The organism is Duganella lactea, from assembly GCF_009857505.1.
GTDB lineage: Bacteria > Pseudomonadota > Gammaproteobacteria > Burkholderiales > Burkholderiaceae_D > Rugamonas > Rugamonas lactea.
The window spans coordinates 1-57,671 of record NZ_WWCP01000019.1 but is presented as its reverse complement, the minus strand read 5'-3'; the positions used below and the strand labels follow the sequence as shown (position 1 = coordinate 57,671).

Annotated in this window: 46 protein-coding genes (1 of these 46 running past the window's edge); 26 read left to right on the top strand and 20 right to left on the bottom strand. The window is 65.2% G+C overall.

Translation table 11 applies throughout. From position 1 onward, the window contains the following. The 6 genes from GTP44_RS16025 to GTP44_RS16000 all read left to right on the top strand — a co-directional run. Positions 1-418, top strand: partial view of a beta-glucosidase gene (locus GTP44_RS16025; protein WP_161020225.1) — the 3' end only. 1,814 nt of this gene lie to the left of the window's left edge; only the last 418 of its 2,232 coding nucleotides appear in the window; its start codon lies beyond the left edge, outside the window; the stop codon is at positions 416-418. A 72-nt stretch (positions 419-490) separates the two neighbouring features. Then, positions 491-2,050, top strand: coding sequence for a carboxylesterase/lipase family protein (locus GTP44_RS16020; RefSeq protein WP_161020224.1), 1,560 nt, complete (start codon positions 491-493; stop codon positions 2,048-2,050). Between the two features lie 9 nt (positions 2,051-2,059). Continuing rightward, positions 2,060-3,544: a glycoside hydrolase family 30 protein gene (locus tag GTP44_RS16015; protein ID WP_161020223.1), complete on the top strand. Its 1,485-nt coding sequence runs from the start codon at positions 2,060-2,062 to the stop codon at positions 3,542-3,544. After that, a complete protein-coding gene (locus tag GTP44_RS16010; RefSeq protein ID WP_161020222.1) occupies positions 3,545-5,374 on the top strand; it encodes a glucokinase in 1,830 nt (609 codons plus the stop codon). A 25-nt stretch (positions 5,375-5,399) separates the two neighbouring features. Beyond that, positions 5,400-6,890: a nucleoside hydrolase-like domain-containing protein gene (locus GTP44_RS16005; RefSeq protein ID WP_202424108.1), complete on the top strand. Its 1,491-nt coding sequence runs from the start codon at positions 5,400-5,402 to the stop codon at positions 6,888-6,890. A gap of 87 nt (positions 6,891-6,977) precedes the next feature. Beyond that, positions 6,978-7,832, top strand: a complete 855-nt coding sequence (locus GTP44_RS16000) for an alpha/beta hydrolase family protein (RefSeq protein WP_202424107.1) — start codon at positions 6,978-6,980, stop codon at positions 7,830-7,832. 38 nt (positions 7,833-7,870) lie between these two features. On the opposite strand, the gene GTP44_RS15995 is transcribed toward GTP44_RS16000, so the two are convergent. From GTP44_RS15995 to GTP44_RS15980, 4 genes are all read right to left on the bottom strand, one after another. Beyond that, entirely contained in the window at positions 7,871-8,239 is a 369-nt protein-coding gene (locus GTP44_RS15995; protein ID WP_160990604.1) for a hypothetical protein, read from the bottom strand. A gap of 98 nt (positions 8,240-8,337) precedes the next feature. Beyond that, positions 8,338-10,026 (bottom strand): glycoside hydrolase family 3 protein, encoded by a 1,689-nt coding sequence (locus GTP44_RS15990; protein ID WP_161020220.1) that lies wholly within the window; start codon positions 10,024-10,026, stop codon positions 8,338-8,340. Between the two features lie 30 nt (positions 10,027-10,056). Further along, positions 10,057-11,397 carry an MFS transporter gene (locus GTP44_RS15985; protein ID WP_161020219.1) on the bottom strand — a complete coding sequence of 447 codons (1,341 nt, stop codon included), beginning with the start codon at positions 11,395-11,397 and terminating at the stop codon, positions 10,057-10,059. Positions 11,398-11,632: 235 nt separating this feature from the next. After that, positions 11,633-12,709: a LacI family DNA-binding transcriptional regulator gene (locus GTP44_RS15980; protein WP_161020218.1), complete on the bottom strand. Its 1,077-nt coding sequence runs from the start codon at positions 12,707-12,709 to the stop codon at positions 11,633-11,635. Positions 12,710-12,901: 192 nt separating this feature from the next. Here GTP44_RS15980 and GTP44_RS15975 point away from each other — a divergent pair, with 192 nt between their 5' ends. The 4 genes from GTP44_RS15975 (at position 12,902) to GTP44_RS15960 (ending at position 19,078) form a co-directional block, all read left to right on the top strand. Continuing rightward, positions 12,902-14,404, top strand: coding sequence for an MBOAT family O-acyltransferase (locus GTP44_RS15975; RefSeq protein ID WP_161020217.1), 1,503 nt, complete (start codon positions 12,902-12,904; stop codon positions 14,402-14,404). Positions 14,405-14,413: 9 nt separating this feature from the next. Next, positions 14,414-15,625, top strand: coding sequence for a hypothetical protein (locus tag GTP44_RS15970; protein WP_161020216.1), 1,212 nt, complete (start codon positions 14,414-14,416; stop codon positions 15,623-15,625). 153 nt (positions 15,626-15,778) lie between these two features. Continuing rightward, a complete protein-coding gene (locus tag GTP44_RS15965) occupies positions 15,779-18,472 on the top strand; it encodes a hypothetical protein (RefSeq protein WP_161020215.1) in 2,694 nt (897 codons plus the stop codon). A gap of 12 nt (positions 18,473-18,484) precedes the next feature. After that, the gene (locus tag GTP44_RS15960; RefSeq protein WP_160990597.1) at positions 18,485-19,078 is read left to right on the top strand and encodes a hypothetical protein; all 594 of its coding nucleotides are present in this window, start codon (positions 18,485-18,487) and stop codon (positions 19,076-19,078) included. Here GTP44_RS15960 and GTP44_RS15955 read toward each other — a convergent pair. After that, positions 19,016-19,579, bottom strand: a complete 564-nt coding sequence (locus GTP44_RS15955) for a hypothetical protein (protein WP_229256939.1) — start codon at positions 19,577-19,579, stop codon at positions 19,016-19,018. The genes GTP44_RS15960 and GTP44_RS15955 overlap by 63 nt on opposite strands. 131 nt (positions 19,580-19,710) lie before the next feature. Between GTP44_RS15955 and GTP44_RS27220 the strand changes: the two genes are divergently transcribed. Next, the gene (locus GTP44_RS27220; RefSeq protein WP_202424106.1) at positions 19,711-19,977 is read left to right on the top strand and encodes a DUF6447 family protein; all 267 of its coding nucleotides are present in this window, start codon (positions 19,711-19,713) and stop codon (positions 19,975-19,977) included. Positions 19,978-19,982: 5 nt separating this feature from the next. On the opposite strand, the gene GTP44_RS15950 is transcribed toward GTP44_RS27220, so the two are convergent. The 4 genes from GTP44_RS15950 to GTP44_RS15935 all read right to left on the bottom strand — a co-directional run bounded on the left by GTP44_RS15950 (position 19,983) and on the right by GTP44_RS15935 (position 22,356). Then, positions 19,983-20,648, bottom strand: a complete 666-nt coding sequence (locus tag GTP44_RS15950) for a DUF2459 domain-containing protein (protein ID WP_161020214.1) — start codon at positions 20,646-20,648, stop codon at positions 19,983-19,985. A gap of 65 nt (positions 20,649-20,713) precedes the next feature. Then, positions 20,714-20,989, bottom strand: a complete 276-nt coding sequence (locus GTP44_RS15945; RefSeq protein ID WP_161020213.1) for a TFIIB-type zinc ribbon-containing protein — start codon at positions 20,987-20,989, stop codon at positions 20,714-20,716. A gap of 12 nt (positions 20,990-21,001) precedes the next feature. Then, the gene (locus GTP44_RS15940) at positions 21,002-21,394 is read right to left on the bottom strand and encodes a tellurite resistance TerB family protein (RefSeq protein WP_160990594.1); all 393 of its coding nucleotides are present in this window, start codon (positions 21,392-21,394) and stop codon (positions 21,002-21,004) included. Continuing rightward, positions 21,394-22,356 carry a TerC family protein gene (locus GTP44_RS15935; protein ID WP_161020258.1) on the bottom strand — a complete coding sequence of 321 codons (963 nt, stop codon included), beginning with the start codon at positions 22,354-22,356 and terminating at the stop codon, positions 21,394-21,396. Before GTP44_RS15935 ends, GTP44_RS15940 begins: the two co-directional genes overlap by 1 nt. Before the next feature lie 112 nt (positions 22,357-22,468). On the opposite strand from GTP44_RS15935, the gene nhaR reads away from it, so the two are divergent. Together nhaR and GTP44_RS15925 are read left to right on the top strand one after the other, a co-directional pair. Continuing rightward, a complete protein-coding gene (gene nhaR / locus GTP44_RS15930) occupies positions 22,469-23,389 on the top strand; it encodes a transcriptional activator NhaR (RefSeq protein ID WP_161020212.1) in 921 nt (306 codons plus the stop codon). A 56-nt stretch (positions 23,390-23,445) separates the two neighbouring features. Next, positions 23,446-24,543: a calcium:cation antiporter gene (locus GTP44_RS15925; protein ID WP_202424105.1), complete on the top strand. Its 1,098-nt coding sequence runs from the start codon at positions 23,446-23,448 to the stop codon at positions 24,541-24,543. Positions 24,544-24,567: 24 nt separating this feature from the next. Here GTP44_RS15925 and GTP44_RS15920 read toward each other — a convergent pair whose 3' ends face one another. Next, on the bottom strand, positions 24,568-26,583 hold the full coding sequence (locus GTP44_RS15920; protein ID WP_202424104.1) for a glycoside hydrolase family 43 protein: 2,016 nt from the start codon (positions 26,581-26,583) through the stop codon (positions 24,568-24,570). A gap of 117 nt (positions 26,584-26,700) precedes the next feature. Between GTP44_RS15920 and GTP44_RS15915 the strand changes: the two genes are divergently transcribed. Beyond that, complete coding sequence (locus GTP44_RS15915) at positions 26,701-27,705, top strand: LacI family DNA-binding transcriptional regulator (protein ID WP_160990590.1); 1,005 nt, start codon at positions 26,701-26,703, stop codon at positions 27,703-27,705. Here GTP44_RS15915 and GTP44_RS15910 read toward each other — a convergent pair. The 4 genes from GTP44_RS15910 to GTP44_RS15895 are packed head-to-tail and all read right to left on the bottom strand — an operon-like array spanning position 27,702 to position 33,878. Then, on the bottom strand, positions 27,702-29,228 hold the full coding sequence (locus tag GTP44_RS15910; protein ID WP_161020210.1) for a cryptochrome/photolyase family protein: 1,527 nt from the start codon (positions 29,226-29,228) through the stop codon (positions 27,702-27,704). The two genes, GTP44_RS15915 and GTP44_RS15910, sit on opposite strands and share 4 nt — an antisense overlap. A 19-nt stretch (positions 29,229-29,247) precedes the next feature. Further along, positions 29,248-30,525, bottom strand: a complete 1,278-nt coding sequence (locus GTP44_RS15905) for a M20/M25/M40 family metallo-hydrolase (protein WP_161020209.1) — start codon at positions 30,523-30,525, stop codon at positions 29,248-29,250. Positions 30,526-30,532: 7 nt separating this feature from the next. Continuing rightward, positions 30,533-32,734, bottom strand: a complete 2,202-nt coding sequence (locus GTP44_RS15900) for a hybrid sensor histidine kinase/response regulator (RefSeq protein ID WP_161020208.1) — start codon at positions 32,732-32,734, stop codon at positions 30,533-30,535. A gap of 4 nt (positions 32,735-32,738) precedes the next feature. Continuing rightward, positions 32,739-33,878: a pyridoxal phosphate-dependent aminotransferase gene (locus tag GTP44_RS15895; RefSeq protein ID WP_161020207.1), complete on the bottom strand. Its 1,140-nt coding sequence runs from the start codon at positions 33,876-33,878 to the stop codon at positions 32,739-32,741. 127 nt (positions 33,879-34,005) lie between these two features. Between GTP44_RS15895 and GTP44_RS15890 the strand changes: the two genes are divergently transcribed. From GTP44_RS15890 to GTP44_RS15870, 5 genes are all read left to right on the top strand, one after another. Continuing rightward, positions 34,006-35,163 (top strand): branched-chain amino acid ABC transporter substrate-binding protein, encoded by a 1,158-nt coding sequence (locus GTP44_RS15890; RefSeq protein ID WP_161020206.1) that lies wholly within the window; start codon positions 34,006-34,008, stop codon positions 35,161-35,163. A 199-nt stretch (positions 35,164-35,362) separates the two neighbouring features. Then, entirely contained in the window at positions 35,363-36,982 is a 1,620-nt protein-coding gene (locus GTP44_RS15885; protein WP_161020205.1) for a glycosyltransferase family 39 protein, read from the top strand. A gap of 63 nt (positions 36,983-37,045) precedes the next feature. Beyond that, entirely contained in the window at positions 37,046-38,086 is a 1,041-nt protein-coding gene (locus GTP44_RS15880) for a bifunctional UDP-4-keto-pentose/UDP-xylose synthase (RefSeq protein ID WP_161020204.1), read from the top strand. 46 nt (positions 38,087-38,132) lie between these two features. Next, entirely contained in the window at positions 38,133-38,795 is a 663-nt protein-coding gene (locus tag GTP44_RS15875) for a response regulator (RefSeq protein ID WP_160990582.1), read from the top strand. Beyond that, positions 38,792-40,093: an ATP-binding protein gene (locus tag GTP44_RS15870; protein ID WP_161020203.1), complete on the top strand. Its 1,302-nt coding sequence runs from the start codon at positions 38,792-38,794 to the stop codon at positions 40,091-40,093. The genes GTP44_RS15875 and GTP44_RS15870 overlap by 4 nt, the downstream gene beginning before the upstream one ends. 13 nt (positions 40,094-40,106) lie before the next feature. Here the strand turns inward: GTP44_RS15870 and GTP44_RS15865 are convergent, their stop codons facing one another. Beyond that, on the bottom strand, positions 40,107-42,368 hold the full coding sequence (locus GTP44_RS15865) for an outer membrane beta-barrel family protein (protein WP_161020202.1): 2,262 nt from the start codon (positions 42,366-42,368) through the stop codon (positions 40,107-40,109). Positions 42,369-42,676: 308 nt separating this feature from the next. Between GTP44_RS15865 and GTP44_RS15860 the strand changes: the two genes are divergently transcribed. From GTP44_RS15860 to GTP44_RS15850, 3 genes are all read left to right on the top strand, one after another. Then, positions 42,677-43,702 carry a choice-of-anchor J family PEP-CTERM protein gene (locus GTP44_RS15860; RefSeq protein WP_161020201.1) on the top strand — a complete coding sequence of 342 codons (1,026 nt, stop codon included), beginning with the start codon at positions 42,677-42,679 and terminating at the stop codon, positions 43,700-43,702. Beyond that, entirely contained in the window at positions 43,699-45,102 is a 1,404-nt protein-coding gene (locus GTP44_RS15855) for a PA domain-containing protein (RefSeq protein WP_161020200.1), read from the top strand. Before GTP44_RS15860 ends, GTP44_RS15855 begins: the two co-directional genes overlap by 4 nt. Positions 45,103-45,187: 85 nt before the next feature. Next, positions 45,188-46,516, top strand: a complete 1,329-nt coding sequence (locus GTP44_RS15850; RefSeq protein ID WP_161020199.1) for a RecQ family ATP-dependent DNA helicase — start codon at positions 45,188-45,190, stop codon at positions 46,514-46,516. Here GTP44_RS15850 and GTP44_RS15845 read toward each other — a convergent pair. The 3 genes from GTP44_RS15845 to GTP44_RS15835 form a co-directional block, all read right to left on the bottom strand. After that, positions 46,421-47,569: an esterase-like activity of phytase family protein gene (locus GTP44_RS15845; RefSeq protein WP_161020198.1), complete on the bottom strand. Its 1,149-nt coding sequence runs from the start codon at positions 47,567-47,569 to the stop codon at positions 46,421-46,423. The genes GTP44_RS15850 and GTP44_RS15845 overlap by 96 nt on opposite strands. A 14-nt stretch (positions 47,570-47,583) precedes the next feature. After that, the gene (locus tag GTP44_RS15840; RefSeq protein ID WP_161020197.1) at positions 47,584-48,735 is read right to left on the bottom strand and encodes a GTP-binding protein; all 1,152 of its coding nucleotides are present in this window, start codon (positions 48,733-48,735) and stop codon (positions 47,584-47,586) included. A 70-nt stretch (positions 48,736-48,805) separates the two neighbouring features. Continuing rightward, a complete protein-coding gene (locus GTP44_RS15835; RefSeq protein WP_161020196.1) occupies positions 48,806-49,237 on the bottom strand; it encodes a Fur family transcriptional regulator in 432 nt (143 codons plus the stop codon). A 106-nt stretch (positions 49,238-49,343) separates the two neighbouring features. Between GTP44_RS15835 and GTP44_RS15830 the strand changes: the two genes are divergently transcribed. Further along, on the top strand, positions 49,344-49,634 hold the full coding sequence (locus GTP44_RS15830; protein WP_161020195.1) for a hypothetical protein: 291 nt from the start codon (positions 49,344-49,346) through the stop codon (positions 49,632-49,634). A 100-nt stretch (positions 49,635-49,734) separates the two neighbouring features. Further along, positions 49,735-51,723, top strand: coding sequence for a TonB-dependent receptor (locus tag GTP44_RS15825; protein WP_161020194.1), 1,989 nt, complete (start codon positions 49,735-49,737; stop codon positions 51,721-51,723). A 12-nt stretch (positions 51,724-51,735) separates the two neighbouring features. On the opposite strand, the gene GTP44_RS27845 is transcribed toward GTP44_RS15825, so the two are convergent. Next, positions 51,736-52,308, bottom strand: coding sequence for a TetR/AcrR family transcriptional regulator (locus GTP44_RS27845; protein WP_161020193.1), 573 nt, complete (start codon positions 52,306-52,308; stop codon positions 51,736-51,738). Between the two features lie 156 nt (positions 52,309-52,464). Here GTP44_RS27845 and GTP44_RS15815 point away from each other — a divergent pair, with 156 nt between their 5' ends. After that, positions 52,465-54,072: a methyl-accepting chemotaxis protein gene (locus tag GTP44_RS15815; RefSeq protein WP_267875236.1), complete on the top strand. Its 1,608-nt coding sequence runs from the start codon at positions 52,465-52,467 to the stop codon at positions 54,070-54,072. Between the two features lie 16 nt (positions 54,073-54,088). On the opposite strand, the gene hmpA is transcribed toward GTP44_RS15815, so the two are convergent. Beyond that, positions 54,089-55,270: an NO-inducible flavohemoprotein gene (hmpA, locus tag GTP44_RS15810; protein ID WP_161020191.1), complete on the bottom strand. Its 1,182-nt coding sequence runs from the start codon at positions 55,268-55,270 to the stop codon at positions 54,089-54,091. Between the two features lie 151 nt (positions 55,271-55,421). Between hmpA and GTP44_RS15805 the strand changes: the two genes are divergently transcribed. Then, positions 55,422-57,476: a TonB-dependent receptor family protein gene (locus GTP44_RS15805; protein ID WP_161020190.1), complete on the top strand. Its 2,055-nt coding sequence runs from the start codon at positions 55,422-55,424 to the stop codon at positions 57,474-57,476. Positions 57,477-57,671: the final 195 nt, after the last annotated feature.

The following is a 57,671-nucleotide window of genomic DNA, read 5'->3' as shown; positions in this document are numbered from 1 at the left end:
TTATCGCTGGTTCCACAAGAGCGGCGCGGCGCCGCTGTTCGCTTTCGGTCATGGCCTGAGCTACACCAGCTTCGCCGTGTCGGACCTGAAGGTCGAGGGCGGCAAGACGCTCAAGGTCAGCTTCGCGGTGCGTAACACCGGCACCCGCGCCGGCGCCGACGTGCCGCAGGTGTACCTGAGTTCGGCCGCCGGCCAGCCGCTGCGCCGCCTGATCGGCTGGGACAAGGTGCAACTGGCGCCGGGCGAGAGCAAACGCGTGACGGTGGAAGCCGATCCGCGCCTGCTGGGCCGCTTCGACGCCAAGAGCCACAGCTGGAAGGTCGCCGCCGGCGATTACCGCGTCGTGGTCGGCGCCTCGGCGATCGACAACGGTGTGCAGGGCGGCGCGCAACTGTCGGCGCAAACCCTCAAGCCGTAAGGCGCTTTGCACGGCGGCTGGCCGCGCGCCTGCGGCCAGCCGCTGTCTTTCCATGTTAAAAGGACTATCGAGATGAAATTATCTTCGTTGCTGTTGTTATCGCTGGCCGGCGCCACCGCCTGGGCCGGCGCCACCGCCTGGGCCGGCGCCGCGCCGGTCACCGTCGATGGCGGCCAGCTGGAGGGGGTGACGCATGGCGGTGTGGTGGCCTATCGCGGCATTCCCTACGCCGCCGCGCCGGTGGGGCCGCTGCGTTGGCGCGCGCCGCAGCCGGTGGTGCCATGGCAGGGCGTGCGCGTGGCCGATAGCTACGGCAACGACTGCGCGCAACTGCCGTTCCCGCAAGATTCGGCGCCGCTGCGCACCACGCCGAGCGAGGATTGTCTGTACCTCAATGTCTGGCGTCCGGCCGCCAGCGCGGCGCCGCGACCGGTGATGGTGTGGATCCACGGCGGCGGCTTCGTCACCGGCGGCAGTTCGCCGGCCGTGTATGACGGCGCGGCGCTGGCCAGCGAGGGCGTGGTGCTGGTCAGCCTGAATTACCGGCTGGGCCGGCTCGGCTTCTTTGCCCATCCGGCGCTGACGGCGGAAAATCCGGATCAGCCGCAAGGCAATTACGCGGTCATGGATCAACTGGCGGCGCTGCAATGGGTGCAGCGCAATATTGCCCGCTTCGGCGGCGATCCCGGCAATGTCACCATCTTCGGCGAATCGGCCGGTGGCAGCGCGGTCGGTTTCCTGCTGGCGACGCCGATGGCGCGTGGACTGTTTCACAAGGCTATCATCGAATCGGGCGCCTTGCGCTATTCGCTGACGCCATTCGGCAGCGCCACCGAGGGTGCGCAGAAGCAGGGCGTGGACTTTGCGGCCGCCGCCGGCGTGGCCGGTGCCGACACTGATGTCGCGGCGCTGCGCGCGCTGCCGACCGAAGCGCTGACGCGCAACGTGTCCTTCATGAGCCGCGACAGCACCTTCAGCGGCCCGATACGCGATGGTCGGCTGATCCCGGAAACGCCGCTGGCCGCCTTCGCCGCTGGCCGCCAGGCCAAGGTGCCGCTGATTATCGGCAGCAACAGCTTCGAGTGGGGCTTCATGACCATGCCGGGCTTCCCTGCCACCGCCAAACCGGTGGAGCAGGTACTGGCGGAATTCGGCCCGCTGGCCGGACAGGCGCGCAAGGCTTACGCCAGCGCCATCGAGCGCAAGGGGCTGGAGCTGGATGCGCGCCTGTTCAGCGACCGCACGTTCGTGGAGCCGTCGCGTGCCGGTGCGCGTGACCAGGCGGCGGCGGGTGTGCCGGCCTACCTGTATCGCTTCTCGTATATCGCCGAATCCGAGCGCGCCGGCGCGCCGGGGGCCTTGCACGCCACCGAATTGCCGTTCGTGTTTGGCACGGTGCGCGCGCGCTATGGCGACCGCGCCACGCTCACGGACGAGCGCATCAGCGCCGAGTTGCGCGCGCGCTGGATCGCCTTCGCCCGCAACGGCGCGCCCCAGGCGTCGGGCTTGCCGGCGTGGCCGCGCTACAGCGGCCAGCGCGACCAGCTGCTCGATATCGATACCAAGACCCAGGTGCTGAGCGGTGTCGACCGCGCCCGCCTGGATGTCGTGGAAGCACAGGCCACACGCTAAGGAGGCGACATGGCGAAGACGGACACGCAGACAATTTCGCGCCGCACGCTGCTCAAAGCGGTGGCGGCCGGCGGTGTGATGAGTACGCTCGGCGCGGGGACTGCCGCCGTGGCAGCCACGGCCACGGGCGCGGTGGAGTGGGTCAGCAGCACGCGCGGCGCGCCGTGGCGCCGTCCCGCGCGGGCGGCGACGGTGGGGACGTTTGAAAACTTCCTCAAGATGGATGTGATGCTGCTGGAAGATACGCGCTTCCAGACGATCGAAGGCTTCGGCGCCTGCTTCAACGAAGTCGGCTGGTACGCCTTGCAGCGCCTGCCGTCCGCCGCGCGCGACGCGGTGATGCGCGAACTGTTCGCCCCCGGCGCGGGTCTCAACCTGAACCTGTGCCGCCTGCCGATCGGCGCCAATGACTTCGCCCGCAGCTGGTATTCGTACAACGAGACCGCCGGCGATTTCGCGATGGACCATTTCGACCTTTCGCGCGATGACCAGATGCAGGTGCCATTCATCCGTGCGGCGCAGCGGCAGCGGCCCGACCTCAAGCTCTGGGCCTCGCCGTGGAGCCCGCCGACGTGGATGAAACAGAACGGCCACTACGCGATGGTGCCATCGTTCCCATGGGCGCCGCCGAACGGCCTCAAGCCGGAGCAGGTGGGCGCCTCCGGCAAGGACATGTTCATCCAGGAGGCGCGCTATTTTGAGGCTTACGCGCTGTACTTCCGCAAGTTCGTCGAGGGCTACGCGCAGCGCGGCATCAAGATTTCGGCGGTGATGCCGCAGAACGAATTCAACTCGGCCCAGCCTTTTCCGAGTTGCTGCTGGACGCCGGAAGGACTGGCGCGCTTCATTCCCTACCTGGGGCGGCAGATGGACGATGTCGGCGTCGAGCTGTTCTTCGGCACGCTGGAACGCGGCGATCCGGCCATGTTCGAGGCGGTGCTGGCGCAACCGGAGGCGGCGCGTTACATCAAGGGCATCGGCGTACAGTGGGCGGGACGGCGCGCGATTCCGTTCATCCACCAGGCCCATCCCGACCTGCGCGTGTACCAGAGCGAGCAGGAATGCGGCGATGGCAAGAACGACTGGCGTTTCGCCCGCTACACCTGGACCTTGATGAAGGACTTCCTGCGCGCCGGCGCCAGCGCCTATCTGTACTGGAACATCGCCACGCCGAATGGCGGCGTGAGTACCTGGGGCTGGGCGCAGAACGCGCTGCTGTGCGTGGACATGGCGACTGGCCGGCACACGGTCAATCCCGACTTCCACGTCTTCAAGCACCTGAGCCACTACGTGCGGCCGGGCGCGCAGCGCATCGATACGCTGAGCATTTCGGGCTTTGAGAACCTGCTGGCGTTCCGCAATCCGGACGGCCGCATCGTGGTGATCGTGCACAACGATATGAACGAACCGCAGCCGTTGCGGATCGCCATCGGCACCGGCAAACTGGTCAGTGCCACGCTGCCGGCCGATTCGTTCAACACGCTGGTGATTTAGGTGTACGCCGACGGTCCGCGTCTGCTGGCCGACATCGGCGGCACCCATGCCCGCTTCGTGCTGGAGACCCATGACGGCCAGTACGCGGCGGTGTGCAACCTGCTGTGCGGCGACTTCGATTCGCTGTTGCTGGCGGTGCGCCACTATCTGGCCAGCGCGGCGGCGGTCGAGGCCGGCGCCGCGCGGATGCGCCATGCCGCCATCGCCATCGCTTATCCGGTTGATGGCGATGGCGTCAAGATGATGAACGGCCACTGGCAGTTTTCGGTCGAGGCGATGCGTTGCGCGCTGGGGCTCGACACGCTGCTGGTGATCAACGACTTCACCGCGCTGGCGATGGCTTTGCCGCATCTGCGGCCGGACCAGCGCCTGCAGCTGGGCGGCGGCACGGCGCGGCCGGACAGTGTGATCGGCTTGATCGGCTCCGGCACCGGGCTCGGCGTGTCCGGCCTGGTGCCGTCCGACGATGGCTGGACCGCGCTGGCCAGCGAGGGCGGCCACGCCAGCTTCGCGCCATGCGACCAGCGTGAGATGGACGTGCTGGCGTTTGCCTGGCGCGAGTTGCCACATGTGTCGGCCGAGCGGCTGCTGTCGGGACGCGGCCTGGAGCTGATTTACCGGGCGCTCAGCGAACGGGCAGGGCGGCCGCGGCCGGAGCCGCTCAGCGCGGCCGAGGTGACGACGCGGGCGCTGGCTGACAGTTGCGCACTTTGCGTCGAGGCGGTCGAGTGCTTTTGCGCGATTTTCGGCTCGGTCACCGGCAACCTCGCCATGACGCTGGGGACGCTGGGCGGCATCTACATCGGCGGCGGCATCGTGCCGCGTTTGGGGTCGCTGTTCGCGCAGTCGCGGTTCCGCCAGCGCTTCGAGGCCAAGGGCCGGCTGTCGGCCTATCTGGAACGCGTGCCGACCTATGTGATTACGGCGGAGTACCCGACCTTCCTCGGCCTGTCCGCCGTGCTGGCGCAGCGGCTCAAGCCGCGCGAGGACGGCGCCGCCATGCTAGGCACGATCCGCAGCGCGCGCCAGCGCATGAGCCGCTCCGAATGCAAAGTGGCGGACTGGGTGCTGAAGGAGCCGCGCGCGGTGCTGGGCTTGCCGATCGCCGCCATCGCGCTGGAAGCCGGCGTCAGCCAGCCAACGGTGATGCGCTTTTGCCACACCATCGGCACGCAGGGGCTGGCCGATTTCAAGCTCAAGCTGGCCTCCGGCCTGTCGGCGGGCGGCGCGATTTCGCTCGCCCATTGCCATGTCGAGAGCGCCGACAGCGACGCCGAACTGGCGCGCAAGGTGCTGGGCAATAATGCCTCGGCGGCGTTGACGCTGCGCGATATGTTCGACGCCGGCACGCTCGGCGACGGCATCGGTCTGCTGTGCAACGCGCGGCGGGTGGAACTGCTGTGCGCCGGCAGCGCCGGCGTGGTGGCGCAGGACATGCAGGAAAAGCTGCTCAATCTGGGCATCGTCAGCAACTTCTTCGCCGAGCCCAAGGCGCAGCAGATCAGCGGCGGCCTGCTGACGCCGGCCGATGTGGCGCTGGTCATTTCCCGCTCGGGCGAGCCGGCTGAATTGCTGCGGTCGGTGAAGGTGGCGCGGCAACGCGGCGCCAAGGTGCTGGCCCTGACCGCCAGCGGATCGCCGCTGGCGCGCCTGGCCGACGTGTTGTTGCCGCTTAACCACCCCGAGGGTAGACTGGATTTTGTGCCGATGATCGTGCGGCTGCTGCAACTGATGCTGCTGGATATCCTGGCGGTCGGGGTGGCGCGGCGCAGGCCGTTGGCGGCACTGGCGCCAGCGGTGGCGCGCAAGCTGGGCAGCCATCTGGAATAACGCCGAATACGGAACAGGAGCCGATGTGAAAACGCTGGTCAAAACGTTTGCCGCACTGATGCTGTTTGGCCTGTCCGCGACCCAGGCGACGGCCCAGCCCGATCCCGATCCCGCTGCCGAACGCCAACGCGTGCTGGTCCTGACCGATATCGGCAATGAGCCGGACGACCAGATGTCGCTGGTGCGCCTGCTGGTGTACGCGAACGCGCTCGAGATCGAGGGACTGGTGGCCACCACGTCCACGTGGCAGAAAGAGCGCACCCATGCCGACACCATCGCCGCCTTGGTGCAGGCCTACGGCGAGGTGCGTCCCAATCTGCTGTTGCATGCCACGGGATGGCCGGAGGCGGCCAGCCTGAACGCGCTGATCGCCACCGGTCCGCAAGGCTACGGCATGGCGGCGGTGCGCCCGCGACAGCCGTCCGGCGGCGCGCTGCGGCTGATCGCGGCGGCCGACCGCGCCGACCGGCGGCCCTTGTGGATCAGTGTATGGGGCGGCGCCAATACATTGGCCGAAGCGCTGAGTCATGTGCGGGCAACCCGGCCGGCTGCCGCGCTGGCGGCGTTCGTGGCCAGGTTGCGCGTGTATGCCATTTCCGATCAGGACGATGCCGGGCCGTGGATACGGCGCGAGTTTCCGTCGTTGCACTACATCGTCCAGCCGTCGACGGCGGACGGCGGCGAATACGGCCGCGCCACATGGACCGGCATCAGCGGCGACCAGTACTATCGCAACGGCGACGGCGCCGACTTCCGCACCGTCAGCAATGAGTGGCTGGACGTGAATATCCGCGCCAAGGGGGCGCTCGGGCGGCATTATCCGCGCTACCTGTTCATCATGGAGGGCGATACGCCAGCGTTCCTCAACCTGCTGCCGAATGGACTGGAAAGCTACCGCCATACGTCCTGGGGCGGCTGGGGCGGGCGCTATGTTGAGCGCCAGCCGTATGGCGAAACGCGACCAGTCTGGACCCAAGGCGGCGATGCCTTCCCCCGGGTGACGTCGGCCGATACCGTCACCGGCGCCGACGGTCGTCAGTACACCTCGGATCAGGCCACCATCTGGCGCTGGCGCGAAGCGTTCCAGCACGATTTCGCGGCGCGCATGGACTGGACCTATCGCTCCTTTGCGCAGGCCAATCATCCGCCGTTGGTGCGTCTGCAGGGGCAGGATGGGCGCGGCGTGGTGGAACTGGCCTTGACCGTCGGCGGCAGCGTCACGCTGGATGCGCGCGGCAGTTCGGACCCGGACGGCGATCATCTCAGTTATCGCTGGTTTGTCTATGCCGAGGCGGGCGGGCCGCCCGGCGAGGTCGGCAAAGCCGATGTGCGGCTTGAGGCCGAGGGCGATCGCGCCACGCTGCGGGCGGTCGCTGTCTGCCGTCCGAACTGGCTCGATGGCGTGCCGTGCCCGGCCAGCGGGGTGGCGCACGTCATCCTGGCGGTGTCCGATGACGGTCACCCCAGGCTGACCAGCTACCGGCGTGTGGTGGTGCGGGTGACGCCGGCGCCATAACTGATCCGTAACAATTGACGCTCCGCGCCGGTGATAAAATCGTGCTTGCGATCATCGGCGGCGATGAGCATGGAACGGAGAGAGCGCGTGTTGACAACATTCCGGGCGTTAGCGTGCGTGGTGTTCGCGCTGGTGTCTCAAACCGCCTGGTCGCAGAGCGTCACTGCCGCCGACACCCGGCTGATGATCTCGCTGAGCGGCAAGCAATATGACCTCGCCGCCAGGGTGTATCGGCCCGATGGCCCCGGCCACGGTCCATTTCCGCTGATTGTCGTCAATCACGGTACGCCGACGGACAGGCGCAAACTGCCGCAAGCGCGCCTGAGTTTCGCGCGCGCGGCCAAGTGGTTTGCCGGCCATGGTTACATGGTCGTGGTGGCGTTGCGACCGGGGTTTGGCAGCTCAAGCGGCGCTTATCTGGAGGCGTCCGGCCGTTGCGGCAATGAGGATTTCGTCGCGGCCGGACGGCGCACCGCGGCCATCGAGTCGGCCATCGTCACCGCCGCCAGCCACTTGCCCGGCGCCGATCCCGAACGGATCGTCGTCATCGGTCAATCCGCCGGTGGTTTCGGGGCGATCACGCTCGGCGGGACACCGCCTTCAGGCGTTCGCGGCATCATCAGTTTCGCTGGCGGTCGTGGCAGCAATGGCAAGGAACGTATCTGCGCCGGCGAGGACAAGCTGATCGCGGCCGAGCGCGAGTTGGGCGCGGCGAACTCGCTGCCGCAGTTGTGGCTGTACGCCGATAACGATCACTATTTCCGGAAAGATCTCGCGCGGCGCATGTTTGGCGCGTTTGCGGACGCGTCCCGCGCACCCGTCACGTTCGTCCCACTGCCGGCGTTTGGCGACAATGGCCATGCCACGTTTGCCAAAGCTGATCCGCAGGTTTGGGCGGAACCCGTCGCCGCATTTTTGACGCAGGTCCTGAAGGACAAATAACAACGCTGGCTCGACCGGAGTCAGCGTTGTCGGCGGCGCTATCCGGCCGCTTGCGAGTTGCCGCCAAAGAGCGCCATCACCAGCGGATCGCGCGGCGCCGTCGGGGGCTTGGCCGGCAGGTCGTGGTCGTCCGACTGCCGCGACTCAGGGCGCTTGAGGCGATAGATGGCGCTGGCCACCCGGCCACGCACCGGTCCGCCTCGGGTGAAGGTGATCAACTCGGCGTCCAGTAATTCCAGCGTGTAGTTGCGGGCGCTCGACGCCGAGCAACCAAGCAGCAGCGCGATCGCTTCCAGATCCATTTCGTTGCGCGCCAGGCCGTCCAGCAGGGCGCGCAATTTGCCGACGCGCCGTTGACTGGCCGATTTGGGTAATTCAAACATCTCCATCGTATTGATCGTGTCCATGTGATCCTCGTCTTAGCAGCAGGCGGTTATCGATATGTTTTACACGCGCATCGGCCGCCGGTCCGTGCGCGTGGGGGGTACTCGGTTCCCGCGGCCGGCTAAAAGCGGGCCGCCTCCTGGCCGCAGAAGGCGTCCACTGGCGACACGCCGGTAAATGCCTCCCGCCCCAACAGTTTGTGCAGCAGCGCTTCCTGCACCGGTTCAACGCAGCTGTAGGTGTTGATGTAGGCCGGCACGCCCGGCGCGTCGTACAGGAAGTAGGGCTGGCCGAAGGAAATCATCAGGCACGGCAGGTCGCGCCAGTAGCGCGTCATGGCGCCGCGGATGTCGCCGTGCAGCGCGTACCAGTCGAGATAAATGTGCGAGGCGGTGGGCGTGGCTTCATTGCCGACCAGGTAGAGCATCAGGTCGGCGTTGTCGCGGCTTGGCGGCTGCGAGGTATCGAATTCACGCAGCTCGAAACCTTCGGCGCGCAGCGACGCCAGCAGCGGCTCGACCGACGGTTCCGGCGAGCCAGGGAAGAAGGCCTTGAACGGCTGACGCACCAGCACCACGCGGCGGTGCCGCTCCGGCCGCAGCGGCAGCAGCTGCTCGGTATCCTTGACCAGCGTGATGCTTTGCGCCGCCATCTGCCGCGCCAGCGCCTGGTGGGTGGGGGCGCGCAGGCAGCGCTCGGTTTCCGCCAGCGGTGGCAGGCGTTCGTCCAGTGACTTGCGGTGCAGGCCGAGCGCCGCCTTCAGCGCCAGCACGCGCGTGACCGCCTGCTCCAGCCGTTGCTCCGACAGCGCACCGCTGCGCAAGCCATCGAGCATGAACTGCACGTCCTGTTCCGGCGTGCGGCTGAACAGGAACATGTCGCAGCCGTTTTCGATCACGCTGGGCACCAGCTCCTTGCGTTCGGCCCACGAAACGATGCCGGCCATCGTGGTGGCGTCTGAAACCACGAGGCCATTGAAACCGAGTTCGTCGCGCAGCAGTTCCCGCGTCAGCAGCGCGGAGGTGGACGCGGGCTGGAAGTCTTCGCGTTGCGGCGCGCTGTGGCCGCGCTTGTGGCGTATCCAGGCCGGCAGGGCGATGTGGGCCGACATCACGCTCATCACGCCGGCGTCGATCACGGCGCGGTAGATGGCGCCGAAGCTCGCCTCCCACTGCGCCATCGAGAGCGGATTGATGGTGGTGGCGAGATGCTGGTCGCGGTCGTCGTAGCCTTCGCCGGGCCAGTGCTTGGCGGTGGCGGCCACGCCATGGCGCTGCAGTTCGCGGATGTAGGCCAGCGACTGCTCGCGCACGGTCGTCACGTCCGAGCCGAACGAGCGGGTGCCGACCACCGCGCTGCGAAAGGCGTGATTCAGATCGACCACCGGCGTGTACGACCAGTTGAAGCCGAGCGCGCGGCACTCGGCCGCCACCACCGCCGCCAGCCGGCTGGTCAGGTCCAGGTCGGCGCAGGCGGCCACGCCCATCTGGTTGGGCAGCGGCGTGATGAATGGGAAGCTGGTGTTGCCGCCCTCGATGTCACCGCTGATCAGCAGCGGCACCTCGTTTTCCTCCAGCGCCAGCCGGGTGGCGCGCCAACCGTCGGCCAGATCCGGTCCCATGAAGCGGTGCATGCCGCCCGGTTGCAGGCGGTTCAACGCGCGGATCGGCTGCTGGTCGTTGCCGAAGGTAGCGAAGTTGAACAGTTGTCCGATTTTCTGCGTGGAGCTCAGGCGCGCCAGCGTGGCGCGTACCCATGCGATATCGTCCGGCGCGAGGTTGAAGGGGGAAAGCGAGAGAGGTTCGGTCATAGTGTTGCGCGTCAATGTGAATACAGGTGGTCAGGCGCCGGCGGCGCGCGCCTGGCGCAGCAGCGGCTGGATTTCGTCGAGCTTTTTCTGGCCCAGCGGGTAGAACGCCACGATGGCACACACCACCAGTTTGCCGATGGCCGGCACCGCGCTCATGATCAGCTTCAGGCCCTCGATGGTTTGCGGGCTTTGCACGGCGTTGGCGTGGTAGCCGACCAAGGTCAGGATGATGCCTGTGACGGCGCCGCCCAGTCCCAGGCCCAGCTTGATGGCGAAGCCGATGGTGCTGGCGGTCAGGCCCACCATGCGACGCCCGGAGCGCAGTTCGGCGTCGTCGGCGGTATCGGCCACCATCGAGAACACGATCGGCAGGCTGATGCCGCTGATAACGGTGATGGCGTAGCCGAGCAGGTTCAGCGCCCACGGATGGGATGGATCGACGAAATAGAAGCTGGCATAGAGCACCGCCGCGCCCAGGCTAGCCAGCAGCATCACCTTGCGCTTGCAAAAGCGGCGCGTGAGGTGCGACGAAATCAGGATGCCGGTCAGGTTGCCGAGGCCGACGCACAGAAAATAGGGCGCGGCGCGCGCGGTGTCGCCAACCACGTAGCGGAAGTAGTACATGGCCGAGCCGTTGGTGATGGCCACGGCGGTGAACATGCAGGTGCCGATCAGCGCCATCATCCACCACGCGCGGCCGGCGACCAGCGTACGGAAGTCGCGCCGCACCTGCATCGGCTGCACCATTGGCCAGATGCGCTCGCGGGTGCCGGCGAAGCACAGCCAGAACAGCAGCGTGCCGGCCACCGCCATCACCATCACGGTGCTCTGGTAGCCCAGCGGCTGGTCGCCGTCGCCAAAATAGTCGACCAGCTTGATCATCGAGGTGTTGACCACGATGGCGCAGCTGAAGGCACAAAACATGCGCCACGAGGCCAGCCTGGTGCGGGCGCGCGCATCGTCGGTCATCAGCGCCGGCAGCGCGCCGTAGGGGATGTTGACCACGCTGTAAGCCATCATCAACAGTATGTAGCTGGCGTAGGCGTAGCACAGTTTGAATTGGGTATCGCCATCCGGCACGGTGAAGGTGGCGATGGCGCACAGCCCCAGCAGGGGCGCGCCGAACAGCAGGTAGGGTCGGCACTGGCCCCAGCGGGTGCGGGTGCGGTCGATCATGGCGCCCAAAAAGACGTCCCACACGGCGTCCGCCGTGCGGGCCGTAAAGAGCAGCGTGCCAACCACGGCGGCCGACAGTCCGTAGACGTCGGTGTAGAAAAACATCAGGAAGGTGCTCACGGTCTGGAACACCAGGCTGCTGGCGAAGTCGCCCATGCCGTAGGCGAATTTTTCCCGGACGGTGATCGCGCTCATGCCAGGGCACCCGCAGGGGGAGGACACAAAAAGGCGAGCGTGAGTGGCGCCACGCGCGCCTTGCGGCGTGCGTACACGGTGTTCCGGTGCGTCATGGTCGTCTCCAGCTTATCGTTATCTGCTTTACATCCGCGCACATCGAGGTGCTTTGCGGATGGATGACAGCGGTGTCATCCATTGCAGTCTACGACCGCCGGATTCGTCCAGTCAAGTTGAATTTGTTGAGTTTTTTGAATTATGTGGCAAGCGGCGCAGCCACCGAGGCGCGGCTGATCAGTTTGCACGGATAGACCACATGGACCGGATGGACCAGGCGGGCAATGCGCTGCGGCCGGATCAGTCCGATCAATTGTTCCACCGCCGTATGCGCCATCCGTTCCAGCGGCTGGCGGATGGTGGTCAGCGGCGGCCAGGAAAAGCGCGCCAGTTCGGTGTCGTCGAAGCCGGCCACCGAGACCTCGGCCGGAATGCGCACGCCGAGGGCGTTGGCGGCATGCACCACGCCGACCGCCATATCGTCGTTGCTGGCGAAAATGGCGGTCGGTGGCGCGGCCAGCGACAGCAGCGCGTGGCCGCACGCCATGCCGGAGCGGAAGGTAAATTCACCCTGCATCACCCACTGCGGATTGATCGCCAAGCCGTGCGCCGCGTGCGCCGCCGCATAGCCCTGGTAGCGTTCCTCGGACACGCGCGAGCCTTGGATGCCCTTGATGAAGCCGATCTTGCGGTGGCCGAAGCCGATCAGGTGCTCCGTCATCTCGCGCGCGGCCGCCAGTTCGTCGATGGCGACATGCGGCGTCAACGGACCCAGGTCGTTGGGGTTGATGCAGACGTAGGGAATGCCATATTTGTTCAGGGCGTCCAGCAGGCCCGGCGTGTTGCCCAGCGGAGCGGCGATGACCAGGCCGCCGATGCGCCGTTCCCTGACCTGCGCCACCAATTGCTCGATTTTGTCCGCCGCGCGCACGTCGCACGGCATGGGGATCAGGCCGAAGCCGTTTTGCTGGCAGGCTTCCAGCGCGCCGATCTGCAGGATCAGCGAGTATTGATAGCCGCCGCGATCGTCATCGTCGTCCAGCCGCATGTGGCTGTACGCCAGGCCGATGGTGGCCTCGACCACGCTGGCCAGATTGCGCGCCGACAGGTTGGGCGTGTAATTGAGTTGGGCCACCGCGGCGCGCACCAGCGCCTGCGTTTCCGCCACCACGCCGGCTTCGCTGTTGAGCACGCGCGAGACGGTCTTGATCGACACACCGGCAAGCGCGGCGACATCGCGGATCGTGGCGGCGCGTTTAGGCAGGGCAGAGGTCATCGGGCTGCTGTAAAAAAGGTAACGGCTCAGATCATACTACGTCTGTGCGCTGACCAGTAGCGCGTTCGGGCAGCGCCCCCCTCGGCCCGGTAGTCCATGCTTGACGCCGCGCATGAAAGTGCATAGTTCATGGCAGACATTTGCAGCGGATGTCTTTAGCATGGGCTGATCCCCACGCCATGTCTGCCAGCTATGCTCTTCAACTCGCTCAGCTTTATTGTGCTGTTTCTGCCGATAACGACGTTGGGATTCTTTCTGCTGGCGCGGCGCAGTCAGACGTGGGCGGCGCTGTGGCTGGCGGCGGCTTCGCTGTTTTTCTACGGCTGGTGGAGCGTCGAGTATATTCCGCTGCTGCTGGCGTCCGTCACCGGCAACTATCTGCTCGGGCGCAAGCTGCCAGGCAGCGCGCGTCGGCGCTGGCTGGTGCTCGGCGTGAGTGGCAACCTGTTGCTGTTGGCCTACTTCAAGTACGCGGACTTTTTTATCACTGGCATCAATGCTGTCACCGCGACGCAGTGGCCGCTGTGGCACGTGGTGTTGCCGATCGGGATTTCGTTTTACACCTTTACGCAGATCGCTTTCCTGGTCGACACCTATCATGGCAAGGTGAAGGAGTATCGCTTCGTCCACTACCTGCTGTTCATTACGTATTTCCCGCATCTGATTGCCGGTCCGGTGCTGCACCACGCCGAAATGATGCCGCAGTTCGCGCGGCTCGCAACTTACCGTTTTTCGCGCGCCAATCTGGCCATCGGCGGCAGCATCGTTGTCTTCGGGCTGGCCAAGAAGGTGTTAATAGCCGATAACCTGGCGCCGCACGCCAACTCTTTCTTCGGCCAGACCGAGCCGCAGACTCTGCTGGTGGCGTGGGGCGGGGTGCTGGCGTATGCGTTTCAACTGTATTTCGACTTTTCCGGTTATTCCGATATGGCGATTGGGGCATCGCGCCTGTTCGGCATCCGCTTGCCGCTGAACTTCGATTCGCCGTACAAGGCCGCCAGCGTCATCGATTTCTGGCGGCGCTGGCACATGACGCTATCACGTTTCCTGCGCGATTATTTGTATATTCCGCTGGGCGGCGCGCGCAAGGGACCGCTGCGCCGCTACCTGAATCTGCTGCTGACCATGTTGTTGGGCGGCCTGTGGCACGGCGCCGGCTGGAACTTCGCGCTGTGGGGATTGCTGCATGGCGCTTATCTGATGGTCAATCACGCCTGGGCGGCACTGGCGGCGCGGCTGCGTTTTCCTGTCGGGGCCGCCGCGTGGCGAATGCCGGCGGCCGCGCTGACCTTTGCCGCCGTGTGTGTCGCCTGGGTTTTTTTCCGCGCGGCCGATTTCTCGCAGGCGCTTTTGATCGTGGGCGCGATGGCCGGGCACAACGGCGCCAGCTTGCCCGAGGCGCTGGCGCCGCGCGTGATGGCGATTCAGCCCATGCTTGACGCGCTGGGCATCACTTTCCATGTCGGTGGCGGCACACGGTTTGTGCAGACGTATGCGTGGGTGGCGGTGGCGGCGGCAATCGCCTGGCTGATGCCAAATACGCAGCAGATCATGGCGCGCTTTGAGCCGACGCTCGGCGCTCGCTGGCCCGCCTGGCTGCCGAACCGTCGCTGGGCGGTGGGCATGGCGTTGCTGTCGCTGGCCTGTCTGCTGTCACTGGGCCGTCCAGCCGAATTCCTGTATTTCCAGTTTTAGGATACGTGCATGGATGACTTCGGCAGGTTTATCAAGTGGATGGCTACGGCGCTGGTGGCGGGCATCGTCCTGGTGTGCGGCTTCGTGACGGTGGTGGACCCGTATCGTCTGCATCGTTTGGTCGAACGCGATGGCTTCAATGCCATCAAGCCGCGCCCAACCCGATACCTGTCGGAAATCAAGATGGCCGGCGCCCGTGCCACACAGCCGAAGCTTTTTTTGATGGGGAACTCGCGGATCGACGTTGGCATCGATCCCGATGCGCGGCCGTTGGCCGGACCGACCTACAATCTGGCGTTGCCGGGCACCGGCGTGGCCGCTTCGCGCCAGCAATGGATGAGGCTGACAACAGACGGCGTGCGCCCGGTCACGCTGTTGCTCGGCGTGGAGTTCTTTGATTTTCTGACCGACCCGGTCGCCGCCGACGTGCCCGATCAAATCTTGCCCGGCGGACTGGCGCGCCTGCGCTGGAAGATCGATACCGTGTTCTCGCTGGACGCGCTGCTCGACGCCGCGCGCACCTTGCTGATCCAGCGCGATCCCTACGCCGCCACGATGAGCGCGCGCGGCTTCAATCCGCTTGGCGATTATCTGCGCGCTGCGCGAGACGATGGCTACCACGGCTTTTTCCAGCAGCGAGCGATGGAAAATGCCAGACGATTCGCCACCGCGCCACGCGGTATCGTGCTCGCCGGCAGCGACACTTCCAGCGACTGGCGCGAACTGGGCCGCCTGCTGGACGCCGCCGCCGGGCAGGGGACGGCGGTGGAACTGGTCATCTATCCCTACCACGCGCAGCTGATGGCCATGCTGGAGCAGACCGGCCTGTGGCCCGTGTTCGAAGAATGGAAGCTGCGCCTGCTGCGCGAGGTTGCGCGCGTCCACCAAACGCACGCCCAGGCACGCATCACGCTGTCGGACTTCAGCGGCTACGGCTCCTTGCAGTGTGAACACATCCCCGCGCGCGGCGATCTCACCGCGACCACCTGGTACTGGGAATCCGGCCATTTCAAGGCCGCGCTGGGCGATGTGATGCTGACACGCATCTTCGGTGGCGCCGATCCGGCGCCGCCAGGTTTCGGCGTGCGCCTCGACGACGCCGGCTGGCAAGCCAACCGCGAACGCATCGCGCGCGAGCGGCGCGCCTGCGCGGCCAGCGAGCCGGCCATGTTCCGCGACGCCGCCGCCATGGTGGCCGAGTTGCGTGCGCGGCGCCGGTAATGTCGGGAAATTTTACACCGCGCCGTCCTTCACCCACGTGGGCCGCGCTAAGCCCCTGATTTAAAAGCAAGCACAACACATGGCATGACTCATGCGATACAGCGTCGCGTGTCCGCCCAAGGCGGATTCCTGTTCACCGAGAAAGGATATCGTATGCGCACCGCTTTATCGTTGCTGCTGGCGTCGCTGTTGCTGGTGGCCAGCATTCCCAGCCAGGCTTTTTGTCCTAAAAACGGTTTTGTCTGCTACATCACGTCCAAGTCCGGCGGCAGCCTGACGCACCAGGACATCACCCAGCGCGGCATCGAGGAACTCGACAAGCGCTATTTCGCCGTGCCCAAGCTGAGCGCCTCGATGCAGAAGGCGCTGGACCAGATCATCGAAGCCAACGCCAAGGTCGACGAGGACCAGACCAGCTCGGCCAAGCATTTCGACGGCGAAAACGCCGCCGGCGCGCAACTGCGGCTGGCCACGCTGAAACAAAACATTCTGGACGCCTTGCGCAGCGATCCGATCAACGTGATCGGCGCGCGCGACAACCTCGGCAGCGCCCTGCATACGATTCAGGACTTCTACTCGCACAGCAACTGGGTCGAGCTGGGCAACAGCGGCGCGCATCCCGGTGTCGGCCGCCCCGGTCCGCTGCTGTTTTCCGGCCCGGCGACGGTGGCCTGCTCGGGTTTCACCACCACCGTCCGCACTTGCGCCAACTCCTCCAATCTGGTGGGCGCCTTGCTCACCAGCGGCTATTACGGCGGCGAAGACCGGGTCAAGCCCGGCGCCTTGAAATGCAGCCACGGCGGTCCGCTCGACAGCAGCTCGCCGTCCAGCGATCCGCTCGGCTATTTCCGCGAAGGCATCAACAAGGACACGCGCTATTGCGACATCTCGCCACACAGCGGCGACCATGGCGCGGCGGCTGGCGCCGCCATCGCCGGCACCCAGCAGTTTATCGAGGATATCAAGGCCGAGCTGAACCAAGCCCAGCTCAAGGCGCTGCTCGGCGCCGGGCCGACGCTGGCGTTCTCGATCGACACCACCGGCAGCATGGGCGGCATCATTGCCGGCGTGCGCGCGTCGGCCACCAGCATTGTCGATGCGCGCCTGGGCACCGACGAGGAGCCGCTGCAGTATGTGCTGGCGCCGTTCAACGATCCCGGCACCGGCCCGACCACCGCCACCAATAACGCGGTGCTGTTCAAATCGCAGATCGCCAGCCTGTTCGCCAGCGGCGGCGATGACTGTCCCGAGTTGGCAATGACGGGCATGTACAACGGCCTGTCGCTGGCCGATCCCGGTGGCGACCTGTTCATGTACACCGACGCCGCCGCCAAGGACGCGGGGCTGGCCGGCGCGGTGATCAGCCTGGCCAAGAGCAAGGCCATCAAGATTTATCCGATGCTGTTCGGCAGTTGCTCGCCGCTGACGCCGGGCTTCCTGCAAGCAGCGGCGGAAACCGGCGGCCAGGTGTTTTACCTGAACGGCAGCGAGGCCGGCGCCGTGACGGAACTGGCGGATCTGGTTGGCCGCAACAACGTGGTGCAGATTCTGTCGACCGTCGATACCTTCGCCGCCACTAAAAGCTATACGGTGCCGGTCGATACCAGCCTGCGGCGGCTGACGGTGTCGGTCAGCGGCACCGTGGCCGGCGTGCCGCCGAGCGTCACGCTGACGCGGCCGGATGGCGTGGTCATCACCGAGGCCACCGCCACCAAGTATTTGCGCTTGTCGAGCGGCAGCATCATCTCCATCGACAATCCGCCGCGCGGCGTCTGGAAGCTGGCGGTCGGCAACTCGTTCGACCAGACCTATGTCAATGTCAACGGCATTTCGGGCCTGGCGTTCAACTCCTTCAATCTGGCGCGCTTCGGTGCCATGCCGCCGCACCAGGGCTTGATGGTCATCGACGGCGAGCCGGCGCCGGGCCAGGCCCTGTATGGGATTGCCACCTTGACCGGCATTGCCGGCGCGCCGCAGTTCCAGCTGCGCCGCAAGAATTTCGACGCGCTGGGCGCGCTGGCGCTGGAGCAGGACCAGACCGACAACGGCAAATTCTTCGGCGCGCTGAGGGTGCCTAATGAACCGTTCGTCGTGTATGCCAGCGGCACCGACAGTTCCGGCTATGCTTATCAGCGGCTGGTCAGCGTGATGGTGACGCCGCAAACGGTCTCGGTCACGCCGCCGTCGCGCCAGGACCTGCGGCCCGGCGTCAGCACCACGCTGCTGTACCGGGTGCGCAACGACGGCCCGGCTGACGTCTTCACCATCGGCGCCACCGACGACAAGCACTACATCACCAGCGTGTCGCCATCGACGCTGACGCTGGCCCGTGGTGCCAGCGCCAATGTCAGCGTGACGCTGACGCCGCCAGCCGGCGCGCGCATCGGCAGTTCGGACAGCCTGACCGTCAGCGCGCAGAGCGTCAGCGTCGCCACGCTGCACAACAGCGCGTCGCTGACGGTGTTTGTCACCGGCGTGGCGCAGACGCCGGGGCGGCCGGATTTCCTGGCTGAAATCGTCGGCCAGGAGACCGTGGCGCCCGGCGTGATCGGGCTGGACGTGCGCTTCACCAATACCGGTGTCGGCACCGCGCGCAACATGACGTTGGGCTCGGTCGCGCCGCGCACGCTGACCGGCACGGGCACCGTCACGCTGAACACCACGCTGTCGCCGCCGCTGCCGTTCGTGACGCCGAACGTCGACGTGGGCAGCTTCTTCACCGTGCGGCTGACCTTCAATGTGCCGTCCACCGTGCAGCGCTTCAGCGTTGGCGAAAACGGTAATGTGACCGACCTCAGCGGCGTGAGCTACGGCTACGCGCATGCCCAATCCGTGATACCGAAATAAGGAGCCCTTGTCATGAAACGCCAATTCTTGAGGGCCATATTGGCCCTGTGCTTGAGCTTGCTGTTGCCGCTGGCCGCGCAGGCGCTGCCGTTCACCTTCACCTTGTCGGCCGGCCCGGCGGGCGGCGTGGTTAGCGGGGCGCCCGGACAAACCGTCGGCTGGGGCTATTCGCTGGTCAACACCGACAGCAGCAACTGGTTCGTGCCGACCCAACTGAGCGCCGCGTCGTTCAGCATCGCCACACCGGACGCCAGCTATTTCGATTTTCCAGTGCTGGCGCCCGGCGCCACGGCGAATGCCTTGTTCGACCAACTGGCGCATACCGGTTTGTACGGCGCGCAAATCTTCCCGTTCGCGGCGCCGGGGCAAAGCGATAGCGGTTTCTTCACGCTGTCAGGCGAGTGGTGGAGCGGCGATCCGCTCGCCGGCGGCCTGTTCCTGCAAGCGTCCGATGCGGTGCTGGTGCCGCTGACGTTGCAAGTCGAGGCGATCGCCGCCTTGCCGCTGCCCGGCAGTCTGGCGTTGCTGGTGCTTGGCTTGGGCTTACTGCTGGCGCGTCAGCGCGCTCGTCAGGAAGGCACGCAGCTCGGCTTCGGCCTGGGCTGACGGCGCGGTCGGCAGCAGCTTGACGTAACGGCCTGGGCCGGTGCGGCCCAGTAGTTCGAAGTGCTTGCCGGCGTATTCGGTGGGCCGCACCTGGAGTAGCGACAACCGCGAACCGGCGCCATCGGCTTCGAGGTGGATGATGAACTGGCAACTGAACTGGCGGCCTTCGGCCTTCCAGTAGTAATCGATGTCTGGGGTGATGAGCACGTCGTGTCGGCGTTGCGTGGCGGGCAGGGCGAGCCAGCCGGACAGCGCCGGCGTCGCCGGCGGCAATGCCAGATCGGCAGCGGGCGGGAACAGCGGGGCGCCGAACGGCAGGGCCATGCGGTAGCGCCGGTGTTCTTCGCGCTGCGGCGCGATCTGCCGCACCGCGCGCAATATCGCCTGCTGCGCCTCGGACGGCGGTAGCGCGATGGTCAACGCGGCGGCTTGCCAGGCCTGCAACAAGCCGCAAAAAGCCGCGCTCCAACGCCATTTCGCCAAACTGTGCATTGTCGGCATGATAACTCCTTTCTGCCGCACTTTAGCACTTTGGGACCGGCGAGGGCTTGATCCGACGTTGCTAGCTTGCCGGTCACGGCATACAATTGCCGCCGTTGGGAATTTTTTGCCCGAAATCAACAAGGAAAATAATGAGTCTGCCGCAATACATCACGATCAATGGTACCTCTTATGCTTCGGAAAACCTGAACGAAGCCGCTAAAACCCAGTTCCTGAACGTCCAGGCCGTGGATGCGGAGTTGGCGCGTCTGCAACAGCAGGTCGCGATCGCCCAAACCGCGCGCAATACCTATGTTGCGGCGCTGATCGAGGCGGTTAAGGGCAAGGGGCAGGATGCCGAGGCTGAAAAGCCGAAGAAGCCACGCGCGCCGCGCAAGCCGAAAGCGTCGGCGGCTTAATTTTGCTAATTCAGCGTGGGTTGCTGGTTTTGTAGGGCGGCAATGCGCTGAGCTTGCTCGAAGACGCCACGCGCGGTCAGGTTGAAGCTGGAAATCGGCAGGCCGGCCGTGCGCAGCGCGTCCGAGATCCATGAGTTGCAGTTGTTGAACACGCTGTAATTGCCGGTCGCACGATAGAAACGGTCGGGATGCTCCGCCGGATCGCCCAGATAGATCAGCTTGCCGTTGGCGTCGGTGGCGATGCTGCGGTCGATGTACTCCACCAGTTCTTGAAAGCCGCGCTCGGTGATCGCCAGCGCGACGGTGTCGCGCGCCTGTGCGCCCAGCGGCGGATTCTTGTCACGGCCGCCCACCTGCAGCGCCGGGTAGTCGGACGCGACCAGCGCCTTGACCGCCTTCGACCAAGGTGCATGCTCGGAGACGAAGTATTCGCCGTCGCCCCAGCCAACCATCAAATACCGGGTATCGTGAAAATCGGTGCGCAGCTTGGTGCTGTGTTCCAGTGTTGCGGCGCCCTCCAGCAGCAGCGCCGTGTGCCAGCCAAATTGCACCAGATAGATGGTGTGGGGCGTGGCGCCGCTTGGCAGGTCGGCGCGGCGCGGGACGCCGGCGCAACCGGCGAGGATCAGGGCAACAACAAGGACGGCTAACCGCTGGACTAGGAATTTCATTGAATTCAGGAAACACGCGCGAAGGCCGGTAATTTTACATTACCGGCCAGTGCCGCGTCCCGATGCTAGAAGTCGAAGATATCGCTGAGGAAGCTTTCACGTTTCTTCTTGTGCTGAGGATATTGTTGCTGCTGGTAGCGCGGGTCCGGTCCACGGTAAGCTGGCTGTTGTTGCGGCGGTGGCGCTGCCGCTGTCGCTGCATTCGGCGTTGAGCGCTCGATGATCTTGTCGAGCTCGCCGCGATCCAGCCACACGCCGCGGCAGCTTGGGCAGTAATCGATTTCGATGCCCTGGCGCTCACTCATCACCAGGCTGACGTTCTTGCATACTGGGCAATCCATAGTCGTACTCCTTTACGAGGTAACACATGCTTGCGCCCACTTGGCGCGGGCCTGGCTCAGCAGCGTGAGTTCGGCTTCCGCCAACACGCCGTCGGCACTGGCGATCTGCCACATGGCGCCCAGCAGGCGCTGACGCAGCTTCGGATCGCGGACTTCGTCGAGCAGGGCGTCGATCACCGCCGGCGGCAGTTCGATATGCGTCCCCTGCACGGCGGTGGCCAGCAGGTCCTGGCACAGCTCTTCCACCAGCATATGAAACGCGTCGGTGTCGATGTCGATGAATTCCAGCAGCCGCGAGTGGCGCAGCGCCCGCAGTTCGGACCGCGACAGGTTGCCGTCCACCACCATACACAGGGCCACGATGCGCCCGGCGGCGCTCGGGCTGTCAGTTTCATAAGTACGCATTATTTGTTCTCCTTACGGGTTGAATACAGGCTGGCGATGACGCTACCGGCGATCAGCGTGGCCACCACGGTTAGCGAGATGTGCACCGGAATGTGGAACCACGGCAGCAACAGCATCTTCGAACCGATGAAGCACAGCACCAGTGCCAGGCCATACTTGAGCAGGTGGAAGCGGTCGGCGATGTCCGCCAGCAGGAAGTACAGCGCCCGCAGGCCGAGGATCGCAAACAGGTTCGACGTGAACACGATGAACGGATCGTTGGTGATGGCGAAGATCGCCGGGATCGAGTCCACCGCGAACACCACGTCGGTCGCCTCGATCAGGATCAGCACCAGCAGCAGCGTGGTCACGTAGCGCTTGCCGTTCTTGACGATGATGAATTTCTCGCCATGGTCGCCTTCATCCACCGGCAGCGTGCGGCGCGCCAGTTTCAGCACCGGGTTGTTCTTGACGTCCGGTTCCTCGTCCACGGCCTTGAGCATGCGCACACCGGTGTACAGCAGGAAGGCGCCGAACAGATACAGTACCCAGCTGAACTCGGTCACCACCCAGGCGCCGGCCAGAATCATGATGGCGCGCATCACGATTGCGCCCAGCACGCCGTAGATCAGCACGCGGCGCTGGTACTCGGGCTTGATCTGGAAGGCGGCGAAAATCAGCAGGAACACGAACACGTTGTCGACCGACAGCGCTTTCTCGATCAGGTAGCCGGACAGGAATTCCAGCGATTTCTGCTCGGCGATCTCCGGCCCCACCGTGCCTTTCAGATACCACCACAGGCCGAGGTTGAACAGCAGCGCCAGCGAGAACCAGCCCAGTGACCACAGCCCCGCCTCCTTGATCGACACCTTGTGCGCCTTGTTGCCGCCGAAGACCCACAGGTCCAGCGCCAGCATCACCAGCACGAAGGCGATAAACCCGGCCCACATCGGCCCGGTCGCCATGCTTTCCAATCCATTCATCATCGTTCTCCCGACGGCAAAAATAATGGGGCTATGATAGGCATGCACAATTCATCGCACAATTCGAATATACTTGCGCAAATCATCCGAAAAACTGATGTGTTAGGCCAATATGTCCAATCTGAATTACAAACATCTGCGGTATTTCTGGATGGTGGCGCGCAGCGGCAGCATCGCCAAGGCGGCGCAACAGCTCCATCTGACACCGCAATCGATCTCCGGTCAACTGACCGAATTTGCCGACACGCTGGGGGTGGAGCTGTTCCGCCGCGTCGGCCGGCGGCTGGAGCTGACCGACACCGGCAGCCGCATCCTGCGCCACGCCGAAGATATCTTCAGCGCCGGCGACGCCTTGCTGGACGTGGTGCGCGACCAGGCCGCCACACAGGTGAGCGTGTTCCGCGTCGGCGTGTCCGATTCGGTGTCGAAGGCGGTGGCGTGCCGGCTGGTGGCGCCGGCGCTGACGCTGGACGAGCCGACCCGGCTGGTGTGCCGCGAGGGCCGCCTGTCCGCGCTGCTGGCCGACATGGCGGTGCACCGACTGGACCTGATCATCACCGACCGCGCCATGCCCAGCCACCTGAGCGTGCGCGCCTACAGTCATCTGCTGGGCGAGAGCGAGCTTGGGGTGTTCGCCACGGCGGCGCTGGCGGCCACGCTCAGCGGCCCGTTTCCGGCATGCCTGAACCATGCGCCGCTGCTGTTGCCGGGCGAGGACGTGGCGATCCATTCGCGGCTGATGCAGTGGCTGCACACGCACGTGCCGCGCCTGCGGGTGGTCGGGGATTTCGACGACAGTGCCATGATCAAGGCTTTCGGCCAGACCGGCGCCGGGCTGTTCTTCGCGCCGGCGGCGATCGCCGAGACCATCTGCGCGCAGTACGGCGTGGTGATGCTGGATACGATTCCCACGCTGCGCGAGCAGGTGTATGCGATCACCACCGAGCGCCGCATCAGTCATCCGGCCACGCGCGCCATCCGCGAGGCGGCGCGCGAGGCGCTGTCGGCCGGCACGATAGACGTCACCACTTAAATTTTTCATAAGCTTCAACTGTTATTGTCGAAATTATTACCAGAGAGAAAATAGCCATGAAAATACAAAATACTCTGCCGGTGTGGACCATTGCCGCCCCGGTGCTCGGCTGGCTGGCCCTGGCTGGCAAAGCGTTCATGGGCGGCGCCGGCGCGCCCGGCGCCGTGCTGTTGGTGGTGTTCGCCGTTTGCCTGTTTGCCGGCGTGCTGGCGGCGGTTTTTCATGCAGAACTGGTGGCGCACAAGATCGGCGAGCCGTTCGGCACGCTGGTGCTGGCGGTGGCGGTGACGTCGATCGAGGTGGCCCTGATCGTCTCGCTGATGGTGGCCGGCGGTGCCGAAACCACCGGCCTGGCGCGCGATACCGTGTATGCCGCCGTCATGCTGATTTTGAACGGCATGGTCGGCATCTGTCTGCTGGTCGGCGGCCGCAAGCACGGTGAGCAGAGTTTTACCGCGACCGGCGTGTCGGCCGCCCTGGCGACGCTGGCGGCCATTTCGGTGCTGACCATGGTGCTGCCGAATTACACCACCACCACACCGGGCCCGTCGTACAACACCAGCCAGCTGATTTTCATCGCCGTCATTTCGCTGGTGCTGTACGGCACCTTCGTGCTGGTGCAGACGGTGCGTCACCGCGACTATTTCCTGCCGCTTCAGCCGGTCGCGGATGAAGACGACCACGCCCCGGTGCCGCCAGCGCGCATGGCCTGGATCAGCGGCGCGCTGCTGCTGGCTTGCCTGGGCTGCGTGGTGCTGCTGGCCAAGGCGTTGTCGCCGTCGCTGGAAAAGGCGGTACTGAGTCTGGGGGCGCCGAAGGCGCTGGTGGGCATCATCATCGCGGCGGTCGTGCTGCTGCCGGAGGGCATCGCGGCGTATCAGGCGGCGCGCGCCAACCGGCTGCAAACCAGCCTGAATCTGGCGCTGGGATCGGCGCTGGCCAGTATCGGCCTGACGATTCCGTGTGTGGCGATCGTGGCGCTGCTGAACGGCTGGACGCTGACGCTGGGCATCGACATCAAGTCGACGGTGCTGCTGATGCTGTCGCTGATCGTCGCCTCGCTGTCGCTGACTGGCGGACGCACCACCATCATGCAGGGGACGGTGCTGCTGACAATCTGCGCTGTCTATCTGTTTGTGACGATCGTGCCCTGATCAGTAGCGGTGCGGCGGCGCGCGTTACGGCGTGCTCCAGAGGAAACGCACGCCGTCGCTGCCATCGGGAATCGGGCCGGGACTGTCGGCGATCAGGGCGCCGGTTTGCGGATGGATGCGCAGGTAGAAATTGGTCAGTAGCGACATCAGCAGCAGCTCGCCGGTGGGCGTTTCCATCCACTGGAAACTCTGGGCGACGCCCGGCCGGGCGGCCTGTAGCGTGACGCCACCATCGAGGCCCACGCTCAGGTAGTTGTCGCCGGCCCGCAGCGCGACGCGGCCCAGGCCCATGTCCTGTACGGTGAAATTCATCGCCTGGGCCGGCGCGCGGCCGGTGTACGCTTTCATCTGAATCTGCTTGTCGTAGGGGATGGGGCGCATCAGGCCGCGCGGGTAGGGCTGGTGAATGTCGATGCTGTCGAAGTCCGCCATGCCGCCTTTCTGCTTGCCGGTGTTGTAGGCGAACAGTCCATAGCGCACGCCCTGGAAGGTGGTCAGCTGGAAGATCATGGTGAACTCGTCGCCGATCGGCTGGAAGTTCTGGCCGTCGGTGGAGTAGCTGAAGCGCGCCTTCTCCTTCAGGAAATCGCACTCGGCGCGCAGCCACACGCGCTGTACGCCGAGCGGCACGCGGACGGTGCTGTTGCGCGCCTGGTCGAACAGCGCCAGCGACAGCGCGCCGTCCTTGCGCTCGACGCCCAGCGTGGCGTAGGGCAGGTTGAGCAGCGCCAGACCGGCGACATCGTTATCCAGCAAGCCGGCGGCGTCCAGCACCACGGTCGGCGACGACACCGGCCCGATGGCGCGCTGGGTCAGCGTGTTGCGTGCCTCCCAAAAATTGTCAGCGGACAGCGCGTGCAGGCGCAGGAAGCCGGGACGCTCGGTCAGCGACCATTTGTCGTCCACCGGCACATGGTTCCATTGCCAGATCGGCTTCAGCTCCGGTTCGGCGAAATCGTCGCTGCGCACGAAGGGCACGCGGATCTGCTGCGGTTCCTTGGTGCGCGGCTTGACCCAGGTGCGCGGATTGCGGCCCGGATTGCCGGGCAGGCCGAAATACGGCCAACCATCCTGCCACGTCACCGGCGCCAGGCTGAACAGGCGGCCGACCGAGTTATAGTCCATCATCGAAAAGCCCCACCATTCACCGGCCTCGGTCAGCACCACGCCGCCCTGGTGCAAGGCGCTGGCGTCGCGCGAGGCGGGATTGGGCGGCGAGACCTCGAATGGATACTGCTTGTTGTTGAGCCGGTAGCCGCGCACCATGCCGAAACCCTCGTCCTTGCTGATCGCCTGGTTCACCTCATATGGTCCGAAGACGTGATGGGCGCGCGCCGCCGGCATGCGGAAGCCACCCGCGTAATTCGAGCTGATAATGTAGTAGCGGCCGCCGAACTTGTAAAAGTGCGCGCCTTCGCCCATGCCGTCGGTTTTGGAGAACACCACCTGCTCGGTGCCGGGCACGATGTCCAGCAGGTCGTCGGTCAGCTGGGCGATGTGCATGTCCTGGTGTCCCCAGACGACGTAGGCCTTGCCGTCTTCATCGAACAGCACCGACAGGTCATGCAGGCTGCGTTTCATCTCCCAATGGGTCCACGGTCCGCGCGGATTGACGGCGGAGTAGATCTGCGTGCCGCGTCCGTTCACATTGGAGAAGATGTAGAACACGCCGTTGCGGTAGCGCAGGCTGGGCGCCCAGATGCCGCGGCCGTAGATATTGTTGCCGTCCTCCAGCCGGTAGGCGGGGCCGAAGTCGAGCCGGTCGGCGGCGTAGCTGAGAAACTCCCAGTTGACCATGTCCTTGGAGCGCAGCACCGGCAGTCCTGGCATGGCGTGCATGGTGGTGCCGGTGAGGTAAAACCAGTCGCCGACGCGGATCAGGTCGGGGTCGGAAAATTCATCGTAAAACACCGGATTGGTGAAGGTGCCATTGTTGTTGTCCGGCGTCCACGTGCGGTGCGACAGCGGCGAGCCGGTGCGCGGCTCCGGTTGCGCGGCGGCCGGCAGTGCCAGCCAAGCGAGCATGATTGCGGTAAACATGGCGTTCTTCATCTTGTCCCCTGTGCATTATTTTCAGCGATTGTACCCGTGCAGCCAGTTGTGGTGTGAATGTCAATTAGATAGAATGATTACGCTACCAATATACCGAGAGAAAAAATGGCCGCAACTCCCGTCACCCTGATCGATGTCGCCAAGGCGGCGGGTGTCTCGCCGATCACCGTCTCGCGCGCGCTGAACGAACCGCAACTGGTGCGACCGGCCACGCTGGCCCGGGTGCAGGAGGCGGTCAAGCGCACCGGCTACGTCAAGAACATGCTGGCCGGCGGCCTGGCCTCCAGCCGCAGCAAGCTGGTGGCGCTGGTGTTGCCGACCATTTCCACGCAAACCTTCGCCGACATGGTGCAGGGTGCCACCGACCGCCTGACGGCCGCCGGCTACCAGTTGCTGCTGGGTATAGTCGGCTACGAAACCTGGCGCGAAGAGATTCTGGTCGAAACCATCCTGAGCCGCCGCCCGGACGGCGTGATCCTGACCGGTGCGCTGCACACCGACAGCACCCGCCAGCGCCTGCTGCAAATCGGCACGCCGGTGGTGGAGGCCTGGGACCTGACGCAGCACCCGATCGACATGGCGATCGGCTTCTCACACGAGGAAGTGGGCCATGCCTGCGCACGGCATCTGCTGCAGCAGGGCTACCGCCACTTCGGCATGCTGACCGCGAACGATCCGCGCGCCGGGCAGCGTACCCAAGGTTTCCAGGTGGCGCTGGCCAAGCAGGGCGTCAATGTGATCGCCTCGCATGTGGTGCAGGCGCCGGGCGCGCTGCCACTGGGGCGCAAGGGCGCGGTGCAGTTGCTGGACACGCACCCGGAGCTGGACGCGATTTTCTGTAGTTCCGACACGCTGGCGCACGGCGCGCTGATCGAAGCCCAAAGCCGCGGCCTGCGGGTGCCACAGGATCTGGCCATCATGGGTTTCGGCGATCTGAATTTTGCCGAGTACACCAATCCGCCGCTATCGACGGTCAAGGTGGACGGCGCCAGGATCGGCGCGCTCGCTGCGCAGGCCCTGCTGGACCGGCTGGCCGGCGGCGAGAACGATGCGCCGGCCGAGCGCGTGCTCAATACCGGCTTTGAATTGATCCAGCGCGGCAGCACCTAAAGTTCGGCGACGCGGCCGCGCAGGTCGGTCGCCCGTTCGCGCAGCGCCGTCAGCGCGCCGTCGTCCATGCGCTTCAACTGCTGGAACACCATGCCGAGCCGATGGTTGCCCTGCAGTTGGTCGCGGTTCCTGTCGAAGAAATCCCAGTACAAGGCGTTGTACGGGCAGGCCCGTTCGCCCAGCCTGGCCTTTTTGTCGTAATGGCAGCCCTTGCAATAATCGCTCATGCGCGCGATGTAGGCGGCGCTGGAGACGTAAGGCTTGGTGGCCAGTTGGCCGCCGTCGGCGAACTGGCTCATGCCCAGCGTGTTGGGCAGCTCGACCCACTCGAAGGCGTCGATGTAAATGCCCAGATACCAGCGGTGCAGCGCTTGCGGCGACAGCCCCGCCAGCAGCGCGAAGTTCCCGATCACCATCAGGCGGTTGATGTGATGCGTGTGCGCGTGCTCCAGCGACTGGCCGATGGCGGCGGCCAGGCAGCGCATGCGGGTTTTGCCGTCCCAGAACCACCATGGCAGCGGCGTATGGTGATCGAACGCGTTCAACTCGTCGTAGCCCGGCATGCGATGCCAGTAGACGCCGCGCACATATTCGCGCCAGCCGATGATCTGGCGGATATAGCCTTCGGCCGATTCCACCGGCACGGCGCCATCGCGCCACGCGGCTTCGACCCGTTCGACCACGGTGCGCGGCGACAGCAGCTTGACGTTCATGGCGAACGATAGCAGCGAATGGAACAGGCGCCAGGCTTTGACGCTCATCGCGTCCTGATAGCGGCCGAAGTGGGGCAGCGCCAGTTCGACGAAGCGTTCCAGCTGCTGCAAGGCCTCTTCATGGTTCAGCGGCCAGGCGAAGCTGGCGGCGTTTGGTTCGCCGAAGCTCTTGGCGCCGCAAGCCTGAATGGTCTGCCATAGCGCGCTGTGGTCATGGCGGAAGCGGATGTCGGCCGGCTCCCACGGCATGCCGTCCCAGGCTTCGCGGTTGTCGTGGTCGAAATTCCATTGGCCGCCGGCCGGCTTGCCGGTGGCCGACATCAGCACCCCGTGCTTGCTGCGCATGCGGCGGTAGAAATGCTCCATCAGCCAGTTCTGGCGGCCCTCGAAGATCCGCGCCGCCTCGTCACGCGCGGTGTAAAAGTGCTCGGTGTCGTCCATATGGGCCGGGATGGACAGCCCGGCGGCGTAGGCGGCAAGTTGCTGGTCCAGCCGCCATTCGTCCGGCGCCTGCCAGGCGAAGTCACTGGCCTGGTAATGTGCCAGCAGGTAGTCCAGATTCCCGGGCACGGACTGGCGGTTGTCGGCATCGTCGATGGCCAGGTAGTGCACGCGGTGGCCCGCCTCCCGCAAGCGCCGCGCGAAGTCGCGCATGGCGGCGAAGATGGCGATGATTTTTTGCGCGTGGTGCAGAACGTAGTCGGTCTCCTGCCGCACTTCCATCATGACGAAAACGGTGTCGCTGTCCACGTGGGCGAACCAGCTGTGTTCATGATTGAGCTGGTCGCCCAGTATCAGTCGGAGTTTCATTGTTGCTCACATCGTCCGGTTATTTTGCCAGCGGGGCGTCCAGGCCGCGTACGCCCACCAGCCCGAGGAGCGTCAGCAGGACGTTTTGCGGGCCGGTATGGGCATGTTGCGGCGCCCACCATTCCAGCTTTTCGGAATGGTAGCCGCCAGAAGCGCCGCCGCCGGACATGGTGATCGCCGGGATGCCGAGACTCATCGGCAGATTGGCGTCGGTCGAGTGTGGAGTGTCCAGCAGCGGTGGCCGGCCTTGCACCTTGGCGGCGGCCAGCGCGGTGCGGACGATCATCGCGTCGGCGGGCATTTGGCCAGCGGGGCGGTCGCCGATCAGCGTCACCTCGGCGGTGATGGCCTGGCTGTTCCAGCGCTGGTTGGTCTCGCGCACGCCTTGCTGGATGGCGTCCTTGATCTGCTGCTCGACCTTCGCCAGCAGCGTCGCGTCGGCGGAACGGATATCGATCAGCAGCGAGGCTTCCGCCGCGATGCTGTTGACCGATTGTCCGCCCTGAACCACACCGACATTGAACGTGACCTTGGGCTGCGCCGGCACGCGTACCTCGTCGATGCGCGCGATCACGCGGCCGGCCGCGTGCACCGCCGACGGCAGGCCGAAGCCCTCGTAGCTATGGCCGCCGGGGCCATGGATGGTCACCTTGAAACGGCGGCTGCCGGTGCCGATGTAGGTCACCGGATCGCCATCCGCACCCAGCGCCGGCTCCAGGCCGATGAAGGCCTTGATATCCTTGCGCTGCTTGAACAGGTGCTTGACGCCTTTCAGGTCGCCCAATCCCTCCTCGCCGACGTTGGCCACGAACAGCACATCGCCCTCGGTCTGCACCCCGGCCTCGCGCAGCGCGTAGACGATGGTCAGCATCGCGGCCAGCGAACGGCCGTTGTCGGCGATGCCGGGCGCATACAGACGACCGTCCTTTTCACGCACGGTGAGGTCGGTGGTGGCGGGATAAACGGTGTCCAGGTGCGCCGCCAGCACCACGGTGGGGCCGTTGCCTGTGCCCTTGTGGGTGCCCAGCACATTGCCCGCTTCGTCGATGTGCACATCGGCCAGGCCGGCGGCTTTCAGACGTTGTTCGTAGTCGCGGGCGCGCGCCGCCTCGGCGAAGGTCGGCGCCGGGATGGCGTTGATCGCCAACATATTCTTTTGCGTCGTCGCTTCGTTGGTCTCGATGTAGGCCAGCGCCTGTTTGACCGCCGGCTGCGCGGCGATGCGCGCCAGCGTTTGTTGCTGCGCCTGGGCCGGCAGGGCGGCGGCGATGGCGAGGCTGAGTAACAGATGCTTCATGCGGTTCCTAAGGTAGTCGCGCGATCAGCGCCAGCAGGGCGTCGACATCGACTGGTTTGACAAAGTAGTGATCGAAGCCGGCCGCCGTCGCTTGTTCGCGGTCTTCGTGGCGGCCGTAGCCGGTCACCGCCACCAGCGTGGCGCGCGCGGTATGCGGCAACGCGCGCAAGCTGCGGGCCAGGTCGTAGCCGTTGATGTCGGGCAGGCCGATATCAAGCAGGCACAGTTCCGGCGCCTTGGCCTGGGCGATTTCCAGCGCCGTCAGCGCGTTGTGCGCCACCGTCACATGGTGGCCACCGGCTTCCAGCAGCAGTTGCAGCGTTTGTGCGGCGTCGATATTGTCGTCCACCACCAGCACGCGCAATGTGCGTGCGGGCCTGGCGGCGGGGCCCGGCATGGGGGCCGCTGGCTGCTGTTGTGTGGATGGCAGGGTGATGGTAAAGGTGCTGCCCTGGTTTTCGCCGGCGCTGTCGGCCGCCACGGCGCCGCCATGCAATTCCACCAGCGACTTGACCAGCGCCAGCCCCAGTCCCAGCCCACCTTGCGAGCGGTCCGGATTGCGGTCGGCCTGCGCGAACAGTTCGAACACGCGGCTGCGCAGTTCGGGCGACATGCCGATGCCGTTGTCGCTGACGATCAGCTTGACGTTGCTGCCCTCGGCGCGCGCCGTCAGCTTGATGGCGCCGCCGGGCGGCGTGTACTTGGCGGCGTTGTTCAGCACATTGGCCAGCACCTGCACCAGCCGCTTATGGTCGCCGGTCACCATCAGCGGCGCTGGCGGCACTTCCATCTCGAAGCGGTGCTGGCGCGACTTGATCAGCGGGTCGACTTGCTCCACCGCGTCGGCGACGATGCGCGCCACCGGCAGCGGCACCCGCGTCGGCGTCACCAGCCCGCGCGTGACGCGCGAAACGTCCAGCAGGTCATCCACCAGACGTGTCATGTGGTGCACCTGGCGTACGATGATGCCGGCGGTGCGCTGCACCGCCGCCTCGCTGGCGCGGCCGCTTTGCAGCAGCTGCGCGCCAGCGCTGATCGGCGCCAGCGGGTTGCGCAGCTCGTGCGCCAGCATGGCGAGGAATTCATCCTTGCGGCGGTCGGCCTCGCGCAACTGCTTCTCGGCGCGCTGGTGCTGCAGCTCCTTTTCCTGCAGCGAGGCGGCCATGGCGTCCAGCGCCTGCGCCAGTTCGCTGATCTCTTCCTTGCCGTAGTGGATGCCGCTGCGCGCTTCCAGCGAACCGGAGGCGATGCGGTTGGCGGTGCTGGCCAGCCGCTTCACGCGGCGCAGCACCAGCACGTCGCCGACGAACCACGCGGCCAGCAGGGCCAGGCCGATGGTGGCCGCCAGCGCCAGCAGGTCGAGCATCTGGTCGTGTCGCGCGTTGGCGGTGATGTCGTCGGCGGGGATGCCGATGGTGACGGTGTAATCGGACAGGCCGTTGCTGCCGACACGCGCGAAACGGTGCAAGCGCTCGACGCCGTCCGGCCCCGCCAGCAGCACCGGCTTGCCCGGCTCCGCCGCCATCGCCAGCCGCATCTGCGGCGATACCTCCTTGCCGAACCATTCTTCAGGATGCGGCTTGCGCGAGATGATCTTGCCCTCGGAGTCGGCGGTTAGCAGCAGCGATCCAGGGGGCAACTGGATGTCGGCCACGAAGCGATCCAGCTTGGTCAGGTCGAGCGCGGCGAACACCACCGCCTTGACCTTGTCGTCGTCGTCCAGCACCGGGTAGGTCAGGTTGACGGTGTGCTTCTGGATCACGCGGCCGAAAATATAGCCGCCGGCGACAAAGCGCTTCAGGTGCACCGCGCGGCGGAAGTGGGTGCGGTCGGCCAGATTGACCGGCGTCCGCGACGGGATCGCGCTGCAGGTGACATCGCCGTTCAACTGTATCAGTCCGAGATTGACGTAGTCCGGGTTCTGGCGCTGGATGCGCGCCAGAACCCGGCCGCAGTCGGCCGGGTCGCCCATCAGGTCGGGAATGCTGGCGACGTCGCGCAGCAGCTGGCGCGCGCCGGCGATCGATTGCGCCTCGTTGGCGGCGGCAAGGTTGGTCAGCCGTTGCAGATTTTCTTCCGCCACTTCAACCGCGTGGGTGCGTTCGCGCGCGCCGTTGACGACGGTCATGATGGCGCTGGGGGCGATCGCCAGCAGCACCAAGAGAATCAGGCGGCTGCGCAGAGTGTTCAGCTGAAGCAGAAAGGCCACGGCGTCACCAGCCGTTGCCGAAGGCGATGACGGCTTGCACGCCGCGCCGCAGCGTCGCCACGTCGTCGCTGATGTAGCCGATGCGGATAAAGCCCGGCACGCCCAGCGCATCGCCCGGCATCACGGCGACGGCATGCTCGCTTAGCAGGCGCTCGCTGAAGCCGACGCTGTCCATCGTCAGGCGCGTGATGTCGGCCCACAGGTAGGGGCCGGAGGCCGGGCAACGGATGATCATCCACGGCACCTCCCGCACCAGGTCCAGCACCAGGTCTCGCCGTTGGCGATAGTTGTCCAGCATGGCGGTCGGATCGTCGCTCTCGATGGCGGCGGCCAGCGCCAGTTGGATCAGCATCGGCGCGGCGGCGGTGATCGGCCCTTGCAGCGTTTCCATCGCCACCACCACGTGCGCCGGCGCCACCGCGAAGCCGGCACGCCAGCCCATCATCGCGTAGCTTTGCGACGCCGAGAACAGCGTGACGATGCCGAGTTCGCGCCAGTCCGGCCGCGCCGCCAGGCTGACATGGGCGCCGTCGAAGATCAGCTTCTCGTAACTCTCGTCGACGATGGCGTGGGCGCCGCGGCGTTTCAGCCACGCGGCGATGCGGTCCAGTTCCGCCTCGCGGCACACCGCGCCGGTCGGATTGTGCGGATTGTTGAGGATCAGGATGCGCGCCGGCGGCAGGCTCTCCAGCACCGCATCGGTCAATTCGTCGGGCAGGTCGAGCAGCACCGGTTGCAGTTCCAGCAGCTTGCAGGTGGCTACATAGGCCGGCCAGTGCGGCTTGAAGATGATAACGGCGTCGCCCGGATCGGCCAGCACATACAGTGCCTGATACAAGGCCTGCTTGCAGCCGTTGGTCACCAGGATCTCGGCCGACGAGGCGGGGATGCGGTTGTCGTTGATTACCTTGGCGGCCAGCCGGGCGCGGATGTCGGCGTCGCCGGCAACGCTGGTGTAGGGCAGCGATGGCAGGCGCAAGCCTTCGCGCACCGCGTCCAGCACCGGCGCCGGCGCTTGAAAATGCGAGATCGCGATGGAGAAATCAATGACGTCTTCGCCGCGTGCTTTCATGGCGTCGACCCGCCCGTGCATGGCGGTGGTGGCCAGTGGTCTGGAGCGGGCAATGCGGCGCGATATGTCCATATAAATTCACTTTGGAAAGATTTATTCTACTTCAATCGGGTGTGGTTTGTGAGGGCTGATTTAACAATCGTGCACGCAGGTCTGGTATGCTTGCGCCCTTATTTAATTTGGTTTTAACGAGGAATTGATGCAATTAATAGTAAAAACAGTCTGTGGCGCGATGGCGCTGGCCTTGCTCGGCGCCGCCGGCGCCGCGACCGCGCAGGACACCATCAAGATCGGCCACGTGGCCGCCACCTCCAGCGCCATCGCCCACCTGGGCAAGGACAATGAAAACGGTGCGCGCATGGCGGTCGATGAACTGAACGCCAAGGGCCTGGTCATCGGCGGTAAGAAATACAAGATCGTGCTGCTGGCCGAGGACGACGCCGGCGATCCCAAACAGGCCACCACCGCCGCGCAAAAACTGGCGGACGCCAAAGTGCAGGGCGTGATCGGCCACCAGACTTCCGGCACCACCATCCCGGCCTCGCGCATTTACTACGACGCCGGCATTCCGCAGATTACGCCGTCGGCCACCTCGCCGCAATACACGCGCCAGCGCTACAACACCACCTTCCGCAATATCGCCAACGACGAGCAGCTTGGCCCGGCGCTGGCACGCTACGCGATGCAGACCTTGCAGGCCAAGCGCATCGCCGTGGTGGACGACCGCACCGCCTACGGCAAGGGCCTGGCCGACGAATTCGCCAAGACCGTCAAGCGCACCGGCGCGGCCAGCGGCGCCGCCATCGTCTCGACCCAGTACACCAACGACAAGGCCACCGACCTGATGGCGATCCTCACCGCCATCAAGGCCACCAAGCCGGACATGGTTTTCTTCGGCGGCATGGACGCCGTGGCGGCGCCGATGCTGCGCCAGATGAAGCAACTGGGTATTCCGGTCAAGTTCATGGGCGGCGACGGCATGTGCTCGGACTCGGTGCCGCGCCTGGCCGGCGACGGCATGATCGACGGCCAGGTGATCTGCGCCGAGGCGGGCGGCATCGAGCCGGCGCAAGAGAAGGGCATGGCCGACTTCCGCGCGGCGTACAAGAAGCGTTTCGGCGTCGAGGTGCAGACCTACGCCGCGTATTCCTATGATGCGCTGATGACGCTGGTCGATGCGATGCAGCAGGCCGGTACGCCGGAACCGGCCAAGTACCTGCCGTTCCTGGCGCGGATCAGGCACCAGGGCGTGACCGGCATGACCTCGTTCGACGCCCGTGGCGACGTGCAGGACGGCGCCATCACCATCCACACCTTCAAGGGCGGCAAGCGGCAGAAGCTTGCAGTCATCAAGTAAGCTGTATTTGCGCGCACGGTGGCCGGCTGGCCACCGCCGTGGTCGCGGCGCGACAGGCTGAATGCCTGCTACAACCGTAATCGTTTGCCATCTCCTGGCGCCAGTCAAGCATAATTCCGCTACAAATGATGCTAACCGTTAACACACCGTTAATGAATTCTCCCGTAGACTAAATACTTTCCTACGCATCCTTTCGTCCATGCCTGTTTTCTTCCGTTCCAAGGCGGCGCTGTTCTTGCTGGCCGCCGTGTTTATCGTGTGTTCGCTGCTGGTGCTCGACGTGCGCACACTGATTCCTCCCGACGAGGGCCGCTATGCCGAAATGGCGCGTGAGATGCTCCTCACCGGCGACTGGATCACCACCCGCCTGAACGGCATTAAATACTTCGAGAAACCGCCGCTGCACACCTGGATGAGCGCCGTGGCGTTCACGCTGTTTGGACTGGGCGACTGGCAGGCCCGCTTGTGGAATGGCGTGTGCGGCATCGGCGGCGTGTTCCTGGTGGCCTACACCGGTCGTCGCGTATTCGGCGAGCGCGCCGGCTTGTATGCGGCGCTGGTGCTGGGCTCCACGCTGTTCTGGGCGGCCGCGTCGCAATTCAATTCGCTCGATCTGCCGGTGGCCGCGAGCATGGCGCTGATTCTGTGCGCGCTGCTGCTGGCGCAGCGTGACGACGCCACGGCGGTGGAGCGGCGTAACTGGATGCTGTTGTGCTGGGCGGGCATGGCGCTGTCGGTGCTGACCAAGGGCCTGATCGGCGTGGTGCTGCCGGGCGGCGTGCTGGCCATCTACATGCTGGTCAGCGGCGACCGCGCGATTCTGCGTCGGCTCCATCTCTTCTCCGGACTGGCGCTGCTGCTGCTGATCGCCGTGCCATGGTTCCTGCTGGTGGGCGCGCGTAATCCCGAGCAGCCGCATTTCTTCTTCATCCACGAGCACTGGGACCGTTTCTTCCTCAAGACCCATCACCGCGAAGGGCCGTGGTACTACTTCCTGGTGCTGATGCTGCCGGCGACCATACCGTGGCTGCCGCTGCTGCCGGTGGCACTGGTGTCCGCGCGCAAGCGCGTCACCGGCCGCTTCCAGCCGACCCAGATGCTGCTGGTGTGGACCGTCTTCATCCTGTTCTTCTTCAGTTACTCCAGCTCCAAGCTGCCGGGCTACATGCTGCCGGTGTTCCCGGCGATGGCGCTGCTGACCGGCGTCTATCTGGCGCGCGCGCCGCGCTCGATGCTGCTGCTGGTGGCCGGGCTGCTGGCGGTGGTGGGCCTGGTCGGGCTGGGCTGCGTGCGGATTATCCCTCATCTGAATACAGCGCTGCTGCTGGCCGGCTTTGGCGCGGCGCTGCTGTGCGGCCTGGCGGCGTGGTTCGCCGAGGCGCGCGGCCAGCGCGTCGCCGCCGTGCTGGCGGTGGCGGTCGGCGGCTGGTTGCTGACGCAATTGCTGATGGCGTCGCACGAGCAGTTCGGTCGCGTCAAGGCGGGGCGCGACGCCGCGCTGGCGATACGCGGCGAGCTGCGCGCCGAGACGCCGGTCTACTCGGTCGGCACCTATGAGCAGTCGATGACTTTCTACATGGGCCACACGGTGATCCCGGTGAACTACGTGGGCGAGCTGGAATTCGGTCTGCTACAGGAGCCGGGGCGCGGCATCGCGTCGCTGGACGAATTTTATGCGCGCTGGCGCGCGACCGCCGCGCAGGGCCAGCCGCAATACGCCATCATCCGCGAAGACCTGTATGCCGAGGCGCGCCGGCAAGGCCTGCCGATGCGGGAACGGGCGCGCGGCAGCGAGGTGGTGGTCGTTTCGTCGCCTTAATGCGGCGTTAATGATTGCCTAGGCACAATGTTAGACTTCAACGATTACCTGATGGTGCAGCAAGTGAAAAAAGTTCTTATCCTCGGCGTCAACGGCTTTATCGGCCACCACCTGTCGCAACGCATTCTGGCAACCACCGACTGGCATGTCTACGGCATGGACATGAACAGCGACCGTATTCCGGACCTGCTGGCGCACCCGCGCATGCACTTCTTCGAGGGCGACATCACCATCAACAAGGAATGGGTGGAATACCACGTCAAGAAGTGCGACGTGATCCTGCCGCTGGTGGCCATCGCCACGCCGTCGACCTACGTCAAGGCGCCGCTGCGCGTGTTTGAACTGGACTTCGAGGCCAATCTGCCGATCGTGCGTTCGGCCGCCAAGTACGGCAAGCACCTGGTGTTCCCATCGACCTCGGAAGTGTATGGCATGTGCCACGACGAGGAATTCGATCCGGAGAACTCGGAGCTGATCTGCGGCCCGATCAACAAGCCGCGCTGGATCTATTCCAACGCCAAGCAGCTGATGGACCGCGTGATCTGGGGCTATGGCATGGAAGGCCTGAACTTCACGCTGTTCCGTCCATTCAACTGGATCGGCGCCGGCCTCGATTCGATCCACACGCCGAAGGAAGGCTCGTCGCGCGTGGTGACGCAGTTCTTCGGCCACATCGTGCGCGGCGAGAACATCTCGCTGGTCGACGGCGGCCACCAGAAACGCGCCTTCACCGACATCGACGACGGCATCGACGCGCTGATGAAGATTATCGAGAACAAGAACGGCGCCGCCACCGGCAAGATCTACAACATCGGCAATCCGGTCAACAATTACTCGATCCGCGAACTGGCCGCCATGATGATGGAACTGGCCAAGCAGTATCCCGAATACGCCACCGGCGCCGCCAAGGTCAGGATCGTCGAAACCACCTCGGGCGCCTACTACGGCGCCGGCTACCAGGACGTGCAGAACCGTGTGCCAAAGATCACCAACACCTGCGAGGAACTGGACTGGAAGCCAAGCACCACCATGGCCGAGGCGCTGAAGAAAATCTTCGACGCCTACCGCGGCCAGGTCGCCGACGCCAGGGCGCTGGTGGAGTAACATGACGTGCATGTGCATGGGAATGTAATGGCGGGGAGATAGCGGCGTGCGTCTGCTTCTGGTGGAAGACGATCCAATGATCGGCGAGAGCATCGTCGAAGGCCTGCGTGGCGAGAACTACGCGGTCGACTGGGTGCGCGATGGCCGCGACGCCGAACTGGCGCTGGCCGGTGTCGACTACGACCTGATGCTGCTCGACCTCGGCCTGCCGGGCAAGCAGGGCATGGACGTGCTGCGGTCGACGCGCAAGCGCGGCGCCGACCTGCCGGTACTGATCATCACCGCGCGCGACGGCACGCCGGCCCGCGTGGCCGGCCTGGACGCCGGCGCCGACGACTATCTGGTCAAACCCTTCGATCTCGACGAACTGCTGGCGCGCATCCGCGCGCTGCTGCGCCGGCGCGTCAATCGCACCCGCTCCGTGATCGAACATGGCGCGCTGACGCTGGACCTGGCCAGCCACGAGGCGACCTTCGAGGGCGAGCCGGTCAAACTGTCGGCGCGCGAGTTCTCCGTGCTGCGCGCCTTGCTGGACAATCCGGGCAGCGTGGTGTCCAAGAGCCAGCTGGAAGAAAAACTCTACGGCTGGAACAGCGAGGTGGAAAGCAACACGGTGGACGTGTATGTGCACCATCTGCGCAAAAAATTCGGCACCGACTTTATCAAGAACGTGCGCGGCGTCGGCTACAAGATTCCGGCGGCCGAATGATGTCCATTCGCCGCCAGCTGCTGCTTGGCCTGATGGGCGCGATGCTGCTGTGCGTGCTGGGCGCGGGCGTGTCGTTATATCACGTGCTGCTGAGCGAGACCAACGAACTGGCGGACCTTCAGCTGCGCCAGCTGGCGGCGGCGTTGCCGCACGAATTCGCGCCGGACAGCGGCCTGCCGGTGGCCGAAGATCCCGAGGAAGAATTCGTGTTGCAGGCCTGGGATGACGATGGCCATGCGCAATCGCTGGTGCTTGGCCGGCAGGAGCTGCCGCGCTACGCGGTGCGGGGTTTTTCGATGGCGATGGTCGACGGCGAGCCATGGCGCCTGTACGGCGAGAGCCGGCGCGGCCACTATGTGCAGGTGGCGCAGCGGATGGCGGTGCGCGACGCGCTGGCGGTCAGCATGGCCTTGCGCGCCGGCGCGCCGCTGCTGTTGTTCGGCGCGCTGCTGGCGGTGCTTATCGTGGTGGTGGTGGGGCGCGCGCTGCGGCCGATGCGCCGGCTGGCGCAGGCGGTGGAAGGCCGCACGCCGGACGCACTGACGCCGCTGCCGACGCAAGACATGCCGCCGGAGCTGCGACCGGTGGCGCAGGCCTTGAATGGATTGATGCAGCGCTTTGAAGTGGCGTTGACGGCGCAGCGCACTTTCGTCGCCGACGCGGCGCACGAACTGCGTTCGCCGCTGACGGCACTCAAGCTGCAATTGCAACTGGTGGAACGGGCCGGCAGCGACGAGGCGCGGCAGGTGGCGCTGGCCAAGCTGCACGAGCGGCTGGACCGCGGCACGCATCTGGTTCGCCAGCTACTCAGCCTGGCGCGCCATGAAACGCCGCTCGGCGCGGCGCAGCGGCGGCAGGTCGATCTGGGCTTGCTGCTGGAGGCGGCGGTGGCCGACCATTCCGCGCTGGCCGACAGCCGTAACATCGATCTGGGTGTCGAGGCGCCGGCGCAAGTGGTGATCGTGGCCGACGCCGACGGCCTGCGCGTGCTGCTGAATAATCTGATCGACAATGCGCTGCGCTACACGCAGCCGGGCGGCAAGGTGGATTTGCAGACGGCCTGGGAAAACTGCCGCCCGCTGTTACGCGTGCGCGATAACGGCCCCGGTGTGGCGGCCGAATATCGCGCGCGGCTGTTCGACCGTTTCTTCCGGCCGGACGGCCAGCAGGTATGGGGCTGCGGCCTTGGCCTGTCGATCGTCCGCAACATCGCCGACCATCATCAGGCCGACATCGTGTTAAGCGAGGGCGAAGCGGGGCGTGGCTTGTGCGTCACCGTGTGGTTCAAAACACCGTGACGCCGGCCTGATATCAGGCGCCCGGCGGCGGTCCGAAGCCGGGGCCGGGGCCGCCAGGGCCACCCGGTCCGCCGGGACGCGGCCCCCAGCCGCCTTCGTCGCGCTTGTCGGCGCTGGACGCCGTGCCGCCGAAGCGGTACGACAGGCCGAGATACACCACGCGGCCATCGAAGCGGCGGGTGCTGGTCTCGCGCAGCGTGTTGCTGTCGACGATGGTCTCCATCTTGTTGGTGTTAAAGATGTCCGTTACATTCGCCACCAGCGTCAGTTGCGGCGACAGGATATGGCGCCAGCTGGCGTTGACCGAATGGTTGGGCGAACGATAGCCCTGGCCGGACAACTGCTTGCCCATCATCTGCAACGCCACCTGGAACTGGTTGGCCGGATCGTACTGATAGTTTAACCGCACGCGTCCGCTCAGCGAATTGGCGGTGCGCTCGACCAGCACGCCGGTATCGTCGTAGAAGCTCTGCTGCGCACGCATCAGATTGCCGCTGGTGTTCAAGGTCAGCGCCGGCGTCAGCTTGCCGCTGACGGTAAATTCCAGCCCGCTCGAATGGCTGCCTTCGCCATTGGCCTTGGTGGTCAGCAGCACGTTCGGCGCCACGAAGTAGCGGTAATCGACGATGGCGTCGGTGTCGCGGCGGTAGTAGCCGCGCAGATTGGTTTCCAGACCGCCGAAACGCGTTTCGTAGCCGACCTCAAACGAGTCGGTCTTGGTCGGCTTGAGGTTGGGATTGCCCGAGGAGACGTTGAGCTCGTCGCGGTAGGTCACATACGGATTGAGGTCGTTGGCATTCGGACGGCGGATGCGGCGCGCATACGAGAAGCGCAGGTTGGCATCGTTGCTGACCTTGTAGGTCGCGTAGGCGCTGGGAATGTAGTTGATGTAGTGGTTCTTCGCCTTGACGCCGCCGGTGATCTGGTCAATGTCCATGTCGGTGTACTCGGTGCGCAGGCCGGCCAGCGCGCCCCAGCGCTCGCTCAGCCGCATCTGATAGCTGCCGTATAGCGCGTACACGGTTTCGTCCAGCTCATAGGCATTGCTGCGGCCGTTGTTGACGCGCGCGGTGCCGGTGAACGGATCGATGTCGGTGTACAGCGTGCTGTTCTCGTTGTTGTTGGTGGCCACCTTGTAGCCCGCCTTGGCGGTGCCGCCCCACAGCGGCCGCTCGTAGTCGCCGGTGAAGTCGACTATGCGGGTGCTGAACTGGTTGTGCTGCCGGGCGCGCGTGTCGATCATGCCGGCGGTCGCATAGGTGTTGGCGTAGTCGCTGTCGTTCTGGTTTTCCGAGGCCGATACACGCAGGTCGATCTTCAGCGTTTCGCCGGGCAGCGCGCCCTTGTGGTCGTAGCGGCCGCCCCAGCCGAAGTTGGTGCTGTCGCCGTTGCGCACGGCGTCGCGCACATAATCGCTGGCAGGGATCAGGCCGGTGGCGCCGTTGACGTAGTGGTCGGTGGCGTGCTGGTCGTTGGTGCGGCTGTTGTAGGAGGCGCTGCCGGTCAGCGTGTCGTTCTGGTTCAGGTTGTAGCTGACGCTGCCGTTCAGGCCGGCCATGTCGTTCAGGCCGCGGCCGGACGATTCCTGGCTGCTGTGCACGAACTGGCCGCTGGTCGGGTCGAGCCGGTCGCGAGTGACCTCGGCCACCGAGTTGCGGCCGTCGTGGCGCACGTTGGCGCTGCCCTGGAAACCCCAGGCGCCCTCGTTGTAGCTGCTGTTGACGGCGCTGTTGTAGCGGCCGGCGGTGCCGCCGTTGGCGTTGACCGTGGTCACGCCGCCCGGCTTGCGGTTGCGGCGCATCACCAGATTCAGGATCGGGCCGCCGCCGGCCTCGTTGCCGAACTGCGCGCCGGGATTGTTGATCACCTCGATCGACTCGATGTCGTCGGCCGCCATGGCTTGCAGGGCCGGGCCGCGGTTGTCGCCTTGCAGCATCGCCGACGGCTTGCCATCGATCATGACCTGCACATTGCTGCTGCCGCGCAGCGTCAGGCTGCCGTCCGGATCGACGTTGACTGACGGCACGTTGTTGAGCGCATCGGCGGCGGTGCCGTTGGTGCTGGAAACGTCGGATTTGACATCGTAGACCTGGCGGTCGATGCGGTTGGTCGGGCGCTCGGCCGATACCGTCACCTCCGGCACGACCGCGGCGGCTTCCTGGGTCTTGGTCGCGGCGGCTGGCTTGGTGGCTGGCTTGTCGGGGGTGGTGGTTTGGGCGTAAGCAGGCAGAATCGCGCTGCCGGTCAGGCAGCAGGTAAGCAGGATCTTTTGCATGGTCTGGACGGCACACCGTCTCTGTACGGTAGAGTTGCCATTATACCAGCGCACCCCGCGCCAACCGGCGCATTTACACGTCTTTACCTGCGCGTTACATAGAGAAAAACATAGAGAAAAACATAGAGAAAAACATCGAGAAAAACCGCCCCACGTCGTCGCGGCGAAAGCCGCGACCCATGCCGAGTTTCCCCGGCAAGCGCCGTCGATCGCCAGCCCATACATTATTCACATGCCCGGGAACTCAACAACCATGACCCAGTCTAACCAAAGCAGGTTGAGCCGCACAACTACTTCTGGGGGATGACATGAACTTGTTCACACGTCTGGCGGGGCTGCTTGCAGTCACCGCCAGTTGCTCCGCTGTTGCAGCGCCTTTGCTGGTTGAAGGCTTTGACGATATCACGACGCTGGCCGCCAAAGGCTGGCGGTTCGACAACCGCAGCTCACCACCCGGCGGCACCAGCTGGTTCCAGGGCAACCAGGCTTTCTTTCCGGCCGCCGCCGGTCCGGCCGATTCCTACATCGCCGCCAATTTCAACAACGCCGCCTTTGGTGGCGCCATCGACAACTGGCTGTACACGCCCGCGCTGCTGCTGGTCAACGGCGAAACGCTGAACTTCTCGCTGCGGCTGCTGGGGGAGGGCGCGCTGGACCGGGTCGAAGTCTATCTCGATAGCGGCGCCGGCTATTCCTTGCTGGCCGGCTATGAATCGGCCACCGACACCGGCTGGCAAGACCTTGCCTTGCAGGTCAACGGGCTGGCCGCGCCCGCCAACGGCCGCTTCGCCTTCCGCTACGTCGCCGACGATACCCGTCTCAATGGCAATTACATCGGCATCGACACCATCAGCGTCAGCGCGATTCCCGAGCCGGCGACCATCGCCCTGATGTGCCTGGGCGCACTGGCGCTGGGCCGGTGGCCACGCAGCCGGCCGCGTGCCCGGCGCAACTGGCTGGCGGCGCTTGGTTTGTCGTCGCTGGCGGTCGCCGCCCACGCCGGGGATCACGGGCTCATGCAATTCCCCCACGTCACCGCGGTGGCCCAGACGGCGGCGTCAACGCCGGTCGCGCCTGGCGGCTTCATGGCCTACAAGGACCCGCTGACCGGCCAGCTGACCCGGCCCGATCCCGAGCAGGCCGCGCTGCTGAGGGCCGCCGCCCGTGCCAACGCGCCGCTGGCCCGCCAGGCGCCGCCGCAACTGGCGCGCCCGCAACACGGCGGCGTCAGCCTGATGCTGGAGGAGCGCCAGGCCCGCTACGCCACCGCCCGCAAAAACACCGATGGCGGCATCGACCATCGCTGCCAACCCCGGTCAGGAGAACGTCAATGAAAACCGTGCTCACCGCGATTGCGGCGCTGCTGTTCTCCAGCCTCAGCTGGGCCGCCGCCACCATCACCATCGTCAACGGCGACCCGCCCGGCGTCGGCTTCAACGACGCGGCGCCGGCGGTGCCGGTCGGCGGCAACACCGGCACCACGCTGGGCGCGCAACGGCTGAACGCGTTTCAGGCCGCCGCCAGCAAGTGGGGCGAGACGCTCGACAGCAGCGTGCCGATCCGTGTACTGGCCACCTGGGACGCCTTGCCGTGCACCGACACCGCCGCCGTGCTGGGCAGCGCCGGCGCGCTGGAAGTGTTTGCCGATTTTCCCGGCGCGCCGCACCCCAACGCCTGGTACGGCAAGGCCGAAACCAACAAGCTGATCGGCTTCGACGCCGACCCCGAAGTGCCCGATCTGCGGGCCCGCTTCAACGTCAACCTCGGCCAGCCCGGCTGCCTGACCGGCTCGCCGTTCTACCTCGGTCTGGACAACCACCACGGTCCCAACACCGATTTGGTCACGGTGCTGCTGCACGAGTTCGCCCACGGGCTCGGCTTCCAGACCTACACCGATGACGAGACCGGCGAACTGCTGGCCGGCACCCCCAGCATCTGGGACTACTTCCTGCTCGACACCACCACCGGCAAGGTGTGGAAAGACATGACCGACGCCGAACGCGCCGCCTCGGCCGTCAAGTCCGGCAAGCTGGTGTGGAACGGCGTTCAGGTCAGCAACGCGGCGCGCATCGTGCTGCAGCCCGGCACGCCGATCCTGACCGTGCTGGCGCCGCCGGACGTGGCCGGCGTCTACCAGATCGGCACCGCCAGTTTCGGCCCGCCGCTGGCCAGTCCCGGCCTGACCGGCGAGGTGATGCCGGTGGTCGACACGCCACCCGACCTGGGCCTGGCCTGCGCGCCGCTGTCGCCGCTGAACGCGCGCGCGGTGCGCGGCAAGATCGCGCTGCTCGATCGCGGCGGCTGCACCTTCATCATCAAGGCGCGCCATGTGCAGGACGCCGGCGCCATCGGTATCATCGTCGCCGACAATGTGCCCGGCGCGCCGCCGCCGGACCTGGGCGGCAGCGACCCGGCCATCGTCATCCCGGTGGTGCGCATCACGCGGGAGGACGGCCAGGCGCTGAAGAGCGCCATCGCCCAGCGCACGCGTACGCGCTCGGGCCTGTATGCCAATCTCGGCGTCAATCTGGCCGTGCGCGCCGGCACCGATCCGCTGGGGCGGGTGCTGATGTATGCCCCGCGTCCCAACCAGCCGGGGTCGTCGGTGTCGCACTACGACACCAGCGCCCGGCCCAACCAGCTGATGGAGCCGGCCATCAACGGCGACCTGCGGCACGAGGTCAAGCCGCCCGACGATCTGACGTATCCGCTGCTGAAGGATATCGGATGGTGATGCCTGGCGTCGCGGCGGCGTCGAAAGCGATGGCATCGTGTGCCGCCGTACAGAGCGGCGCATGACATTCCACTACGCTGCGGCCATGGCTACTTCCCTCAATACCCAGATAGACCGCCTGCTGCGCAAGGTGTTCGGCATCACGGCGCTGCGCGATGGCCAGCGTCGCGTCATCGATAGCGTGCTGACCGGCCACGACACGCTGGCCGTCATGCCGACCGGCAGCGGCAAGTCCTTGTGCTACCAGTTGCCGGCGCGCCTGATGCCAGGCGTCACGGTGGTGGTGTCGCCGTTGATCTCGCTGATGAAGGACCAGGCGGAGAAGCTGGAGGAGGCCGGCATCGCCAGCGCCGCCCAGGTGAACAGCAGCCTGTCGCGCGCCGAGGAGCTGGAGGCGCTCGAATCCATCGAACACGCGGGCAAGGACATCATCTTTTGCACGCCCGAGCGTTTGGCCACGGCGGAATTCCGTGAGTTGCTACGGCAGTCCGATATCGCGCTGGTGGTCATTGACGAGGCACACTGCATTTCACAATGGGGGCATGACTTCCGTCCGGCCTATCTCGACATCGGCGCCGCGCTTGAGGCGTTGGGGCAGCCGCAGGTCCTGGCGCTGACCGCCACCGCCACCGATGACGTCATCGCCGATATCCGCGTGCAGCTGGCGCGCCCGCGACTGCGCGTGGTGAACACCGGCATCTACCGGCCCAACCTGCAATACCGGGTGCGTCAGGTCACCAATCCGGACGAAAAGAACGCCACGCTGCTGGAACTGGTGCGCGACACGCCGGGTGTCGGCATCGTCTACGCGGCCACCGTCAAGGCGGTGAAGGAGACCTGCCAGTTGCTGGCCGACGCCGGCGAAAGCGTGACCTTGTATCACGGCCGGCTGAAGTCGGCCGTACGCAGCGAGAACCAGAATCTGTTCATGAACGGCGAGCGCCGCGTCATGGTCGCCACCAACGCCTTCGGCATGGGCATCGACAAAACCGACACGCGTTTCGTGATTCATCTGCAAGTGCCAGGCAATCTCGAAGCCTATTATCAGGAATCGGGCCGCGCCGGCCGCGATGGCGAAGACGCCGAATGCACGCTGCTGTACTACCACGACGACACGCGGCTGCAGAAATTCTTCCTCATGAAGAGCAAGGCGCCCGATGAAAAGCACGAGCTGGACCGCGAAAAGCTGGAACGCATGATCAGCTACGCGCAAAGCGGCTTTTGCCGCTGGAAGCTGTTGCTGGATTACTTCGGCGACCTGGCGCCGGGCTTCGAGCGTTGCTGCCGCTGCGACAATTGCCGGACGCCGCCGGCCATCTCAGGGGATGACTTCAAACAGCAGGAACTGGGTAACCTCGGCCTGGTTGAAGTTGTCGTCGGAGACCAGCACCAGGCTGGCGTGGCCGCCGTCTAGGCGCGGGCCGAACGCCATTCCCTCCAGATTGTCGAGCTGCGGCAGCTTGAGGCTATCGAGGTCCAGCACCAGCCGTTTGCGCAACGGCGTGAACGACGCATCCTTCAGCGTGGCCAGTTGCCGCACATCGGTCGCGTCGGCGCTGTCTACCGCATAGATGCGCACAAAGGTGCGATAGCTGCCATCGGCGGCCTGCACGCCGGCGCGTTCCAGCACCAGCAGTTTGCTGTCGCTGAGCGCCAGTATCTCCGAGATGCCGTTATCGGCCGCCTTGCCCGGTCCCGGCCGCGCCGGAATCGGGTCCAGCGGATAGACGTACTGGCCCAGCATCTTGCCCTCGCGTGTAAAGTGCGTGATGCGGGCCGGCGCGCCGTGTTGCGGGTCGGGCTCCGGACCATCCTGATACATCGGCCCCTCCAGCGACACCCACAGCGTGTTGCCATCCGGCGTGAAGCTGATGCCTTCGAAAGCCTGGTTGTTGCGCGGCCCCGATATACGCTGGGTGGTGACGCTGAACATCGGCGGCAGCGGCAAGGTGGCCAGATACCGGCCGTCGCGCGTTGCGTGACGCACAAACGGATCGAGCCCCAGCCGCACATCGCCCTCGCTGGCATACCAGATACTCGCGTCGCGCGGATCGACCCGCATCGACTCCAGATCCGGCACCGCGCCCACGCCGGGCTGGTACGCCGCCTTGGACGGATAGGCCGTGCCATCGGGTTGCAGCAGCGTGTGGACGCCGGTCAGCCGGACCGACGTGAACTCGTGCCGGTCGAAGGCCAGTTTGGCGCGGTAGTAGCGCGCCGGATTGTATTGCGAGCGGTCGTCGCTGATCATCACCCATTCATCGTTGGCGGCGTCGTAATCGATGCCGGACAGGCCGCCGACCAGCGTGCCCTGATAGTGCTGATGCCAGGGCAGGCGCTGCTCACCGATGAAGCGCAGTTGCGAGACCGTGTCCGCATGGCGCGGCGCAAGCGGCGCGCAGCCGCTGAAAGCCAGGGCGGCAAGGGTGGCGAGGGCGCAGGCGAGGGTGGAGATTGCTGGTTTCATGTGCGCCGATCATATCATTCCTCCACGTGCCATTGCGGGAACGGATCGGCAAAACCGCGCCATGCCGCTTCGCCGGCCGCCTGTTCGCCGTCGGTCAGCACGCAGTAGGCGAAGGCTTCCTCGATGGCGTCGCGGTCCATGTCGCGCCCGATGAACACCACCTCGTTGACACGGTCGTCATACGGCTCGGCCCAGCGGCCGACCGGCTCGACCGAGGCGATCTTGCCGGCGCGCGAATACACCACCGCCCATTCCGGCCGCGTCGCCAGCCACAGATAGCCCTTGGCGCGCACCAGGCCCGGAAAGCCGTGGTTGAGGAACAGGTCGAAACGCTGCGGATGCAGCGCGCGCGGCTGGCGCAGCACAAAGCTGCCAATGCCGTATTCCTCGGTTTCCGGCGTGTGCTCGCCGGCCAGTTCGCGCGCCCAGCCCGCCATCTCGGTGGCCTTCTCCAGATCGAACTTGCCGGTGCCAAGCACTTTCTTCAGCGGCACCTCGCCGCGTTCGGCGTAGACCAGCTCCGCGCCCGGATTGAGCGCCTTGATCACCGCGCGCACTTCGCCCATCTGCTCCAGCGTCACCAGATCGGTCTTGCTGACCACCACCACGTCGGCAAACTCGATCTGCTCGCACAGCAGGCCAGCCAGCGAGCGGTCGTCGCCTTCGCCGGCGGTTTCGCCGCGCTGGGCCAGGAAATCGGTGCTGTTGTAATCGTTCAGCAGGTTGAGCGCGTCGACCACCGTCACCATGGTGTCGATACGCGCCACCTGATTCAGCGACTGTCCGTGTTCATCCTCGAAATCGAAGGTGGCCGCCACCGGCATCGGCTCGCCAACGCCGGTGGATTCGATCAGCAGATAATCGAAGCGGCCCTCGGCGGCCAGCTTGCGCACCTCCAGCAGCAGGTCCTCGCGCAGCGTGCAGCAGATGCAGCCGTTGCTCATCTCGACCATTTTCTCGTCGGTACGCGAGAGGGCGGCGCCGGCGTTGCTGCTACCGTCGCGCAGCAAGCTGGCGTCGATGTTGACCTCGCTCATGTCGTTGACGATGACTGCCACGCGCAAGCCGTCGCGGTTGGCCAGTATGTGGTTGAGCAGGGTGGTCTTGCCCGCGCCCAGAAAGCCGGAAAGGACGGTGACGGGCAGGCGGGTATCTTGAATAGCCATGGCGAATCTCGCTTAAATGCAAATGGCTTGCATATTAAGCGGATTTGGCATTAAACGCAACTTACTTGCGTTAGCTGTTTTTACGATTGCAGTTCGCGCAAGTGCCTTTGATCAGGAAGTCGATTTCCTGCGTTTGAAAGCCTTCCGGCAGCTTGATCTTGCGCGGCAGCGCCAACTCGGTGAAGCAGGTCACCTGTTCGCACTGGACACACTGGAAATGCGCGTGTTCGTGTGCGTGATGGCCGGCGCCGGCGCTGAAGCGCCATACCTGGTCGGCGCCGGCGATGCGGTGGATCAGTTCATTATCGGTCAGCCATTCGAGCACGCGGTACAGCGTGACCGAGTCCAGCGCCTCGTGCTGCAGGGTCGCCAGGTGGGCCTGGATTTCGTGGTGGGTCAGCGATTTTTGCTGGCCTAGCAGAAAATCGAGCACCAGCACGCGCTGGCGGGTGACACGGGCGCCGGTGGCTCGGATCTGGGTTTCGGCGATAGATGTTTGCATGCCGCTATGGTAACACGGCGTGGAATGCGGTTAAAATACCGGCCATATGTATCGTCGTCGCCTCCTTCATGCTTGCCTCGCGCTGCTGCTGCTCCTGACGCAGCAGTTGGCAGTCGCGCACGTCTATAGCCACTGGGGCGGCGCGGAGCCGTTGAGCGGTCTGGCAGCAGCCGAACTCAGCGACGAGGAACAGGCCGAGCACCGCAAGCGCATCGCGGTCGACAAGGTCTGCGCCGAATGCATGTCGGTGGCCCAGATGGCCGCCGCCGCCACCACCGCGCCGCTCACGCTGGCGCTGTCCACGCTTGGCGCCGGCCCGGTCGCTTTGCTGGTCACGCTGCCGGCGTGCGAACGCACCGTCTGCGTCTTCCATTCCCGCGCTCCGCCTCTGGCCTGACACACCCGAAATCCGTTCTGAATTTTGAGTTTTTTCGCCGCCGCGCGCCCGAAGAGAAGGCCTGCGCGCGCGATCGTCACTACATCGCTAGAGGTTTTACATGAATATCCAACGCACGCTGCTGGCCAGCGCGATCCTGTCCGCCTATTCCACGCTGGCCTTCGGCCAGTCCACCGCCGCGCCCGCGGTGCAGCAGGTGATCGTCACCGCCAACCCGTTCGGCACCGCCGTCAACGACCAGATCCTGACCCCGGCCAAGGTGCTGAGCGGCGACGAGCTGCGCGACAAGGCCGGCAGCTCGCTGGGCGAAACGCTGTCGCAGGAGCTGGGCGTGTCGGCGTCGGCGTTCGGCGCCGGCGCATCGCGGCCGATCATCCGCGGCCTGGAAGGGGCGCGTGTCAAGATGCTGGAAAACGGCATGGCCGTCTCCGACGTCTCCGGCCTGTCCAACGACCACGCGGTGGCGGCAGAAGGCGCGGTGGCGCAGCAGATCGAAATCCTGCGCGGCCCGGCCGCGCTGCTGTACGGCTCGGGCGCCATCGGCGGTCTGGTCAACGTGGTCAACGAGCGCATCCCGACCACCCTGGAGCCGAAGCTGACCGGCCAGGTCGAAGCGCGCGCCAGCACCGTCGACACCGGCCGCAACATGTCGGGCACGCTCGACGGCTCGGTCGATAAATTCGCCTGGCACATCGACGGCAACGCGCGGAATGCCGGCGATTACAAAATCCCCGGCAACCGCGTGCTGGGCGATGCCGATTCGGCCTCCGGTCGCTTGCCCCATTCCGATACGCGCGAGCGCAATGTCGGCGTCGGCGGTTCCTTCGTCGACAGCTGGGGCTTCGTCGGCGCGTCGGTCTCGCACCTGACCAATGTCTACGGCATCCCGAGCGACGAAGGCTCGAAGATCGACCAGAAGCAGACCCGCTACGACATCGACAGCCTGGTCAAAGCGCCGTTGGCCGGCTTCGAAAGCTTCAAGTTCAAGGCTGGCTTTACTGATTATCAGCATGCCGAGATCGGTCAGGATGGCCTGCCGGAAGTGATCTTCAAGAACCGCTCGACCGAAACCCGCGCTGAACTGACCCACAAGGCCGTGGCCGGCTGGCATGGCACCTTTGGCGTGCAGACCGAGAACACGCATTTCTCCGCGCTCAGTGCCGAGGGCGGCCCGGACACCGTGCCGGTCACGCGCTCAACCTCCAACGCCGCCTTCGTGGTCGAGGAAACCGATATCGGCTCAGTCAAGCTCAACGCCGGCGGCCGCGTCGAGCGCGTCAAGCGCGAACCGGTGACGGGCGTTGACCGCTCGTTCAATCTGCATTCCGCGTCGCTGGGCGGCCTGTGGCCGTTCGTGCCGGGCTACGCGCTGGGCGCGACGCTGTCGTATGCGCAGCGGGCGCCGGCGACCGAAGAGCTGTATTCGGCCGGCCCGCACGACGCCACCGTCACCTTCGACGTCGGCAACGCCGATTTCAAAAAGGAGACTTCGCGCAATATCGAGCTGAATCTGCAGAAGACCAGCGGGCTGGTGCGCTGGAAGGCCAACCTCTTCCGCAACAAGGTGAGCGACTTCATCTATGGCCACATCACCGGCAATCTGCTGGATGAAGAGGGCAATCCGGGCACCGAGCTGCGTCAGCGCATTTTCGAGCAGGCCGACGCCACCATCCACGGCGCCGAGGCGGAACTGGAATACAACCCGACCGGCGCCGGCTGGTCCGGTCGCGTGTTCGCCGACACCTCGCGCGGCAAACTGGATCGTGGCGGCAGCCTGCCGCTGCAGCCGGCCAACCGCGTCGGCGTCAGCGCCGCGTACAAGATGGGCGCGTTGCGCGCCGGCCTGTCGCTGGTGCATGCGCAGTCGCAGGATCGTCTGGCCTCGTTCGAAACCACCGACACGCCGAGCTACAACCAGCTCAACGCCAACCTGTCGTACACGCAGAAGCTGAACGGCTACGACCTGACCTGGTTCGCGCTGGCCAAGAACCTGACCAACGACGAGATCCGCGTCTCGACCTCGGTGCTCAAAGACATCGCGCCGCTGCCGGGCCGTAACTTCGTGTTCGGCGTACGCGCCAAGTTCTGATGGCGTGAATGCTTAGTCGGGTGCCGCGAACTGGCGCTCGACCAGCGCGACCAGATTGTCCTTCATCTGCTGCCGCTCCAGCTCGGAGAAGCGGCGGATGTTGAGCATTTCCAGCAGCAAAAAGCCATCCAGCGCCGTCCACACCGACAGCGTCAGGCCGGCGCTGTTCGCCATGCCGGCCAGGCTGCCGGCGCCGTTGTTGTCGTACATGGCCCTTACCGGCGTCAGCAGCGATGGGTAGCTGGCCGCCGCCGCCAGCAGGTTGGCCATGACCTGTTTTTCCTTCTGGTCGATCGAGAACGCATAATCTATGCGCGAAATCAAGAAGTTTTTCAGCGCGGCACGGGGCTCCAGCGTTGTGTCGATGCAGTAAGCGTCGACCCGATGGCGCATGCGTTCGACCAAACCGTGTAACAGCGCTTCTTTTGATTTGAAGTGGTAAATCAGGCCGCCTTTGGTGACGCCGGCTCGCGCGGCCACGCCTTCCAGCGTGACATCATGCACGCTTCCCTCGGAAATGAGGGATTTCAGCGCATCCAGGAGCGCATCGCGGTGGTTCACGCGGGCGCGATGCTTAGGGATCATGGGGTGCTTAGTAATAAGATGAATGATATGTAATTTTACTACGTTGCTTAAAGTCAATCAAATTAAAGCGCTGTGGTAAATTTAGAACAAGTAACATTGCTCAATGGAAATAGTGTACTATGCGTGCAGTATATTGTTTAAGTGGAGGCAGTTCGCATGAGGTTGAAATTGAAACAGCGTTTAATGTATAGCTTGGCAATTTTGATGAGTTTGTCAATGTTGATCGGCGGCGCCGGCTTGTACGGCGTGTCGGCAATCGATCGCAACATCAGCGACATCCTCGATTTAAACAATCCCGAAATGCTCTATGCCAATGAGCTGCATATCTCGATCCAGGACCGGCAACTGGCCGTCCGCAACATCATCTTGTTGACCGACAAGGAACTGATCCATCAGGAAGTCGAGCGCATCAAGCTGCAGGAGGAAAACTACCAAAAGGTCTACGACAAGCTGGGCAAATTGTTCGATTCCACGACCGACACCACCGACGAAGAAAGGCGATTGTTCGCCCGCCTGCGGGAGCGCGAGGCGGCGACGCTGCCGGTATTTCGTGAAGTGCTACAGGCCGGCCTCGACAACGACCGCGAACTGGCCACCAGTCTGGCCATCGGGAAATTGCGCCCGTTGCAGCGCGCCTGGGTGGATGCTGCGCGCGCGCTCAAGGAAAAAGAGATCGAACTGAACAACGTGGCCGGCGCCGCCGCCAGGAGTAGCGCCAAAGCGGCTTACACCACGATCACCGTGTTGTCGGCGTTGGCGTTGTTGGTGAGCGTGCTGGTCAGCTTTATGCTGACACGCGGCGTCATGAAGCAGCTGGGGGGCGACCCGGCCGAGGCGCAGGCGATCGCCCGTGAAATCGCCGGCGGCAACCTGGCGCTGGCCGTCGACACCACCCACCTGGACCAGAACAGCCTGGTCGTCTCGCTGGAGCAGATGCGCGTCAGCCTGAATCGGATGGTGGCCGAGATCCAAGGCTCGGCGGACGCCATCGCCAATGCCGCCGGTGAGATCGCCGAGGGCAATAGCGACCTGTCGCGCCGTACCGAGGAGCAGGCGTCGTCGCTGGAGGAAACCGCCGCCAGCATGGAGCAGATCACCGCGACCATCGGCAATAACAGCCAGAATGCGGTGCAGGGACAAGACTTGGCCGAGACCGCGCTGCAGACCGCCAACGCCGGCGGCGATGTGGTGGAGCGGGTGATCAGCGCCATGGACAAGTTGTCCGATGGCAGCACCCGCATGACGGAGGTGATCGGCACCATCGAGAGCATCGCTTTCCAGACCAATATCCTGGCGCTGAACGCGGCGGTGGAAGCGGCCCGCGCCGGCGAGCAGGGCCGCGGCTTTGCCGTGGTGGCCAGCGAGGTGCGCGCACTGGCGCAGCGCTGCACGCTGGCGTCGCAGGAAATCCGTCAGCTGATCATGGGATCGGTGGCGGACATCGGCAGCGGCGCCGGCGCCGTGACCGAGGCCGGCCGTTCGATGACCGATATTTCCACCGCGATTGAGCGGGTCAGCGGCATCATGCGGGAAGTGGTGGCCGCCTCGGTGGAGCAGCGCGCCGGCGTCGAGCAGGTCAACGCCGCCATCATCAGTATGGACGACGTCACGCAGCAGAACGCGGCGCTGGTCGAACAGGCCACGGCGGCGGCGCACGCGCTGGCTGGCCAGGCCGAGGGATTGCGCAGCACCGTGGCCCGCTTCAAGGTGGAGCCGGCGTCGCCGGTCGCGCCGCGCGCCGGGCATCGCAAGCTGTTGGTCTAGCCGGCGGACGCACGCATCAAGCCAGGGCTTCCGCCGGTCCGAAGAACTCATAGTAGGTCTGGGACGGCGGCACGCCCAACGCGTGCAGATGTGACTTGATGGCCTTCATGAACGGTGTCGGGCCGAGGAAGTAAGCCTCGATGTCGCGCGTTTGCGGCAGCCATTCTGCCAACTGCCGCGGATTCAGATAGCCGGTGGCGTGCGGTTGTGCGCCGTTCGCATCGGCCTGCTCGTAGCAGTAAAAACGCTGCAGTTGCGGGTGCCGGGCCGCCAGCGCATCGATATGTTCGCGGAAGGCGTGCACGCCGGCGTGACGGGCCGCGTGAATGAAGTGGACCGGGCGCTTGCCGCGCAGCGCCTGTGTCAGCATCGCCAGCGTCGGCGTGATGCCGACGCCGCCGCTGATCAGCACCAGCGGCTTGTCGCTGTCGGCCAGCACAAACTCGCCGGCCGGCGGAAATACCTCGATGCTGTCGCCGACCTGTACTTGATCGTGCAGGAAATTCGACACCAGTCCACCCGGTTCGCGCTTGACGCTGATGCGGTAATCGACGCCGCTGGCGGCGGCCGACAGTGAATACTGGCGACGCTGTTGTTTGCCATTCAAATCCACATTAATGCCGATGTATTGTCCCGGCTTGTGCGCCAGCACCTTCCCGCCATCGGCAGGTTTCAGCACGAAGGACGTGATCTCATCGCTTTCGACCGTCTTGGACGCGACCTCGAACGCGCGGGCGCCGCGCCAGCCGCCCTCGGCTTGCGCATTTTGTTGGTAGGCGTTTTCTTCCGCGCCGATCAGGATGTCGGCCAGTTGGCCGTAGGCCGCGCCCCAGGCCTCGATCACCGCGTCGGTGGCGACTTCGGCGCCCAGCACCTCGCGGATCGCCTTCAGCAGCGACGCGCCGACGATCGGGTAATGTTCCGGCTGAATTTGCAGCGCCACGTGCTTATGGACGATGGTGCTGACCAGCGGGCCCAGATTCTCCAGCTTTTCGATATTTTTAGCGTACATCAGCACGGCGTTGGCCAGTGCGCGTTGTTGCGTGCCTGCGTGCTGGTTGGCTTCGTTAAACAGCGGCTTCACCTCGGGATAATCGCGGAACATCGACTGATAGAAATGGCGGGTCAGCGTTTCGCCGCCTTGTTCGAGCACGGGAACGGTGGCGGTGATGATGGCTTTGTGTTGTTGGCTAAGCATGGCTTTCTTTCTTGGTGGTGGAGGATGTTTTAAAGAAGTATATCAGATGAATGTTTATGCTGCAGGGTGTGCTTGAAAGTTGCTTATGGCTAGTCACTGAGAATGAGAAGTGTTATCATTTGAGCGATTCCTCCACCTTCCTTTCGCTCACATGTCACATCACTTCAAACTGACCGCGCTCGCCGCCGCCGCATCCCTGCTGACCGCCTCGGTCCACGCCCAACAAACCGAAGACGCACCGATGGAAAGCATCCAGGTGTCCGGCAGCTGGCTGGGCTCCGGCCTGCAAAACAGCGTCAAGAACTTCGCCGGCGCGCGCACCGTGGTCGACAAGGACGACATCGACGCCAGCGGCGCCGCCAACATCGGCGACGTGCTGCGCCGTATCCCCGGCGTGCAAGCGACCGACAACGCCGGCACCGCCGGCAGCGCCATCTCGCTCAACATCGGCATTCGCGGCCTGAGCGGGCGTTACTCGCCGCGCTCGACGGTGCTGATGGACGGCATCCCGCTGGCGGTGGCGCCTTACGGCCAGCCGCAACTGTCGTTCGCGCCGGTCAGCCTGAATAATGTGGAGACGATCGACGTGGTGCGCGGCGGTGGTGCGGTGCGTTACGGCCCGCAGAACGTCGGCGGCATCATCAACTTCCGCAGCCGCGCCATTCCCGAAGGCGAGGGCATCCGCGGCGACGCCACCGTACGCTACAACGACTTCGGCGAAGGCGGCAGCAACCGCCAGTACAGCGCCTTCGTCGGCGGCACCGCCGACAATGGCCTCGGCGTGGCGCTGCTGTACTCCGGCATGGAAGGCAGCGAGTGGCGCCAGGGCAGCGACGAACGAGTCAACGATGTCGCGCTCAAGTTCCGCTACCCGCTCAACGGCCACAGCGAGGTGTACGGCAAGGTCTCGTACTACGACGTCAAGTCGCGGACGCCGGGCGGCCTGACGGTGGCGCAGTACAACGCCGATCCGTTCCAGAACACGCGCCCGACCGATTTCTGGAGCGGCGACCGCCGAGGCGCGGACGTCGGCTACCTGAACACCATCTCGGCCACGCAGGAATTTGAAGTCAAGGCCTATTACAACGACAGCTTCCGCCAGAGCGCGCTGATCAACACCGCCGGCACGCAAATTACCTGGCAACCGCGCAATTACGAAGTGATCGGCGTCGAGCCGCGCTACACGCAGCGCTACCAGGCCGGCGGCCTGACGCACGACGTCACGTTCGGCTACCGCTTCCTGCGCGAACGTGGCAACGACAACAGCTACAGCCAGAGCGTCGCGACCGGCCTGAACGGCGCCACCACGCGCTACAACAACAGCACCGACGCCCACTCCGCCTACATCGACGACCGCATCGCGCTGGGCCAGTGGCGCATCACGCCGGGTGTGCGCTACGAAAAAATCGCCTCGACGCGCGACGACGTGGCGGCCAAATCGACCTTCGAGAGCGACAACAACAAAGCGCTGCCATCGCTGAACGTCGCCTATCTGGTGAACCGCGCGCTGACGGTCTTCGTCAACTACACCACCTCGTTTGGCGCGGTGCAAAACACCCAGTTGAACTCGCAGACACCCAACAATCCGCTGAAGCCGGAGCTGGCGAAAACCACCGAAGTTGGCGCGCGCTGGAAGAGCGCCGGTGTCAGCGCCGAGGTGACCGCCTTCCAGCTGAAGTTCGACAACCAGATCGCGCAAGTGCCGGGCATCACGCCGGCCACCTTCCAGAACATCGGCGCGACCAAGCATGACGGCCTGGAAACCGCGCTCGACTACACCTTCGACGACAGCAGCGCGCTGGCCGGCCTGAATCTCTACGCCAACTACACCTACACCAAGGCGATTCAGGAATCCGGCGCCACGGCGGGGCTGGATGTGCCGTTCTACTCCCGCAACACCGACACCATCGGCGCGCGTTACCGGGTGGGCGGCTGGACCGCCAATCTGTCGAGCACCCACCAGAGCATGCAATATGCCGACACCGCCAACACCGTCACGGAAGCGGCCAACGCCGGTGTCGGCGCGATTCCCGGATTCCGTCTGTGGAACGCGCAAGTGGCGTGGAAGCAGGCCGCCTACGAAATCGCCGCCGGCATCAATAACCTCGCCGACCAGCGCTACTACACACGCAACGTCGACGGCAACGCCGGCCGCATGGTCGGCGCCCCGCGTACCGCCTACCTGCAACTCCGCGTCGCCTACTAGTGCCGGTGTCAGGTCTGCCATTCGCACACGGGCTCAACTGCGTAGCAGTTGAGCCCGTGTGCGAATGGCAGACCTCGTATATTGAATCTACCGCGCCATCGCCGGATAATGTGGAGGTGGCAACGGTCAGGCAGGGTGACGCCGACCAGACTTTGGGTAGTTGAACCCGTGTGTCAGATAGGCGCCCTTGTCTGT

Excerpts from the sequence above, each read along its gene's own strand:
- GTP44_RS15960 (WP_160990597.1), top strand. The coding sequence starts at position 18,485 with ATGAAACGCCAATTCTTGAGGGCCATATTGGCCCTGTGCTTGAGCTTG.
- GTP44_RS27220 (WP_202424106.1), top strand. The coding sequence starts at position 19,711 with ATGAGTCTGCCGCAATACATCACGATCAATGGTACCTCTTATGCTTCG.
- GTP44_RS16020 (WP_161020224.1), top strand. The coding sequence starts at position 491 with ATGAAATTATCTTCGTTGCTGTTGTTATCGCTGGCCGGCGCCACCGCC.
- GTP44_RS15845 (WP_161020198.1), bottom strand. The coding sequence starts at position 47,569 with ATGAAACCAGCAATCTCCACCCTCGCCTGCGCCCTCGCCACCCTTGCC.
- GTP44_RS15950 (WP_161020214.1), bottom strand. The coding sequence starts at position 20,648 with ATGAAATTCCTAGTCCAGCGGTTAGCCGTCCTTGTTGTTGCCCTGATC.
- GTP44_RS15890 (WP_161020206.1), top strand. The coding sequence starts at position 34,006 with ATGCAATTAATAGTAAAAACAGTCTGTGGCGCGATGGCGCTGGCCTTG.
- GTP44_RS15925 (WP_202424105.1), top strand. The coding sequence starts at position 23,446 with ATGAAAATACAAAATACTCTGCCGGTGTGGACCATTGCCGCCCCGGTG.
- GTP44_RS15915 (WP_160990590.1), top strand. The coding sequence starts at position 26,701 with ATGGCCGCAACTCCCGTCACCCTGATCGATGTCGCCAAGGCGGCGGGT.
- GTP44_RS15850 (WP_161020199.1), top strand. The coding sequence starts at position 45,188 with ATGGCTACTTCCCTCAATACCCAGATAGACCGCCTGCTGCGCAAGGTG.
- GTP44_RS15895 (WP_161020207.1), bottom strand. The coding sequence starts at position 33,878 with ATGGACATATCGCGCCGCATTGCCCGCTCCAGACCACTGGCCACCACC.
- GTP44_RS15865 (WP_161020202.1), bottom strand. The coding sequence starts at position 42,368 with ATGCAAAAGATCCTGCTTACCTGCTGCCTGACCGGCAGCGCGATTCTG.
- GTP44_RS15935 (WP_161020258.1), bottom strand. The coding sequence starts at position 22,356 with ATGAATGGATTGGAAAGCATGGCGACCGGGCCGATGTGGGCCGGGTTT.
- GTP44_RS15835 (WP_161020196.1), bottom strand. The coding sequence starts at position 49,237 with ATGCAAACATCTATCGCCGAAACCCAGATCCGAGCCACCGGCGCCCGT.
- GTP44_RS15840 (WP_161020197.1), bottom strand. The coding sequence starts at position 48,735 with ATGGCTATTCAAGATACCCGCCTGCCCGTCACCGTCCTTTCCGGCTTT.
- GTP44_RS15955 (WP_229256939.1), bottom strand. The coding sequence starts at position 19,579 with ATGCCGACAATGCACAGTTTGGCGAAATGGCGTTGGAGCGCGGCTTTT.
- GTP44_RS15940 (WP_160990594.1), bottom strand. The coding sequence starts at position 21,394 with ATGCGTACTTATGAAACTGACAGCCCGAGCGCCGCCGGGCGCATCGTG.
- GTP44_RS15990 (WP_161020220.1), bottom strand. The coding sequence starts at position 10,026 with ATGACCGAACCTCTCTCGCTTTCCCCCTTCAACCTCGCGCCGGACGAT.
- GTP44_RS15885 (WP_161020205.1), top strand. The coding sequence starts at position 35,363 with ATGCCTGTTTTCTTCCGTTCCAAGGCGGCGCTGTTCTTGCTGGCCGCC.
- GTP44_RS15910 (WP_161020210.1), bottom strand. The coding sequence starts at position 29,228 with ATGAAACTCCGACTGATACTGGGCGACCAGCTCAATCATGAACACAGC.
- nhaR (WP_161020212.1), top strand. The coding sequence starts at position 22,469 with ATGTCCAATCTGAATTACAAACATCTGCGGTATTTCTGGATGGTGGCG.
- GTP44_RS15825 (WP_161020194.1), top strand. The coding sequence starts at position 49,735 with ATGAATATCCAACGCACGCTGCTGGCCAGCGCGATCCTGTCCGCCTAT.
- GTP44_RS15905 (WP_161020209.1), bottom strand. The coding sequence starts at position 30,525 with ATGAAGCATCTGTTACTCAGCCTCGCCATCGCCGCCGCCCTGCCGGCC.
- GTP44_RS15805 (WP_161020190.1), top strand. The coding sequence starts at position 55,422 with ATGTCACATCACTTCAAACTGACCGCGCTCGCCGCCGCCGCATCCCTG.
- GTP44_RS15945 (WP_161020213.1), bottom strand. The coding sequence starts at position 20,989 with ATGGATTGCCCAGTATGCAAGAACGTCAGCCTGGTGATGAGTGAGCGC.
- GTP44_RS15815 (WP_267875236.1), top strand. The coding sequence starts at position 52,465 with ATGAGGTTGAAATTGAAACAGCGTTTAATGTATAGCTTGGCAATTTTG.
- GTP44_RS15965 (WP_161020215.1), top strand. The coding sequence starts at position 15,779 with ATGCGCACCGCTTTATCGTTGCTGCTGGCGTCGCTGTTGCTGGTGGCC.
- GTP44_RS15995 (WP_160990604.1), bottom strand. The coding sequence starts at position 8,239 with ATGGACACGATCAATACGATGGAGATGTTTGAATTACCCAAATCGGCC.
- GTP44_RS15860 (WP_161020201.1), top strand. The coding sequence starts at position 42,677 with ATGAACTTGTTCACACGTCTGGCGGGGCTGCTTGCAGTCACCGCCAGT.
- GTP44_RS15920 (WP_202424104.1), bottom strand. The coding sequence starts at position 26,583 with ATGTTTACCGCAATCATGCTCGCTTGGCTGGCACTGCCGGCCGCCGCG.
- GTP44_RS15970 (WP_161020216.1), top strand. The coding sequence starts at position 14,414 with ATGGATGACTTCGGCAGGTTTATCAAGTGGATGGCTACGGCGCTGGTG.
- GTP44_RS27845 (WP_161020193.1), bottom strand. The coding sequence starts at position 52,308 with ATGATCCCTAAGCATCGCGCCCGCGTGAACCACCGCGATGCGCTCCTG.
- hmpA (WP_161020191.1), bottom strand. The coding sequence starts at position 55,270 with ATGCTTAGCCAACAACACAAAGCCATCATCACCGCCACCGTTCCCGTG.
- GTP44_RS15870 (WP_161020203.1), top strand. The coding sequence starts at position 38,792 with ATGATGTCCATTCGCCGCCAGCTGCTGCTTGGCCTGATGGGCGCGATG.
- GTP44_RS15980 (WP_161020218.1), bottom strand. The coding sequence starts at position 12,709 with ATGACCTCTGCCCTGCCTAAACGCGCCGCCACGATCCGCGATGTCGCC.
- GTP44_RS16015 (WP_161020223.1), top strand. The coding sequence starts at position 2,060 with ATGGCGAAGACGGACACGCAGACAATTTCGCGCCGCACGCTGCTCAAA.
- GTP44_RS15975 (WP_161020217.1), top strand. The coding sequence starts at position 12,902 with ATGCTCTTCAACTCGCTCAGCTTTATTGTGCTGTTTCTGCCGATAACG.
- GTP44_RS15855 (WP_161020200.1), top strand. The coding sequence starts at position 43,699 with ATGAAAACCGTGCTCACCGCGATTGCGGCGCTGCTGTTCTCCAGCCTC.
- GTP44_RS15985 (WP_161020219.1), bottom strand. The coding sequence starts at position 11,397 with ATGAGCGCGATCACCGTCCGGGAAAAATTCGCCTACGGCATGGGCGAC.